Origin of the sequence: Paenibacillus sp. GCM10027629, assembly GCF_042676425.1 — a bacterium.
GTDB lineage: Bacteria > Bacillota > Bacilli > Paenibacillales > Paenibacillaceae > Paenibacillus_K > Paenibacillus_K terrigena.
The window spans coordinates 854,540-912,210 of sequence record NZ_JBHTGZ010000003.1 but is presented as its reverse complement, the minus strand read 5'-3'; the positions used below and the strand labels follow the sequence as shown (position 1 = coordinate 912,210).

The 57,671-nt window shown below is 44.5% G+C and carries 58 protein-coding genes (1 of these 58 cut by a window edge); all 58 read right to left on the bottom strand.

Annotated elements, in window-relative coordinates:
- Positions 1-2,367: the 5' portion of a translation initiation factor IF-2 gene (gene infB, locus ACFQZR_RS04745; RefSeq protein ID WP_379343820.1), read on the bottom strand. 231 nt of this gene lie to the left of the window's left edge; 2,367 of the gene's 2,598 nt are visible here — the first part of the coding sequence; it begins with the start codon at positions 2,365-2,367; the stop codon falls past the left edge of the window.
- 61 nt (positions 2,368-2,428) lie between these two features.
- Positions 2,429-2,752: a L7Ae/L30e/S12e/Gadd45 family ribosomal protein gene (locus ACFQZR_RS04740; RefSeq protein WP_314586193.1), complete on the bottom strand. Its 324-nt coding sequence runs from the start codon at positions 2,750-2,752 to the stop codon at positions 2,429-2,431.
- Positions 2,745-3,059, bottom strand: a complete 315-nt coding sequence (gene rnpM, locus ACFQZR_RS04735; RefSeq protein WP_018757886.1) for an RNase P modulator RnpM — start codon at positions 3,057-3,059, stop codon at positions 2,745-2,747. Before rnpM ends, ACFQZR_RS04740 begins: the two co-directional genes overlap by 8 nt.
- A gap of 28 nt (positions 3,060-3,087) precedes the next feature.
- The gene (nusA, locus tag ACFQZR_RS04730) at positions 3,088-4,182 is read right to left on the bottom strand and encodes a transcription termination factor NusA (protein WP_379343308.1); all 1,095 of its coding nucleotides are present in this window, start codon (positions 4,180-4,182) and stop codon (positions 3,088-3,090) included.
- A 51-nt stretch (positions 4,183-4,233) separates the two neighbouring features.
- A complete protein-coding gene (gene rimP, locus ACFQZR_RS04725; protein ID WP_379343306.1) occupies positions 4,234-4,707 on the bottom strand; it encodes a ribosome maturation factor RimP in 474 nt (157 codons plus the stop codon).
- A gap of 195 nt (positions 4,708-4,902) precedes the next feature.
- Positions 4,903-9,219, bottom strand: coding sequence for a PolC-type DNA polymerase III (locus tag ACFQZR_RS04720; protein WP_379343304.1), 4,317 nt, complete (start codon positions 9,217-9,219; stop codon positions 4,903-4,905).
- A 96-nt stretch (positions 9,220-9,315) separates the two neighbouring features.
- A complete protein-coding gene (gene proS / locus ACFQZR_RS04715; RefSeq protein ID WP_379343302.1) occupies positions 9,316-10,764 on the bottom strand; it encodes a proline--tRNA ligase in 1,449 nt (482 codons plus the stop codon).
- A gap of 75 nt (positions 10,765-10,839) precedes the next feature.
- On the bottom strand, positions 10,840-12,114 hold the full coding sequence (rseP, locus tag ACFQZR_RS04710) for an RIP metalloprotease RseP (RefSeq protein WP_379343301.1): 1,275 nt from the start codon (positions 12,112-12,114) through the stop codon (positions 10,840-10,842).
- A gap of 103 nt (positions 12,115-12,217) precedes the next feature.
- Positions 12,218-13,372, bottom strand: a complete 1,155-nt coding sequence (locus ACFQZR_RS04705) for a 1-deoxy-D-xylulose-5-phosphate reductoisomerase (protein WP_379343298.1) — start codon at positions 13,370-13,372, stop codon at positions 12,218-12,220.
- 15 nt (positions 13,373-13,387) lie between these two features.
- Positions 13,388-14,182, bottom strand: coding sequence for a phosphatidate cytidylyltransferase (locus ACFQZR_RS04700; protein ID WP_379343296.1), 795 nt, complete (start codon positions 14,180-14,182; stop codon positions 13,388-13,390).
- 20 nt (positions 14,183-14,202) lie between these two features.
- Entirely contained in the window at positions 14,203-14,973 is a 771-nt protein-coding gene (locus ACFQZR_RS04695) for an undecaprenyl pyrophosphate synthase (RefSeq protein ID WP_379343294.1), read from the bottom strand.
- Between the two features lie 90 nt (positions 14,974-15,063).
- A complete protein-coding gene (gene frr, locus ACFQZR_RS04690) occupies positions 15,064-15,618 on the bottom strand; it encodes a ribosome recycling factor (RefSeq protein ID WP_379343292.1) in 555 nt (184 codons plus the stop codon).
- Positions 15,618-16,346, bottom strand: coding sequence for a UMP kinase (pyrH, locus tag ACFQZR_RS04685; protein ID WP_018757876.1), 729 nt, complete (start codon positions 16,344-16,346; stop codon positions 15,618-15,620). The genes frr and pyrH overlap by 1 nt, the downstream gene beginning before the upstream one ends.
- A gap of 151 nt (positions 16,347-16,497) precedes the next feature.
- Entirely contained in the window at positions 16,498-17,148 is a 651-nt protein-coding gene (gene tsf / locus ACFQZR_RS04680; protein WP_018757875.1) for a translation elongation factor Ts, read from the bottom strand.
- Between the two features lie 120 nt (positions 17,149-17,268).
- Positions 17,269-17,967, bottom strand: coding sequence for a 30S ribosomal protein S2 (gene rpsB, locus ACFQZR_RS04675; RefSeq protein ID WP_018757874.1), 699 nt, complete (start codon positions 17,965-17,967; stop codon positions 17,269-17,271).
- Between the two features lie 183 nt (positions 17,968-18,150).
- Positions 18,151-18,693 (bottom strand): hypothetical protein, encoded by a 543-nt coding sequence (locus tag ACFQZR_RS04670; RefSeq protein ID WP_379343289.1) that lies wholly within the window; start codon positions 18,691-18,693, stop codon positions 18,151-18,153.
- Positions 18,686-19,252, bottom strand: a complete 567-nt coding sequence (locus tag ACFQZR_RS04665; RefSeq protein ID WP_379343287.1) for a hypothetical protein — start codon at positions 19,250-19,252, stop codon at positions 18,686-18,688. Before ACFQZR_RS04665 ends, ACFQZR_RS04670 begins: the two co-directional genes overlap by 8 nt.
- Before the next feature lie 24 nt (positions 19,253-19,276).
- Positions 19,277-19,573: a hypothetical protein gene (locus ACFQZR_RS04660; RefSeq protein WP_379343285.1), complete on the bottom strand. Its 297-nt coding sequence runs from the start codon at positions 19,571-19,573 to the stop codon at positions 19,277-19,279.
- Positions 19,574-19,650: 77 nt separating this feature from the next.
- Positions 19,651-21,057 (bottom strand): flagellar assembly protein A, encoded by a 1,407-nt coding sequence (locus ACFQZR_RS04655; protein WP_379343283.1) that lies wholly within the window; start codon positions 21,055-21,057, stop codon positions 19,651-19,653.
- A gap of 28 nt (positions 21,058-21,085) precedes the next feature.
- Entirely contained in the window at positions 21,086-21,871 is a 786-nt protein-coding gene (locus ACFQZR_RS04650; RefSeq protein ID WP_379343280.1) for a FliA/WhiG family RNA polymerase sigma factor, read from the bottom strand.
- Positions 21,872-21,887: 16 nt separating this feature from the next.
- Positions 21,888-22,304, bottom strand: coding sequence for a hypothetical protein (locus ACFQZR_RS04645; protein WP_379343278.1), 417 nt, complete (start codon positions 22,302-22,304; stop codon positions 21,888-21,890).
- 2 nt (positions 22,305-22,306) lie between these two features.
- Positions 22,307-22,804 carry a chemotaxis protein CheD gene (locus ACFQZR_RS04640; protein WP_018757867.1) on the bottom strand — a complete coding sequence of 166 codons (498 nt, stop codon included), beginning with the start codon at positions 22,802-22,804 and terminating at the stop codon, positions 22,307-22,309.
- Positions 22,801-23,421, bottom strand: a complete 621-nt coding sequence (locus tag ACFQZR_RS04635) for a chemotaxis protein CheC (protein ID WP_379343276.1) — start codon at positions 23,419-23,421, stop codon at positions 22,801-22,803. The genes ACFQZR_RS04640 and ACFQZR_RS04635 overlap by 4 nt, the downstream gene beginning before the upstream one ends.
- 3 nt (positions 23,422-23,424) lie before the next feature.
- Positions 23,425-23,886 (bottom strand): chemotaxis protein CheW, encoded by a 462-nt coding sequence (locus ACFQZR_RS04630; protein WP_018757865.1) that lies wholly within the window; start codon positions 23,884-23,886, stop codon positions 23,425-23,427.
- A 28-nt stretch (positions 23,887-23,914) separates the two neighbouring features.
- Positions 23,915-26,014: a chemotaxis protein CheA gene (locus ACFQZR_RS04625; protein ID WP_379343273.1), complete on the bottom strand. Its 2,100-nt coding sequence runs from the start codon at positions 26,012-26,014 to the stop codon at positions 23,915-23,917.
- Between the two features lie 36 nt (positions 26,015-26,050).
- Positions 26,051-27,385 carry a protein-glutamate methylesterase/protein-glutamine glutaminase gene (locus ACFQZR_RS04620; RefSeq protein ID WP_379343271.1) on the bottom strand — a complete coding sequence of 445 codons (1,335 nt, stop codon included), beginning with the start codon at positions 27,383-27,385 and terminating at the stop codon, positions 26,051-26,053.
- A gap of 24 nt (positions 27,386-27,409) precedes the next feature.
- Positions 27,410-28,291, bottom strand: coding sequence for a MinD/ParA family protein (locus tag ACFQZR_RS04615; protein WP_379343269.1), 882 nt, complete (start codon positions 28,289-28,291; stop codon positions 27,410-27,412).
- Positions 28,284-29,627, bottom strand: coding sequence for a flagellar biosynthesis GTPase FlhF (gene flhF, locus ACFQZR_RS04610; protein WP_379343266.1), 1,344 nt, complete (start codon positions 29,625-29,627; stop codon positions 28,284-28,286). Before flhF ends, ACFQZR_RS04615 begins: the two co-directional genes overlap by 8 nt.
- Positions 29,624-31,657, bottom strand: coding sequence for a flagellar biosynthesis protein FlhA (gene flhA, locus ACFQZR_RS04605; RefSeq protein WP_379343264.1), 2,034 nt, complete (start codon positions 31,655-31,657; stop codon positions 29,624-29,626). Before flhA ends, flhF begins: the two co-directional genes overlap by 4 nt.
- Positions 31,658-31,675: 18 nt before the next feature.
- Positions 31,676-32,770 (bottom strand): flagellar biosynthesis protein FlhB, encoded by a 1,095-nt coding sequence (gene flhB / locus ACFQZR_RS04600; RefSeq protein ID WP_379343262.1) that lies wholly within the window; start codon positions 32,768-32,770, stop codon positions 31,676-31,678.
- Between the two features lie 17 nt (positions 32,771-32,787).
- On the bottom strand, positions 32,788-33,582 hold the full coding sequence (fliR, locus tag ACFQZR_RS04595) for a flagellar biosynthetic protein FliR (protein WP_379343260.1): 795 nt from the start codon (positions 33,580-33,582) through the stop codon (positions 32,788-32,790).
- Between the two features lie 10 nt (positions 33,583-33,592).
- Complete coding sequence (fliQ, locus tag ACFQZR_RS04590) at positions 33,593-33,862, bottom strand: flagellar biosynthesis protein FliQ (protein ID WP_018757857.1); 270 nt, start codon at positions 33,860-33,862, stop codon at positions 33,593-33,595.
- 30 nt (positions 33,863-33,892) lie between these two features.
- A complete protein-coding gene (fliP, locus tag ACFQZR_RS04585) occupies positions 33,893-34,651 on the bottom strand; it encodes a flagellar type III secretion system pore protein FliP (RefSeq protein ID WP_379343258.1) in 759 nt (252 codons plus the stop codon).
- Positions 34,648-35,199 carry a flagellar biosynthetic protein FliO gene (locus tag ACFQZR_RS04580; protein ID WP_379343256.1) on the bottom strand — a complete coding sequence of 184 codons (552 nt, stop codon included), beginning with the start codon at positions 35,197-35,199 and terminating at the stop codon, positions 34,648-34,650. Before ACFQZR_RS04580 ends, fliP begins: the two co-directional genes overlap by 4 nt.
- A 5-nt stretch (positions 35,200-35,204) precedes the next feature.
- Positions 35,205-35,570, bottom strand: a complete 366-nt coding sequence (locus ACFQZR_RS04575; protein ID WP_379343254.1) for a response regulator — start codon at positions 35,568-35,570, stop codon at positions 35,205-35,207.
- A gap of 22 nt (positions 35,571-35,592) precedes the next feature.
- Positions 35,593-36,870, bottom strand: coding sequence for a flagellar motor switch phosphatase FliY (fliY, locus tag ACFQZR_RS04570; RefSeq protein ID WP_379343818.1), 1,278 nt, complete (start codon positions 36,868-36,870; stop codon positions 35,593-35,595).
- Positions 36,860-37,858: a flagellar motor switch protein FliM gene (gene fliM / locus ACFQZR_RS04565; protein ID WP_018757852.1), complete on the bottom strand. Its 999-nt coding sequence runs from the start codon at positions 37,856-37,858 to the stop codon at positions 36,860-36,862. The genes fliY and fliM overlap by 11 nt, the downstream gene beginning before the upstream one ends.
- A 38-nt stretch (positions 37,859-37,896) precedes the next feature.
- Positions 37,897-38,367, bottom strand: a complete 471-nt coding sequence (locus ACFQZR_RS04560; protein WP_018757851.1) for a flagellar basal body-associated FliL family protein — start codon at positions 38,365-38,367, stop codon at positions 37,897-37,899.
- Positions 38,364-38,588 (bottom strand): flagellar FlbD family protein, encoded by a 225-nt coding sequence (locus ACFQZR_RS04555; protein WP_018757850.1) that lies wholly within the window; start codon positions 38,586-38,588, stop codon positions 38,364-38,366. The genes ACFQZR_RS04560 and ACFQZR_RS04555 overlap by 4 nt, the downstream gene beginning before the upstream one ends.
- 59 nt (positions 38,589-38,647) lie before the next feature.
- On the bottom strand, positions 38,648-39,454 hold the full coding sequence (locus ACFQZR_RS04550; RefSeq protein ID WP_379343816.1) for a flagellar hook-basal body complex protein: 807 nt from the start codon (positions 39,452-39,454) through the stop codon (positions 38,648-38,650).
- Positions 39,455-39,559: 105 nt separating this feature from the next.
- Positions 39,560-39,940 carry a TIGR02530 family flagellar biosynthesis protein gene (locus ACFQZR_RS04545; protein WP_379343250.1) on the bottom strand — a complete coding sequence of 127 codons (381 nt, stop codon included), beginning with the start codon at positions 39,938-39,940 and terminating at the stop codon, positions 39,560-39,562.
- The gene (locus tag ACFQZR_RS04540; RefSeq protein WP_379343248.1) at positions 39,937-40,494 is read right to left on the bottom strand and encodes a flagellar hook capping FlgD N-terminal domain-containing protein; all 558 of its coding nucleotides are present in this window, start codon (positions 40,492-40,494) and stop codon (positions 39,937-39,939) included. Before ACFQZR_RS04540 ends, ACFQZR_RS04545 begins: the two co-directional genes overlap by 4 nt.
- A gap of 50 nt (positions 40,495-40,544) precedes the next feature.
- Positions 40,545-41,969 (bottom strand): flagellar hook-length control protein FliK, encoded by a 1,425-nt coding sequence (locus tag ACFQZR_RS04535; RefSeq protein ID WP_379343246.1) that lies wholly within the window; start codon positions 41,967-41,969, stop codon positions 40,545-40,547.
- Positions 41,970-41,998: 29 nt separating this feature from the next.
- Complete coding sequence (locus ACFQZR_RS04530) at positions 41,999-42,928, bottom strand: MotE family protein (RefSeq protein ID WP_379343244.1); 930 nt, start codon at positions 42,926-42,928, stop codon at positions 41,999-42,001.
- Positions 42,929-42,988: 60 nt separating this feature from the next.
- Complete coding sequence (gene fliJ, locus ACFQZR_RS04525) at positions 42,989-43,435, bottom strand: flagellar export protein FliJ (protein WP_018757844.1); 447 nt, start codon at positions 43,433-43,435, stop codon at positions 42,989-42,991.
- A gap of 46 nt (positions 43,436-43,481) precedes the next feature.
- Positions 43,482-44,801 carry a flagellar protein export ATPase FliI gene (gene fliI, locus ACFQZR_RS04520; protein ID WP_379343242.1) on the bottom strand — a complete coding sequence of 440 codons (1,320 nt, stop codon included), beginning with the start codon at positions 44,799-44,801 and terminating at the stop codon, positions 43,482-43,484.
- Positions 44,788-45,627 carry a FliH/SctL family protein gene (locus ACFQZR_RS04515; RefSeq protein WP_379343240.1) on the bottom strand — a complete coding sequence of 280 codons (840 nt, stop codon included), beginning with the start codon at positions 45,625-45,627 and terminating at the stop codon, positions 44,788-44,790. The genes fliI and ACFQZR_RS04515 overlap by 14 nt, the downstream gene beginning before the upstream one ends.
- Positions 45,620-46,645 (bottom strand): flagellar motor switch protein FliG, encoded by a 1,026-nt coding sequence (fliG, locus tag ACFQZR_RS04510; RefSeq protein WP_018757841.1) that lies wholly within the window; start codon positions 46,643-46,645, stop codon positions 45,620-45,622. Before fliG ends, ACFQZR_RS04515 begins: the two co-directional genes overlap by 8 nt.
- 5 nt (positions 46,646-46,650) lie before the next feature.
- Positions 46,651-48,237 carry a flagellar basal-body MS-ring/collar protein FliF gene (gene fliF / locus ACFQZR_RS04505; protein WP_379343237.1) on the bottom strand — a complete coding sequence of 529 codons (1,587 nt, stop codon included), beginning with the start codon at positions 48,235-48,237 and terminating at the stop codon, positions 46,651-46,653.
- A gap of 42 nt (positions 48,238-48,279) precedes the next feature.
- On the bottom strand, positions 48,280-48,582 hold the full coding sequence (gene fliE, locus ACFQZR_RS04500; RefSeq protein WP_379343814.1) for a flagellar hook-basal body complex protein FliE: 303 nt from the start codon (positions 48,580-48,582) through the stop codon (positions 48,280-48,282).
- A gap of 29 nt (positions 48,583-48,611) precedes the next feature.
- Positions 48,612-49,064 (bottom strand): flagellar basal body rod protein FlgC, encoded by a 453-nt coding sequence (gene flgC, locus ACFQZR_RS04495; RefSeq protein WP_379343235.1) that lies wholly within the window; start codon positions 49,062-49,064, stop codon positions 48,612-48,614.
- Positions 49,065-49,069: 5 nt separating this feature from the next.
- Complete coding sequence (gene flgB, locus ACFQZR_RS04490; protein WP_379343812.1) at positions 49,070-49,480, bottom strand: flagellar basal body rod protein FlgB; 411 nt, start codon at positions 49,478-49,480, stop codon at positions 49,070-49,072.
- A gap of 250 nt (positions 49,481-49,730) precedes the next feature.
- A complete protein-coding gene (codY, locus tag ACFQZR_RS04485; protein WP_379343233.1) occupies positions 49,731-50,498 on the bottom strand; it encodes a GTP-sensing pleiotropic transcriptional regulator CodY in 768 nt (255 codons plus the stop codon).
- 29 nt (positions 50,499-50,527) lie between these two features.
- Entirely contained in the window at positions 50,528-51,928 is a 1,401-nt protein-coding gene (gene hslU / locus ACFQZR_RS04480; protein ID WP_379343231.1) for an ATP-dependent protease ATPase subunit HslU, read from the bottom strand.
- Positions 51,929-51,951: 23 nt separating this feature from the next.
- Positions 51,952-52,494 carry an ATP-dependent protease subunit HslV gene (hslV, locus tag ACFQZR_RS04475; protein WP_018757834.1) on the bottom strand — a complete coding sequence of 181 codons (543 nt, stop codon included), beginning with the start codon at positions 52,492-52,494 and terminating at the stop codon, positions 51,952-51,954.
- Between the two features lie 160 nt (positions 52,495-52,654).
- Entirely contained in the window at positions 52,655-53,983 is a 1,329-nt protein-coding gene (gene trmFO / locus ACFQZR_RS04470; protein WP_379343228.1) for an FADH(2)-oxidizing methylenetetrahydrofolate--tRNA-(uracil(54)-C(5))-methyltransferase TrmFO, read from the bottom strand.
- A gap of 304 nt (positions 53,984-54,287) precedes the next feature.
- Positions 54,288-56,387, bottom strand: coding sequence for a type I DNA topoisomerase (gene topA / locus ACFQZR_RS04465; protein WP_379343226.1), 2,100 nt, complete (start codon positions 56,385-56,387; stop codon positions 54,288-54,290).
- Positions 56,388-56,439: 52 nt separating this feature from the next.
- On the bottom strand, positions 56,440-57,537 hold the full coding sequence (gene dprA / locus ACFQZR_RS04460) for a DNA-processing protein DprA (RefSeq protein ID WP_379343224.1): 1,098 nt from the start codon (positions 57,535-57,537) through the stop codon (positions 56,440-56,442).
- Positions 57,538-57,671 lie beyond the last annotated feature (134 nt).

Genomic DNA, 57,671 nt, shown 5'->3' with positions numbered 1-57,671 from the left:
GATCGACATTTTGTTGATTTTGAAAATATTACGTGCTTCTGCATGACCAACCACGTTCTCACGATATTCAGGATCAAGCATCCCTTTCATCGCTTGTTCAATCTCTTCAATAACACTATAGATAACACGGTGCAGACGAACATCAACTTTCTCTTGCTCTGCAGTAATCTTAGCTTGGTTATCAGGGCGAACGTTAAACCCAATGACAATGGCATTCGAAGCGGCTGCCAGAATAATATCGGATTCAGTAAGCGCACCTACACCGCTGTGGATGATCTTAACACGAACGCCTTCAACTTCGATCTTCGCCAATGAACCCTTCAATGCTTCAACCGAACCTTGAACGTCCCCTTTGATAATCACGTTGAGGTCTTTGATCTCGCCGTCTTTGATGTGCTTGAACAGATCATCCAACGTAACACGTGTATTCGCATTAAGTTCGGATTGACGATGTGTAATTGCACGACGGTCAGCAATAGCACGTGCTTTGCGCTCATCTTCAAAGCCCATGAACGGATCGCCCGCAAGTGGAACTTCTGTAAGACCCGTAATCTCAACTGGAGTTGATGGACCTGCTTCTTTCAGGCGACGACCTTTGTCATTCACCATTGCACGGACACGACCGAAGCAGTTCCCTGCAACGAATGCATCCCCAACGCGTAGTGTACCATGTTGAACAAGGATACGAGCTACTGGACCGCGACCTTTATCCAGCTCAGCCTCGATAACCGTACCACGAGCACGCTTATCTGGGTTCGCTTTGTATTCATTCACTTCCGCAACGAGAAGAATCATCTCGAGCAGACCTTCCAAGTTCGTACGTTGTTTCGCAGATAGGTTAACGAAGATCGTGTCGCCGCCCCACTCTTCTGGAACCAATTCATATTCTGTTAGTTCTTGCTTCACTTTATCCGGGTTCGCACCTGGTTTGTCGATTTTGTTCACCGCAACGATAATCGGTACATTTGCTGCCTTCGCATGGTTGATAGCCTCAACCGTCTGTGGCATAACACCGTCATCCGCTGCAACAACGATAATTGTGATATCTGTTACTTCAGCACCACGTGCACGCATTGTTGTAAACGCTTCGTGACCTGGTGTATCGAGGAACGTAATCTTCTTGCCGTTAATTTCAACTTGGTACGCACCGATGTGCTGCGTGATTCCGCCTGCTTCACCGCTTGTTACATTCGTCGAACGAATTGCATCAAGCAATGTTGTTTTACCATGGTCAACGTGTCCCATGATCGTAACGACAGGAGGACGTGTTTTCAAATCAGCTTCATCATCTACTTCTTCTACATCTTCAAAACGGTCTTCCTCAACAGGGATCTTGATCTCAACTTCGACCTTGAACTCTGTAGCAAGCAATTGAATCGTATCCAGATCAAGCTCTTGGTTAATGGTAGCCATAACACCCAAGAAAATTAATTTTTTGATGACTTCAGAAGCATCCTTGTGAAGCAATTTAGCGGTTTCCCCAACCGTCATATTGCCGCGCACAATAATTTTCTTCGGTGTATTATCGATCTTCTCACGTTTTTCTTGAACAGGTTGTTGGCCTCTGCCGCGTTGGTTTCTTCCGCCACGGTTGTTATAGCCACCTTGATTTCCTTTGAAGCTGCTGACTTTGTTATCATCGAAGCGCTTTTGATTAGGCTTCGTTTTCTTTGGTGCTGTTGCTGGTTTAGTTACTGACACGAATTCCTCTCCCTCATCCACTTGTTTGCCAGAGTTTCCATTGAATTTATTGGGAGCTTGTGCCTGATTCCCATGATTTTGTGGTCTCGTAGCTTGTGAATTATTACTATTTCCTTGGAATGCTGGTCTACCTTGGCCTGGTCGTTGCCCGGAGTTTGCTTTTCCATTGCTTGTTCCGTTAGGGTTCCCCATTGTTCTGCGCTGATCCTGATTTTTTGAATTGTTATTCGTTTGAAAATTCCCCTGCTTCTCAGGTTGGCGAGGTTTATTTTGATCACGTCCATCACGCGATGGGTTAGTTGACTGCCCATCACGTTGACGGTTCGGCTGTTGCTGTTGGCCAACTGGTTTGGATTGTGTAACTGTTCCTCCATCCCGCTGTCCTTGTGTCTTCACTTGGCTCGGTTTCGCAGAGATCGTCGCCACTTCGTTTGCCTTAGACGCTGGTGTACTCGCAGTATTCACTTGCGATCCTGAAGCAGGCGGATTCGATGGCGCACTTACTTGACCTTTGTCAGTGCTCGAACGTTTCGCTGCTGCATTCGCCTTAATATCCCGGAAGAATTGTTCCACACGGCCCACGGTATCATTCTCCATCACGCTCATATGGTTGTTCACAGGAATATCGAGCCGTTTCATGATCGTAATAATTTCTTTACTGCTCATATTTAAAGACTTCGCGTACTCATATACTCTTAGTTTATCTTTATTATCTTTGTTGTCTTGTTTACTCAATATACTCCACCTCCGACAATATCAACATTTCCTTACTGATCATTCGATAAAAACCTGGGTCTGTCACTGCTAGAACGACGCGTTCGGCTTTACCGATACATTCTCCCAAAGTTCCCCGATCGAAACCGATCGCAAGCGGCACGTTGTACGTATGACATTTGTCGCGAAATTTCTTCTTGGTGTTCTCTGAAGCGTCGCCTGCGACAATAACGAGATGAGCTTGACCCGCACGGACAGCCTTGAGCACGATTTCATCACCCGTGATCAACTTCCCTGCACGCATTGCAAGTCCCAAGTGGGACTTTACTTTACTCATCTTCATCCTCCGCCCGCTCTTTATTCGCAATGAATTCATCTTCAACGCGTATAAAGTCCTGCTCCAGTTGGTTGTATATTTCAGGCTGTACCTGATGCTTCAATGCACGATCTAGCGCCTTGCTCTTATGAGCCAGCTTGAAACAGGACAGCTTACCACATAAATAAGCGCCGCGTCCTGCTTTTTTGCCAGTCAAATCAATTAACACTTCATCTTGCGGCGTTTTCACCACACGAATCAGTTCTTTTTTGGGCATCATTTGCTGACAAGCAACACATTTTCGCAGCGGTACTTTTCTAGGTCTCATACGATCCCCTCCCCCGTCGCGTAATCAATTAGTCGATCGATACGGAATCCTGATGCATCGTCTCGCCTGTTCTCTCGCGTCCGTATTCTTCTTCCGCTTGTGTCTCGCTCTTAATATCGATCTTCCAGCCCGTAAGCTTCGCTGCAAGACGAGCGTTCTGACCTTTAATACCAATCGCAAGGGACAATTGATAATCCGGTACGATGACACGCGCCATTTTCTCTTGTTCGAATACTTGAACCTCTAAGACTTTGGATGGACTAAGTGAGTTCGCTACATATTCGTCAACGCGGTCGGACCAGCAGACGATATCGATCTTCTCGCCTTTCAGCTCGTTCACGATCGTCTGAACACGAACCCCTTTCGGCCCTACGCAGGATCCAACTGGATCAACTTCCTCATTGCGCGAATATACTGCGATCTTGGAACGGAAGCCAGCTTCACGAGCCACGGAACGAATCTCAACAACACCGTCAAAAATCTCAGGCACTTCGAGCTCGAACAAACGCTTGAGCAGACCCGGATGTGTACGGGAGAGCAAAATTTGCGGTCCCTTTGTTGTATTCTCAACCTTCGTGATGTACGCTTTGACGCGATCCCCTTGCTTGAATTTTTCATTAGGCATCAACTCATTTAACGGCAAAGCCGCTTCAATTTTACCTAAATCAATATAGACATTACGTAAATCTTGACGTTGAACGATACCTGTAACGATATCTTCTTCCTTCTCAATATACGCATTATAGATCAAGCCGCGTTCTGCTTCACGAATGCGTTGTGTCACAACCTGTTTGGCAGTCTGTGCAGCGATACGTCCGAAATCACGTGGTGTTACTTCGATCTCTGCGATATCCCCCATTTGGAAGTTCGGGTTAATCTCACGTGCCGCATAGAGGGAAATCTCCATCCGAGGATCAAGAATCTCTTCCACAACGGTCTTTCTCGCGTATACTTTGATCACGCCATTATGGCGGTTCATGTCAACGCGAACATTTTGTGCCGTGTTAAAGTTGCGTTTATAACTTGAAATTAAAGCGGCCTCGATTGCCTCTAACAAAATATCCTTGCTTATCCCTTTTTCGCGCTCAATTTCATGAAGCGCTTCAATAAAATCCATACTCATTGCGGAATAGCTCCCCCTTTCAATCCTTCACCCTTATTCATCATCAATTGGTTAGAACAGAATACTTAATCTTGCACTAGCAACTTTCGCGTAAGGAATCGTCTTCTTCGACTTTCTCCCTTTCGTGATCGCTTCAATGACCATTTCTTCTCCATCAAAGGAAAGTAATATACCTTCAAATTCCTTCGTGCCGTCAATCTGCTCATATGTAGTCACATACACGTTTTTGTTTATTGCTTTGTGAACATCCTCTGGCTTTTTGAGCGGTCGTTCAGCGCCTGGCGATGAAACCTCTAAGAAGTATGCTTCTGGAATTGGATCGTTCGCATCTAGCTGATTGCTTAAAAATTCACTAATAAGGCCGCAATCTTCAATATCGATCCCGCCTTCCTTATCCACGAACACGCGCAAAAAGTAGCTGCTACCTTCCTTCACATATTCGACATCAACGAGTTCGAACCCATTTTCATCCAAATATGGCTGAATCATTTCTTCCACAACCGATTTAATCTTCGGTGTACTCAAGATGTTACCCCCTTGTTTCTTCCCTGTAACCTTACGATTTAAGACTCACTATCTGAAAAGCTATATACCAAAAGGTAAAGAGTGGGTTTCCCCACTCTTCTTCGCGACAGTTATATCATCATCATTACCAAAAAATTATAACATACGCATAACGCAATGACAAGTAGCGTCAGCAGTCGAGAACCGAAGCAATCTCTAGAATAACGACAATTGGTTGCTCTCTGGCAGTCCTCGGAAGCAGCCCATTTGTCCCAGAACCTCAACAATGGTCTTACTTGCCTTAGAACGCATTTGGAAGTCTTCAATCGATAGGTATTCGCCTTGATCTTTTGCCGCAGCAATACTGCGAGCCGCATTCTCCCCAATCCCTTGGATCGCTGCAAACGGAGGAATCAAGCTATTTCCATCCACGATAAATTTCGTTGCATCCGAACGATAAAGATCAATTGGTTTGAACGTAAATCCACGCGCAGTCATTTCCAGCGACATCTCTAGAATGGATAAGCTGTTCTTCTCCTTCGGTGTCGCTTGGAAACCTTTAGCTTCAATCTCCACGATCATCTTCTGGATTGCATCATACCCTTGACATAATACATCCAGATCAAAATCTGCACCACGTACAGAGAAATACGTTGCGTAGAATGAAATCGGATGGTAAATCTTGTAATAAGCACAGCGAACAGCCGATATAACATATGCTGCCGCATGGGCTTTCGGGAACATGTATTGGATTTTGAGGCAAGAATCAATGTACCACTGCGGAACTTTACAATTCTTCATCTCTTGAATCCATTCATCGGAAAGTCCTTTCCCTTTACGAACGTTCTCCGTAATTTTGAAAGCAAGCCCCGCATCCATACCTGCTTTATAAATTAAGAACAACATAATCTCGTCACGACAACCGATAACCGTCTTGATCGTACAAATTCCACTCTTAATCAGATCTTGTGCATTCCCAAGCCATACGCCCGTTCCATGAGATAGTCCCGAAATTTGCAGCAAATCGGCAAAGGTAGATGGTTTCGCTTCAATTAACATCTGGCGAACGAATTTCGTCCCCATCTCAGGAATACCATACGTCGCAACCGGGGTACGAATCTCATCCGGTCTTACACCGATTGCATCCGTAGAATTGAATAAGCTCATAACCTTCGGATCATTCATTGGAATGGATGTTGGATCAACACCCGTTAAGTCTTGGAGCATCCGCATCATCGTCGGATCATCGTGCCCCAGAATATCAAGCTTCAGCAAGTTCGCTTCGAACGCATGGTAATCGAAATGGGTGGTTTTCCAATCTGCATTAACGTCATCTGCCGGGAACTGAACCGGCGTTACATCTTCAACATCGATATAATCCGGTACAACCACGATTCCGCCGGGATGCTGCCCAGTACTTCGCTTCACACCAGTACATCCCGAAGCTAGTCGATTCAGCTCAGCACCGCGCCACTTCTTATGTTGATCTTCTTCATACTTCTTCGCAAATCCGAACGCCGTCTTTTCCGCAACCGTACCGATCGTCCCCGCCCGGAATACACATTTCTCACCGAACATTTCTTTCGTGAAATTATGGGCAACTGGCTGATAATCCCCAGAGAAGTTCAAATCAATATCTGGAACTTTATCGCCTTTAAAGCCGAGGAAGGTCTCGAACGGGATATCTTGTCCCTCACCTTTCATCGGCTGACCGCAATTTGGACAGTTTTTGTCAGGCAGATCAAATCCGCTCGGTACACTACCGTCTGTGAACCATTCACTATGCTTACAACTTGAGTTTCGGCATAGATAATGCGGCGGTAATGGATTAACCTCTGATATTCCTAAGAACGTCGCAACGATGGAAGATCCAACGGAACCCCGTGAACCGACCAGATAACCGTCTTGGTTCGATTTCTTCACAAGCCGCGCAGAGATCAAGTAGTTCGCTGAGAATCCAAATTTGATAATCGGAATAAGTTCTTTTTCAAGCCGCTGTATAATAATATCATTCAATTCATCGCCATACAGGTCTCTAGCAGTCTGATAACAAGTGGTGCGAATCTCTTCATCCGCACCGTCGATATTCGGCGTGAACAATTTGTCCGGGAACAATTTAATTTCTTCGAACCGATCTGCTAACGCGATGGTATTCGTCACGACCACTTCATAAGCTTTTTCTTTCCCTAAAAATGCGAATTCCTCCAGCATCTCGTCCGTCGTTCGCAAATGTGCATCCGGCTTACGAATATCTTTGAGCGGGCTGAATCCGGTAATCCCATGAATGGCGATATCCCGATAAATTTTGTCCCGAGGATTCAAATAATGTACATTCCCTGTCGCTATAACCGGCTTGTCCAGCTTCATGCCTATCCTACAGATCGTCTGAATGGCCTGTTCAATATGAGCTGGACTGCCGACCAATCCTTTTTCAACGAGATGCATGTACATCGTGAGCGGTTGAATCTCAAGAATATCATAGAATTCAGCGATTTCTTCCGCCTCTTCAATTGTCTTGTTGAGTACCGTCTCGAACAATTCGCCCTTCTCGCATCCCGATATGACGATTAGCCCTTCACGGTGTGCTGTAAGTTTACTACGCGGAATGCATGCGACGCGTTTGAAATTTTCCGTATGAGATAAGGAGACCAATTTGTATAAATTCTTCTTGCCAACGTCATTTACCGCATAGATTCCGCAATGGAATGGACGAACGTTGGATAGATCTTTCCCGACGTAATCGTTCAGTCGATCCAGCATCGTAATGTTCTTCTGCTCGGCAGCATCTTGTAAGAGTCCAAATAGAATACCGCCCAATGCAATGGAGTCATCAATCGCTCGGTGATGATTTTCTAGAGAAACTTTATATTTAGCCGCTAATGTGTTTAGTCGGTGATTTTTCAACGTTGGGTGAATCAATCTTGCTAACTCAAGTGTATCAATAACTGGATTCGTTATTGGAGGGATTTCGAGCTGTCTTAGCGCGCGCTGCAAGAAACCCATATCAAACCGTGCATTATGGGCAACCAGAATCGAGTCACCTACGAATTCTACAAATTCTCGAATTACGGGATCGAGTTCCGGTGCATCCTTCACCATCTCATCGGTAATGTTCGTGAGCTGTGTAATATTGTATGGGATCTTCTCATGCGGATTGATAAACTTGGCGAACCGGCCAACCTCTCGTCCTTCACACATCTTAACCCCGGCAAGCTCAATAATCTTATTATTCGTTACCGACAGTCCCGTGGTCTCGACGTCAAACACAATATATGTCGCATTCTTCAGTTCAATCGGCTGTGGCTCCAGAACAATATCAACGCCATCGTTGACGACATTCGCTTCTAAGCCATAAATCATTTTAATGCCGTTTTTCTTCGCTGCTTTATCTGCCTCTGGATAACACTGCACATTCGCATGGTCTGTAACTGCGATAGCTTTATGTCCCCATTTGGCAGCCGTCTTGATATATTGATCGATTGAAGTGACCGCATCCATCGTACTCATCGTGGAATGCAAATGGAACTCAACGCGTTTTTCCTTCGCATTGTCCATTCGATCCGGCGGAGCTTTAACCTCCATAAGATCAGAAGGGATCATAACCAGCTCAGGTATCTGCATAAAGCGGTCATATTCCACTTTTCCTCGTGCACGCACCCATTTGCCATTCGCGAGTAAGTTCATGATCTTGACATCTTCTTTGTTCTTCGCAAACATCTTCATTTGCAAGGAATCCGTGAAATCTGTCAAGTAATACGTGAACAGTGTACTACCATTACGAAGTTCCTTCACTTCAAGCCCGAATATTGCACCTTGAATCGTAACTTTCTTCTCTTCATCTTGAATTTGTTCCAACGGAACAGGTTGTTCTTTGATCTCATAACCCACTTGCAACTTCAAATCTTCAGCACTGCCGCTGTCACTCTCAACTTCTTGTTCAATGCTTGTCATCATCTGCTGAATAACTTCACGTTCCTGGACAACCAGCTTCTGTTGGAATTCTTCATACACTTCCGCATTGAACTCCCCAGCCTGGAGCTTAACACGCACTGTGCGATTGAAATATTGCTCATAGAATCGTGTGATTGCATCGTCAATACTGCGTTTACGCGCTAATTCCAGTGAGGTTGTATCATTTAAAGTAACGAGCACATTCGATTGTTCAGCCTGTATATTTGCTTTGCTCATAAACCCTTGCACTGAAGCGACTTCTCGTTGAACCCACTCCAGGAATAGTCCCCAATATTCTTCGACGATCTCGCCTGTCGTCACCGCATCCGAATATTCAAGAATGAGTTTGATCTTGGCAATGTGAGACATTCGTTCACGCACTTGCACACCAAAGGTACGATAAGCGGGTGAAGGTAAGATCGACTCACGACGAATATATATGGTCCATTCTCGATTCGTACGGCTCGTCTCCACACGATCGATGTAACCCTCTGTAAAATAAGCATCGATCATACTGCCAGGAATTTCAGCTTGATTGAGAAGTACCTCGAACCGTTTTCTTTTCTCCCCCAAATTTCCCATGATGTTCCCCCTACAAAATCGAAAAGCTTCTGCAAAAGAGGTATCGACGAATCATCGAGATCTTCGTAAGAAGCTTTTCAACTTAATTAAATAATATTAGTAAGCGCGAGCGAATACGACAGTATGTTCCGCTTTCTCTCCACAGCATAGGCATGTAGCTTTCTGCTCTTGCGGTTCAAACGGAATATTGCGGCTTGTCGCACCTGTCTCTTCTTTGACCTGCGACTCGCATGCAGCCGATCCACACCAACCTGCAAGATAGAATCCACGCTGCTCTTCCATCGAAGCTTTCAACTCATCAAGTGTATCCACCGATTTGAAGTGATCTTCACGGAACTGCTTCGCACGATTGAACATTTCTTGGTGAATATCTTCAAGCATGCTTTTCACTTCAACAACAAGGTTATCTTGCTGCACGACGCGTTTCTCCCCTGTAATACGCGATACTAGAACGCATACGCCGTTCTCCATGTCACGAGGCCCAAGTTCAAGACGAAGCGGCACACCGCGCATCTCATATTCATTGAATTTCCAGCCAGGACTCACATCCGAACGATCATCGACACGAACGCGTACGCCTGCTTTCTTCAGTTCTTGGAATAGCTCGTCGGTACGTCCAATCACTTGATCACGCGTCTTCGGTGGGCCGATAGGAACCATGATCACTTGCGTTGGTGCAACTTTCGGTGGCAATGCAAGACCGCGATCGTCACCGTGAACCATGATCATCGATCCGATGAGACGTGTACTCACACCCCATGAAGTAGTATGGACATACTCCAGATTGTTCTCTCTGCTGAGGTATTTAATATCAAATGCAACTGCAAATTTCGTGCCAAGATAATGGGATGTTCCTGCTTGTACTGCACGTCCGTCTTTCATCATTGCCTCGATCGAATACGTATCAACAGCACCGGCGAAACGCTCAGAAGGTGTCTTCGCTCCCATAATAACCGGGATTGCTAAGTAGTTCTCAACGAAATCACGATAGATTTCAAGCATTTGCATTGTCTCTTGACGAGCTTCTTCCTCTGTCTCATGTGCCGTATGGCCTTCTTGCCATAAGAACTCACTCGTACGAAGGAATGGCAACGTACGTTTCTCCCAACGAACAACGTTCGCCCACTGGTTAATTAATACCGGCAAATCACGGTAGGATTGAATCCATTTCGAATACATATGTCCGATCATGGTCTCTGAAGTAGGACGTATCGCAAGACGCTCTTCTAGTTTCTCGCCACCTGCTTCGGTTACCCAAGGAAGCTCCGGATTGAAGCCCTCGACGTGCTCCTTCTCCTTCTGGAAGAAGCTCTCCGGAATGAACATTGGGAAGTATGCATTACGATGACCTGTTTCCTTGAAACGGCGGTTCAACTCTTCCTGCATGTGTTCCCAAATTTCGAAGCCATCTGGTTTGAATACAATACATCCACGAACTGGAGAGTAATCCATTAAATCAGCTTTCTTGATGACATCAATATACCAGCGCGAGAAATCCTCTTTCTGTGGTGTAATTTCTGTTACGAACTGCTTCTCTTTCGACATACGAATCTAAATGCCTCCCATGAAATGCTATAGCTCATTATGATTATTATTGTTCAATTCGACAAAACTTGTCGATTATCCTTTCACTAGCCGTAAAATATCATTATACGTGACAGCCAGCATCAACAACATTAACATGGCGAATCCAATGATATGCACCATGCTCTCTCGATTCGGATCAACCTTGCGGCCTCGGATCGCCTCAACACCGATAAAGACAAGTCGACTACCATCGAGTGCCGGGATTGGGAGCAAGTTAAAGATCCCGAGATACAAGCTGAGTATTCCAGCCCATGACGTTAATTGATCAATCCCTTGTTTCGCAATTTGACCCGTAACTTCGAAAGTACGAACAGGTCCACCTAAATCATCCAATTTGAACTGACCAAAGATCAGCATTCGGAATCCATCGAATATGCGAATGGTTGTATTCTTCATGGCAATACCCGAATACTTAATCGTTTCCACAAATGATGCAGAACGCATTGGAGTAACAGGTACGATTCCGACCTTGCCACCTTCCTGCCCTTCGATGAGTTCTGGCGTTACGTCAATATTTTTCGTTGCACCGTCACGCGTGATCTTCCAATGCATGACTTTATCCGTCGATTTACCAATCATCTCAATCATCTTGGTAGAATCAGCACCGATGTCTACACCATTAATCGTCTCGATAATATCCCCCGGTTTAAGTCCTGCACGATCCGCGGGTTTACCCTCCGTAATTTGTCCAATTGTGAGATGCTTCGGATTCTCTTCTGGCACACCAGCCATCATAATATACGCCGCGAACAAAACAAAGGCAAGGAAGAAATTCATTAAAGGTCCGGCAAATATAGCCATTGCACGCTGACCTACTGTTTTACTTCCAAATTGGCGATTATAAGGTGCAATCTGGGTTTCCTGCCCTTTGGTCACCATCATGGCCTGTGGATGAACCGCAAGTGTCTGGATATCACCATCCACATCCAACTTCACGAATAGGTGCTCTTCAAGATCGATTTCCTCAACCGTACCACGCACCACATTTTTACGTTGATCCAATTGGTCTAGATAAAGGTTTGTTACTTGATCTTGATTCAATCGCACAGCTATGGTCTGACCTGGCTGAATCTGAACCAGCTCAGGATCCTCACCTGCCATCCGTACGAATCCTCCTAATGGAAGAAGTCGCAACGTATACCGTGTCTCATTCTTCTTAAAGGAGAACAGCTTTGGTCCAAATCCAATTGCAAATTCACGAACGAGAATACCGGCACGTTTCGCAAAATAGAAATGCCCCCACTCATGAATCGTCACGAGGACGAAAAAGACTAATACCGTTAAAAAAATGATCTGAACCATTTCCAACTGACAGCATCCTCCCTTCACTCACTTATGTCCATATAAATTATCAATATTCTCTATTTCGCTTCACGAGAATGCTTTGGCATAAGTTTTTTTGCGTATATTCCTAGGATAACCCAAAAGGGATGTTCAATGCCAATTGTCGTGTCAATCGATCTGTCTCTTGAATTTGTTCTAACGTAGGCATAGAAATCAACTGGTGCTTGTCAAGGGCAGATGCGATAACATCTTCAATGTGAAGAAACGAAATTTCACCCCGTAAAAATCGTGCAACAGCCACTTCATTCGCCGCATTGAAGACCGTAGGTGCTGTACCCCCTATTTTACCACACTCAAACGCCATTCTTAAACAAGGATAACGGTCATAATCCATCTCACGGAAATGGAGCTTCCCGATCCGAGCTAAATCAAGCGAAGCAGCCGGTGAAGCGATCCGTTCAGGATATGTAAGTGCGTATTGAATCGGGACACGCATGTCGGGATTGCCCATCTGCGCGATGATACTGCTGTCGTTAAATTCAACAAAGGAGTGAATAATACTCTCCGGATGAATGAGCACATCAATCTGCTCGTAAGGTAAATCGAACAGCCAGTGCGCCTCAATCACTTCGAGTCCCTTGTTCACCATCGTCGCTGAATCAATGGTAATCTTCGCTCCCATCGACCAATTCGGATGATTCAGCGCTTCTTCAACGGTCACGCCTTGAAGCTGTTCCCGAGTGCGATCGCGGAAGGAGCCACCAGATGCCGTAATCGTAATTTTCTTGATATTCTCCATCGATTCTCCGTTCAAGCATTGAAAAATCGCCGAGTGTTCACTATCAATCGGCAGCATCGTCACGCCATATTCACGAACCATGGAGGTTACGATGTGTCCTGCGGTAACCAGTGTTTCTTTATTCGCCAGACCAATGTTCTTCCCAGCTCGAATCGCAGCTAAAGTCGAGGGCAGTCCCTGACTCCCTACTAATGCCGTAACGACAAAATCAGCATCAGTTCGTGAAGCAACTTCTACAAGGCCTTCATCCCCATAATACACTTCGATATCGGCGGGAATCTGCTGCTTCAGTTGATCCGCAAGCTCTTTGGTCGCAATCGATACTTTACGTGGTTTAAATCGATGGATTTGCTCTATAAATAAAGCAGCATTCGTCCCTGCTGCCAATCCTTCAACTTTAAATTGATCGGGGTAATGGGAAATGACGTCCAATGTTTGCGTACCAATTGAACCTGTCGAACCCAATATTGCTATTTTTCTCACGATCGTCCCTCTCCCTTATGCGTGCGGCAACAGCATCAGCAGTTGCACGAACGGAAACACAATCAACCAGCTATCACAGCGATCCAATACGCCGCCATGCCCCGGTAGAAAATTCCCGCTATCTTTAATTCCGTGAACGCGTTTATATGCCGATTGGATCAAGTCGCCTAATTGACCAACGACAGCGGCAACAATCCCGATTCCAACAGCTTTACCAAACGGAAGTAAATCCGGTGCGTACCAAGCAAATAACAGTGCAATGACAACGGAGATGACAACGCCGCCAAAGGCGCCTTCAATCGTCTTATTCGGGCTAATAGAAGGCCACAGCTTGGTTCTCCCAAATGCACGTCCTGTAAAATAAGCCCCTGAATCGGAGGCCCAAATGCAGCCAAACAATAAGAATGTCCAGAACAATCCATGATCATCTGGTGTGTACCGTGTTGTAATCATCGCTTGGAATCCGACGCCTACATACACCGCGCCAAGAAACATCACTGCGATTCGATCAATATCAATTCGATTCTTGGATAATACAGTTATTGTTAAGAAAAGAAACATGAGAAGCCACATCCACATCGGTTCGACACTGACGTCAAACCCTTCCCATGGGAATACGAAATAAATAACACCTGCGAAACCGAGCAGGGAGGTGATGTTCCACCAATGAAAGTGGTTCATTCTGGCAAATTCATAATAGCCGATTAAGGATAACACGATTAGAAGTCCTTGGTACCAAGGTCCACCGATCACAGTGCAGGCAAGAAATGCTGACCCTGCAATTATCCCGGTAATGATGCGTTGCTTCAATGATATCCACTCCTACGAAGTTATACTAAACCGCCATATCTGCGTGTTCTCCGTTGGTATTCAGCGATTGCTTCATACAAATGTTCTTCTGTAAACGCAGGCCAATATACATCTGTGAACCAAAATTCGCTATAAGCCAACTGCCATAGCATAAAATTACTTAAACGGAGTTCTCCGCTCGTACGAATGAGGAGATCTGGATTCGGTAAATGATTCGATAATAAGTGCTGTTCAATATCAGACTCCATAATATCTTCAGGGCGTAATTCACCATTTAACACACGTTGCCCGATCTCACGAACACTCTCCACAATCTCTCTTCGACCGCCATAGTTCAATGCAAAATTTAGAATAAGTCCCGTATTGTTCCTCGTTTGACGTTCTGCTTCTTCGATAGCTTTGAGCGTATGTGATGGCAAATCTTCTTTATGGCCCATCATTCGAACCTGAACATTCTTCTCAATCAGCTCCGCTAGTTCAATGGATAGGAACTCCTCAGGAAGCTTCATAAGAAAGTCTACTTCGTCTTTAGGCCGCTTCCAATTTTCCGTTGAAAAAGCATACATCGTAAGACATTTAACGCCAAGCTCATCTGCGGCAATCGTGACCTTCTTCACGGCTTTCATCCCATTGTGATGCCCGGCAATCCGCGGTAACCCACGATTTTTGGCCCAGCGGCCGTTCCCGTCCATAATTATCGCGATATGCTCAGGAATATTATCTTTTGATAAATTGAATGACGTTTGACCCTTGGGTCTCTCATCCAACCATTTCTGGAATCGCTTAATCATTCCATTTCCTCCAACCTAGATGATGAGAACTACACACAAGTAGAAAAAAGACAACAAACCCCACCGTTCGGAGGGGCAGCAGGCCTTACATTATACTTCCATGATTTCTTTCTCTTTTGATGCGGTTACTTTATCAACTTCACCAATGTATTTATCCGTTGTTTTCTGAACGTCTTCTTGGTGGCGACGAGATTCATCTTCCGAAATGTCTGATTTCTCGAGTTTTTTAATTTCATCATTCGCATCACGACGGATATTACGAATGGCTACTTTCGCGTCCTCTCCGAACTTCTTCGTCGATTTCACGAGTTCCACACGACGCTCTTCTGTCAACATAGGAATCGATAGACGAATTTGAGTTCCGTCATTCGCTGGTGTCAATCCCAAGTCTGACTTTAAGATTGCTTTCTCAATTGCGCCTAATGAGGTTTTATCCCAAGGCTGAATCATAAGGGTACGAGAATCTGGTGTATTCACGTTAGCAAGCTGATTCACTGGGGTTGGAGCACCATAATATTCAACTTGGATACGATCCAGCATCGATGACGACGCACGACCCGCACGCAACGTTGCAAGATCGCGTTTCAAGGAATCAATTGCTTTCCCCATACGTTCTTCTGCATTTTTTTTGATTGATTGTGGCATTAGTCTACACTCCCTTTTACAATCGTTCCGATCTTCTCACCTTGTACAACACGTTTGATATTGCCCTTCTCCGTAATTGCAAAGACGACAAGTGGAATATTGTTATCCATGCACAATGAAGAAGCTGTTGAATCCATCACGCCAAGATTACGATTTAACACTTCTAGATAAGTCAATTGATCGAACTTCTCTGCAGTCTCATCCTTGAATGGATCTGCCGTGTAGACACCGTCTACTTTATTCTTCGCCATTAGAATGACATCTGCTTCAATCTCAGCCGCACGAAGTGCTGCAGTTGTATCTGTCGAGAAGAATGGATTTCCCGTACCTGCTGCGAAAATAACAACTCTGCCTTTCTCCAAGTGGCGAATCGCACGTCTACGGATATAAGGCTCGGCAATTTGCTGCATTGCAATAGAAGTCTGAACGCGTGTTGGGACATCAATTTGCTCTAGCGCGTCTTGCAAGGCAAGGGAATTCATTACTGTAGCAAGCATACCCATGTAGTCAGCTGTTGCACGGTCAATTCCTTTTTCGCTGCCTGCGATTCCGCGCCAAATGTTGCCTCCGCCGCACACAATTGCAACTTCAACGCCAAGTTCAACGACTTCCTTTACTTGTTCAGCAATGGAATTAATAACATCAGACTCGATACCAAAGCCATTTTGGCCGGAAAGAGACTCACCACTTACTTTTAAGACGACTCGTTTATATACTGGTTGTTTCAATGATTTACCCTCCACTTTCGGATGATTCGTCCATCCCTATTGCAGTTCAAAACACAAGCTTTCGTTCTATGTAGTTAAAAAAGAAGGAACACAGCGTGTTCCAACCTTTTAACTATGAATGATTAAATTGTATAGATAAGTAAGCGTTAGCTTACATTTTTGCTTGAGCCATAACTTCTTCTACGAAGTTATCTACTTTTTTCTCCATACCTTCGCCAAGCTCGTAACGAACGAAACGACGAACGGAGATGTTCTCACCGATTGTGCTGATTTTTTCTTTCAACAATGTTTCGATTGTTTTGTCTGGATCTTTAACGAAAGATTGCTCCATCAAGCAGAACTCTTCATAGTATTTGTTGATACGGCCTTCAACCATTTTATCAACGATTTTCTCTGGTTTACCTTCGTTAAGTGCTTGTGCACGAAGGATTTCTTTTTCTTTCTCAAGATCTTCCATAGGAACTTCTTCACGACGAACATAACGAGGGCTCATAGCCGCGATGTGCATAGCGATGTCACGAGCAAGTTCTTTAAATTGATCTGTTTTACCAACGAAGTCAGTTTCACAGTTGATTTCCACAAGAACACCAATACGACCACCTGCATGGATGTAAGCTTCACATACGCCTTCCGTTGCAATACGTCCGGATTTGTTTGCTGCAGCAGCCAAACCTTTTTCACGCAAAATTTCAATTGCTTTCGTTACATCTCCGTTAGACTCGTCAAGCGCTTTTTTACAATCAAGCATACCTGCGCCTGTTTTTTCACGAAGTTCTTTTACCATGCTAGCCGTAACTGCCATTGTATATTCCCTCCAAAGTTAAATTCGTCATTTCATTTGACGATCAATTTGTTGTCTCAAAAAAAGGGCGGCGAGAGGTTTCACACCTACCAACCACCCTTTCATTTAATTATCATTTAATTAAGCTTGTGTGTCTTCGCCTTGGTTTGCTTCGATCATCGCATCAGCCATTTTCGCAGTCAACAATTTAACTGCACGGATCGCATCATCGTTACCAGGGATAACGTAGTCGATCTCGTCTGGATCACAGTTCGTATCAACGATACCAACGATTGGGATACCCAATTTACGAGCTTCTGCTACTGCAATACGCTCTTTACGTGGATCGATAACGAACAACGCGCTTGGCAAACCTTTCATGTTCTTGATTCCACCTAGGAATTTCTCAAGACGATCTTTCTCTTTGCGAAGCAAGATAACTTCTTTCTTCGGAAGAACTTCGAAAGTGCCGTCCTCTTCCCATCTTTCCAACGTTTTCAAACGATCGATACGTTTTTGGATTGTTTGGAAGTTAGTTAACGTTCCACCCAACCAACGTTGGTTGATAAAGAAGTTGCCACAACGTTCAGCTTCTTCTTTAACAGAATCTTGAGCTTGTTTCTTCGTTCCTACGAATAGGATCGTGCCGCCTTCTTCAGCAACCGATTTAACGAAGTTGTAAGCTTCCTCAACCTTTTTCACCGTTTTTTGCAAATCGATGATGTAAATTCCGTTTCTTTCAGTGAAGATATAACGATCCATTTTCGGGTTCCAACGACGAGTCTGGTGACCGAAGTGTACCCCAGCTTCTAGTAGCTGTTTCATGGAGATTACTGCCATCTTCACACACCTCCTAATATGGTTTTTATTTTGTCCGCCGCTAATCTCATCTTTCGACAAGACTTCTACAATAGAAGCACCCTTATCGAAATTAAATAGCGTGTGTTTTTAACACCGTCATTTACTATATCACATGTCATATTTCGATGCAAGCATGATATACGGAAAAACTCGTTTTTTCGACTAAGGTTTCGTCGTGATGATCTTAGCGATTTGAGCAAACGTCTGATCGGCAGACAATTCGTAAGATCCTGTACGGATTTTGCTGTTAATCTGATGCTTCTTCCCGTATTCAACAAATTTCTCAGAGGATGTGATGATGCCTAACTCCTCAAGTTTATCACTAACTTTAATGAGTGTCATACCCGCGACAATCTTGAGCGTCTTCTTAGGCGCTTCCGTTTTCTCCTCATTAGAGGATGCGGATACGGCATTATCTTTTGTTTGTTTTTGCTCTACCGATGGTAACGAGGCACGCCATTCCGCTTCCTTCGTTTTAAATAAGTCATTCAACTGATTCTCTGTATATACTTTCGAATCAGCACTCACAAGACGCATATTCAGTTTCTCAGCTGCTCCTTCAAGCTGTTCAACTGTATATGAGCTTAGGTCGCTTCGGGTATTCTTTGGCTGTTCAGGATTTGCAGCGAGCATGAGCTGAAGGAGTACACTTCCAAGAATCAGACCACTCCCCAGTCCTAATAAAAAATTACGTTTATTAATCACGACTCGCCTCCTGCTTCGACAGCTGAAGGATGAGTTGGATTTCACCGCGAGGGAGCCCTGTTTTCTTCGAAATCATATCCATGGACTTCCCATCTTCGTACAGTGTAAATATGTCAGCATAGCGTCCTTTAATCGATTCATCTTCCATAGGAAGTTCGGGTTCGGGATCACGCTGCGTTTCCACAACAGGAATGGCGCTTGGCACGGTGGGATCCACGACGAACTGCGGCTCTACTGCGACGGCTAATTGTTCATTCACCATCGTTTGCTGCGCCTGCTGCAGTTCGAGCTGCTGACAACGATGCTCCAGCTGTTCAATACGATGTCCTAGCACATTCTGCTGAAGGACGAAGTCTTGTTTCATCTGTGTGACCAGTTGAACGAGTTCTTTATTATCTTGATCAATCTCGTCCATGAAATGTTCCAGTGTCTCTTCCACTTCCCGTACGATCACACTCTGATTGCCGGTTTGCTCTTTGCGCTGTCTTGGTATCATAAATGCATAAAAAATAGCCGCAGCACCAATGATGACAACGTACCACAGGGGGTCAAGATTCAATCAAATCACCTTTATTCCATCAAATTATAGAGTTAGATCAATGCGGTGTCCTTTATAAGGATGAATAGGGACCTCAGTGTCTTGTTCTGAGCTCCCTTCTAACGGCTTGCGCTTATGCTTATTACGTTCTGATGACTGCTTGTGACGTCGTTCTTCTTCATGTATAGGTAATTGTACAGTCTGATCTACCTGTGTGTTCTTGGATCGAAGCTGTTCTGTCTGTCGGGTCGCTTGTTCTGCAAGCAACGTCTGATCAACGAACGGTTTATGTAACGTCTGATGATGTACTGAAGATGCATCCTGCGATCTTGGAATTGACATTTGCATTTCGATAGGTCTAACCATAGCAAACCCTCCGATTCTCAAAATTCATAGAAGACGTCATCAGCCTTTCCTTATTATACGTAAGGACTCATCGACACATCGCCTTCCGCAAGTCTAAAGCTAATTCGCTCAACAGGATCTTTCATGAACCGTGTATAACGTCCAATAACGATCTTAGTGCCTCCATAGATGGTCTTCATCGCATCTATACGTGCCGTGTTCGTATCTTCAAGCTTCTTCTCAATTTCAAGAATCCGTTCACGAATTTCGGACTGTTCTTGCTTGTTTTGTTTCTTCGTTGACGTTAATTTGACACGCATCGCAATACGATCAGACGACAATTGCCCTGATGAAGCAAGCTGATCTAGCAGCGAGAGCGCTTTATCTGTCTTATCTAAGCCTTCAATTAATGCACGCAGCTGACCGCGAAGCTCAAGCAGCTCATTACGCAATTCAGGCAATACACCCACCTCAATCACCGTTGCTGTGGACGTCGTGTTACCAATGGTTCGTGCAGCAACACGTTCTCCCGCTTGAATCAAGCCTCCTACGATTAGCCCTTTCGTTCCTGCACAGATCACATTTTTTCCTGCGCGTATCGTGGAGTGCATGATACTCTGCGATACAATGACATCATTACCTGCGAAAACATTTCCGTCTTGAATGAACGAACTCTTCACATTCATACGTGCACGTACCGAACCCTTATTACCTGCGATAATACCACCCGTGATTTCGATCGAACCTTCAGCTTCTAAGTCGGCGCCCTCAACACCACCGCTGACGCGAATATCCCCTGAAGCTCTTACACGAAATCCACTTAATACATTTCCTCGGATAACAACGGTCCCGATGAAATCGATATTGCCGATATTATAATCCACATCCCCATTCACTTCGTAGACTGGAAATACATTCACTTTATCCTTATCGGTCTTTGCAATCAGTCCATCGATCGCAGCATACATCGCTTTCTGTTCCGTATCGACGACGACATTCTTTCCGATTTTGAATCGAACCTCCTTGCCCTTTTTCGATGGAATTTCCTCACCTGTTACGGTCATTCCGGGTGTTCCCTCTGTAGGCAATACGCGTTCTGCGATAAGCTGACCTTTCTGGACATTATTCAATTGAACAACTTCCCGATAATCAACGGATCCGTCTTCAAGTTCCATCGGTTTCTTTTCTTGTTTGATAAGTTTTGTGGAGTAATTAATATATCCATCCGTCCCTGTTGTTGGTAATGTTCCCATGGCGATAACCGTATAATTGTTCTGGAATGCTCTAGGTGTCTGGGCGATCTGTTGCAATTTATTCTTTTGAATGCCATGATGGATGCGGTTCTCTCTCAGATATGCCTCAAGTTGATCTGATGTAAAAGTGCTATTGTCATAATGTTCATTGATCTGCAAATAGGCCTCGATTTTGTTCTCTGATAAAGAAATGTCCATGAATTCGTTCAATCGGACTTCCTTTGCCATAAACGTTACACCCTCCTCTATCCATCACCTAGTTATATAGAAGTTGACTTTTATACTTATCCAGTGAACCGCGCAACCTGAATATCGCCTTAGAATGCAATTGAGAGATTCGTGAGGGTGAGAGCGACATGACTTCCGCAATTTCACTTAGAGATAGATCCTCGTAATAGAAAAGCGAGACAACCGTTCGCTCTTTCTCCGTTAATTTCTCAATGCCTTTGACCAAGGATTCTTTCAGGAAAAACTCATTTACTTTGTAGTCCGGATTTTTCGCCTTCTCATCAATGAGAAGAGATAGTCGTGTCTCGGATTCTTCGTCTCGGATCGGATCTTCTAGCGAGCAGACACTCGTAACCGCAACGTCCTGCAGCATCTGTTGAAAATCTTTTTCGGACACTTCCAGGTACTCGCTCATCTCAGCATCTGTTACAGAACGTAAATAACGCTGCTCCAGGTGTTGATAGGCCTCTTCAATCTTCTTCGACTTCTCACGAACGGAGCGAGGCACCCAATCTCCTTGACGCAGTCCGTCGAGTATCGCCCCGCGAACACGCCATGAGGCGTAGGTCTCGAACTGTAATCCCCGTTTGTAATCGAACTTCTCAATGGCATCAATTAGTCCTACGACACCATTACTAGCAAGATCATCTTTACTCACATTCTTAGGTAAGCCGATGGCAAGTCGATTCGAAACATAATCAACGATCGATAGATACTGCTCTATCAATTGTTTCTTTGCTTCAATCTGTCCGGCCTCTCTCCAGCTTTCCCAGAGGTCATAGTTCGATAAATGAGAGATTTTATTTTCTAACATTTACATTTCGCCCTCCTTAATCTTCTGTCAGGTGACGAATTACCTTTGCCATTTGCTCAGGGTCTTGATCACTTACCTTCACAATCTTAGGGGGATTCAAAGGTACGAATCCTTCCTGAACGGCTTTTTGTTCTTTCGGTGTTGGTTTTAGCAAATCGTGCAGCTCTTCAGTCTCATCTGGGATGACTAGATCAAGCTGTCCACCAACCAAATCATCCGAACCTTGAACAGTGGATGATTCCACAACCTCTTTGCTGGCAAGAAGTTGAAAAAGAATGGCTCTTAAGATAAAAGTAATAACAAACCAGATCAGAAAAGCATATACACTACGTACAAGACTTGTCGTTAACAAGTTGTTCTGAACGGATAGCAAAAATGTAAACGCAAAGCCTGCAATACCAAACCCAAGATTCCAACGAATATTCCCTGACATCTTCATATTTCCTTCACACCCATTTGAACACTGCGAATATGTAATATTCCTGTCTGACAATTCATTTCAATCGTTCTACCGAAATTTCCACCCGTATCTTCTGCAAGAAGAGGAAGCGATAGCTTCATCAACATTTCTTTGCAGTTCTCAACATTTCGCGGTCCAATCCGCATCGTATCCGACATGGAGTTAAAAGCGAACATTTGGGCACCTCCAGCCATCTTCGCTACCATCCGTCTACGCTGGCCCCCAAGCTTCTCCATCTTCTCCAGCAATACAGGAATCGCCGTATCCGCATATTTCATCAGATTCAATTGACCTTCACGCGCTGTGTCTGATGAGGGAAGCATGACATGGGCCAATCCGGCGATATGCGCAATCGAATCGTATAATGTTAATCCCACACAAGAGCCAAGCCCTGTCGTTCGAATAATGCCACTTCCATGGACGACGTTCAAATCCGCCATCCCTACTTTCACGATTTGCAAGTCTTCTATCATTCGTAAGGTACTCCCAATGCACGAAATATTTTCGCAAAAGACGATGGGTCTGGAATAAGAAAAAACTGTCCTTCCACTTCCTCGTCTCCCTCTAAGAAGGTCGTGTCTATTAGAAGTGCGCCATCGCCCATTTGACCGAATTGCATCAATCCAAAACTTAAAATTGCACCCGCCATATCTATTGCTAGAGCTGGCACGGTTGGGGTCATATACAACCCCGTAAAATCTGCTAATGATGATAGATAGGAACCCGCTAGAATATTGCCAATCTCGGACAGTGCGGATATTTCCATTTCCGTATAGTCATCATCCGAAATGACTTCAATTCCGGACAAGGAACGGAGTAATTTTTTGGAGGCATGCGGCTTCATAATGAAAAATAGATTACCTGGAGCATCGCCCTCCACACGGAGGAACGTCGCGATAACAAGCTGCTCAGGGCCACCTACCTGTTCCGCAATCTCATCAAAAGGCAACATGCGTACAGCAGGAACCGCCATGTCAATCGGTCTATCAACCAACCGAGATAACGCAGTCGCTGCATGTCCGGCACCAATATTTCCGACTTCTCTCAGAACATCAACATTGATTTCTGCTAAATTCCGAAAAATGTCCACTACTTATTCTCCCATATCTTCAAGTTGAATAATCTCTTGTTTGTTAAGCACTTCAGGTAGATTCAACATGATCAACAGTCGATCGTTGCCGATCTTAGCTACACCGCGCAAATATTTTGCTTTGATTCCGCCAACCACTTCAGGAGGGGATTCAATCAGATCTGTGTTTAGATCGATTACATCGTTTGCTGTGTCTACGATAAAGCCGACTTCCATGTCATTCACATTGACGATGATAATTCGTGTATGTTCCGTATGAGCTGTCTCAGGCAGACCGAAGCGACCTCGTAAATCAATCACTGGAACGACAACACCGCGTAAATTGATAACCCCTTTTACAAAGTGATATGTCTTGGGAACGCGTGTAATAGGAGTCAAACGCTCAATTGTCTTGACGCTATCTACTTCGACACCATATTCTTCTGTACCGAGTGCAAACACGATAACTTTAATATCTTCTCCCATGGGTAGAACCTCCTTTATCTATTTCCCTCTATTTCACTAGTGCATTTGGATCAATGATAAGTGCAACTTGGCCGTCCCCGAGAATTGTAGCCCCAGAAATGCCGTAGATATTCGTTAAATATTTGCCTAACGTCTTGATGACAATCTCACTCTGACCAATGAAATCATCGACCATGAATGCCGCAAGACGCTCGCCTTTACGAATCACAATCACATCGGAATTATCTTTTTCTACTTCACTCGACTTCGGACAATCGAATACATCTGCTAATGATACAATTGGAATGACAGATTCACGATAATCAATCATTGTCGATCCATGAACATGTCTAATATTTTTGTGTTCGACGATCATCGTCTCCACGATTGAAGACAATGGTAGAGCGTATTTCTCTTCGCCCACACGAACGAGCATCGCAGCGATAATAGATAGGGTTAGAGGTAATTGAACAGAGAATTTCGAACCCGAGCCCCAATTAGAGTCTACCGTTACATTGCCGCCTAGTGAGAGAATTTTCGATTTCACAACATCGAGTCCTACACCACGACCAGAAATGTCCGATACTATATCCGCTGTACTGAATCCAGGTGCGAATAGCAATTGATAGACTTGCTCATCCGTCATCGCATTCGCTTCATCCGCACGAACAACGCCATTCTTAATCGCCGTTTTCAATACTTTCTCACGATTAATTCCTTTGCCGTCATCTTGAATCTCAATAAAGACGCTATTACCACTGTGGAATGCACGAAGCTCAAGTGTACCGGTATCAGACTTGCCAGCTTCTAAACGCTCCGCAATCGACTCAATCCCATGATCCACAGCATTACGCAGCAAGTGAACAAGTGGATCCCCAATCTCTTCAATCACCGTACGGTCTAATTCGGTATCCGCTCCAGTGATTACGAGATCAACCTTTTTGTCGAGCGATTTCGCCAAGTCGCGAATCATTCGCGGGAAGCGGTTGAATACCGTATCAATCGGAACCATGCGCAGTTTCAGAACGATGTTCTGAAGATCACCGCTTACACGTGCCATATGCTCAACGGTCTCCGTCAAGTCTTGGCTCTTGAGATCGCTGGCAAGCTGCTCAAGTCGCACACGATCGATTAATAATTCACTAAATAGATTCATTAATACATCAAGACGATCAATATCAACACGTATCGTTCTTGATCCAGCATGCGAAGATGTAGAGCTTCCTGTTGAAGCTGCCAGTTTGGATGGAGCTGCTGGACGATCAGGCGCTGCTTCCTTAGCTGTTTGTGCCGCTGGAGCCGCTGTTGCTGCTGTTTCCCTAACAGCTTGAAGGATTTGTGAAGTTACTTCGTTGACTTGCTCATCTTCCTGGCTGATTTGAATCAATGACTCTTCATCAACAGGAAGGATATGTACTCGTTCAATCTCGGATATACTCGAAATTAACTGGAAAAGCGATTCTTGATCGATCTTAGATATGTAATACACAGAGAAGCTGCGATCAAATTTTTCTTGCTCGATATCTTGAACAGATGGGTTCGACTTAACGACTTCACCATTCTCTTCAAGGGCATTAAACACCATGTAGGCTCTAACACCCTTCAGAACACAATCTTCCCGAATCACGACATCGAGATAGAACACAGGAAGTCCCGTATTGATCGATTGCTCTAATACAGCATATTGATATTCATCAAGGCGGAATTCTGTCGTCGTATTCTGAGCTCCTGAGATTTGTGCTTCATTCGAAGCCCCTGCTTGTCCATAATCTCCGCGTACGATCGATTGCAGTGCTTCGACGATGTGGGATACATCCGCTTTTCCTTCGCCGCCTTGTGTAATATCTTGTACCATCGTCTCGAGTGCATCTAAACTTTTGAATAACGTATCGAAGATAAATTCATTCATCTTCAGCTCGTTATTACGCACCAAATCGAGCACGTTCTCCATTTGATGCGTTAGTGACGCAAGGTCGCTAAATCCCATCGTCGCGGACATGCCTTTTAATGTGTGTGCAGAACGGAATATGACTTGTACGATGCTGATATCATCTGGGTTGTTCTCAAGTTGCATCATATTGTCGTTCAACGATTGCAAATGATCGGTTGACTCGTCAATAAACATTGATAAATATTGATTCATTTCCATTACAAGCACCCCCCTCAGTGAAATCACAATTCCATTTTACTTGACGACTTGCAGCAATTTTGGAGCCATCTCTTGAATCGGCAAAATATGTTTAACACAGCCTAGCTCAATCGCAGATCTCGGCATCCCATAGACAACACAAGATTCCTCATTCTCAGCAAATGTTGACTGAACCCCATGTTCCGTGAGTGCATTCATCGCTCGAGCGCCATCACTGCCCATACCCGTGAGTAATACGACATGCTTCTCTAGTTCTTTTAACGGAATCAATGATTCGAACAAGATATCTACCGAAGGACGATGTCCATTTCTAAGATCCTGCTTGTTAAGCTCAACAACATACGTCCCTTTGATTTCGCGTCTAATAGTCATATGCCAGCCGCCAGGCGCGATATATGCTGTGCCTGGTTCAAGACGATCACCATTCTCTGCCTCGACAACACGAATTTGACAAAAGGAGTTCAGCCGCTGTGCTAGTGACTTCGTGAAATTCGCTGGCATATGCTGCACAATCACAATTGGCGCTGGAAAATCTTCTGGAATCCCAGTCAGAAGCTCCTTAAGCGCCCGAGGTCCTCCTGTCGAAGAGCCTACCGCGACCAATTGATTGAAGGTTGTTCGCCTTGGTTGTCTAACTTTCAGCTCAGGAACTTCAATTGAAGGAACAGGTGTTAGGGTAGCAGCCGTCTCAAGAAGCACTTCTGCTGTATGTAATTGGCGGTCCGAATTGGGCTTCTTCGACTTTATAGGTTCCTGATTCTTAGGCAGTATTCCAGGCGTTCGATATTGTAATTCTGAACGTTCCTGGATGACAGGTTTAAGAACATAATCGATAGAAGCTGGCTTTACTAGAACCGTTGGTGTATCCGCAGCTGCTGGTGTTACAGGGATGACCGGTACCATTGGAGCAGCAGGCACGGTTGACTGAGACTCGGGAAATGGTGCTATTTTGATTGGCCACTTTTTCATATTGGAGCTAATAGCTGCACGCAACCTCTGGTGCAGATGCTCCGAGACAACATGAATATCACAAGAGATCGTCCCCGATGGCTTCTGAATAAAGTCAAATGCCCCTATCTCCAACGCGAGAATTGTTTCTCTTGCACCTTTCTCCGTAAAACTGGACAACATGATGGCTGGCGTCGGATGATCTTCCATTATGACCTTTAGCGCTTCCAAGCCGTTCATGACCGGCATTTCAATATCCATCGTGATGACATCTGGATTTAATGATTTAACCTTCTCAACAGCTTCTTGCCCGTTCTTCGCCGTGTCCACAACTTCGAATTGTGTATCCGATGTAACCATATCGGAAATATATTTACGCATAAATGCGGAATCATCAATAACCAATACTTTGAAGACTTGCATCTGCCTCACTTCCTTTGAAAAGGATTATTTCATAAATTTCAGCATTCTAGATAGAAATCCTTTTACTCCGCTTTCCGAAGGCATTCGTTGCGGTTGACTTGATTTATTTAGGTAAGCTTGAGCTAACTGTTCAATACTTCGACTAGATGTACTCTGCGGGAATGCAATCGTAAAAGGTACTTGCTTCTTCACCGCATTTGAAACATTCGGATCATCCATCACATACCCTAAGGTTGGGATTTTCAAATCTAGAAACTGTTCTGACACTAAATTAATTTTATTCGATGTCTGGATGCCTTCCTGAAGGTCCGACACCCGATTAACAACTAAACGAAAAGCTACCTTGTTATTCATTCGATGTACGATTTTAATCAACGCATAAGCATCGGTAATCGATGTTGGTTCTGGTGTTGTTACAACAATGGTCTCTTCGGCAGAAAGAATGAAATTCAATGTTTCTTTGGTTAAACCTGCCCCTGTATCGAACAGAATGATGTCATATTCTCCAGAGATGGAATGAACCTGTTCCGTGAAATACAACAATTCTTCCTCTGGAAGTGTAAGTAGTTCTTGGAACCCCGATCCCCCAGCAATGAAATGAAGATCATTGGGACCTTTGAGAATAACCTCCCAGATCGTCTTCTCTCTTTTTAATAGATGGTATAGGTTAACCCTCGAATTCACACCCATCAAGACATCGATATTCGCCATTCCGAGATCGGCATCAAACACAAGCACTTTCTGTCCGAGCGATTGCAATGCAAGCGCAAAGTTCAACGTAAAGTTCGACTTCCCCACGCCGCCTTTACCACTCGTTACCGTAACAATTCGTGTATCGTGGTGGGAGTCTTGCATTTTATTGTGACGATTGACAAGATTCCTTAACGCTTGTGCCTGATCATACATTCACTTCTTCTCCTAAAATAAGTTGAATGAGCCGCTCGGGTTGAAGTAGTCGAATATCTTCGGGCACATTCTGCCCATCGGTTATATATGACAATTTCAAATGATAGTCATGGATAACGTTGAGAATTGAACCATGGGTACCTGTCTCATCCAGCTTCGTGAAGATCACCTTATCCAATTGATATTTCTGAAAATGCTCTACGATCTTCGACATGTCCCGATATTTCGCGGTCATGCTGAGTACCAGGTACGTCTCGCTTGAATCTAATGGCTTCAACAAACTATTCAGCTCAGATACAAGAAGTTCATTGCGGAAATTACGGCCAGCCGTATCCATAAAAATCAAATCACAATGCTCAAGCGACTTCATTGCTCGCATGAGATCAGCTGGCGAGTTCACAACTTCTAATGGAATATTGAGAATTGTCGCATACGTACGTAACTGCTCAACTGCGGCAATCCGATATGTATCTGAAGTAATAAATCCAACCTTCCGCCCATGACGGAATAATTGATCCGCTGCAAGCTTCGCTATGGTTGTTGTCTTCCCTACGCCTGTAGGACCAGCGACATAGATGACACGTGTATGACTCTGTATGCCTTCCGGTGCAACGGAAGCAATATTCTGTCTGAGCAGCTCTCGAACAAAATCCGCAAAATGTTCAGCTGAGCCTTCCTGAGCCTCGAGGGCAAGTATTTGCTTATACTGATCTAGCCACGAATCTATCACATGTGGTGCAATCTCTTGCTCTCGAAGTGATGCAATAACCGACTCATAAATTTCATCTTCATTAATACCCATAGACTGCTTCGATAACTTCGCAATCGATTCTTTCACCTGACGTAATTCATCAAAGATCAATTCTTCGCGACCCGGTTGTACCTGATTTGGCTTCACACTGCTGATGATATGGCTCCGATCAGGCGCCTGTGGTGGTTCAGCTTGAATGATCGTTCGTGCTGGAGGCGCAATTACTTGCTCTGAAGCGACGGATGTTCCGATATCCTGATTCTGAGCTGTTCGATAGGCCGATGCCACGTGCCTATTCGATGCAGTGGATGCAGCCGCAATCAACGTAGCTACTGCTCCATCATCCACTGCTTTTTGCTGTGTCGTTAGGGCGTGAACTTGGCGAGTATCCGTCGATTTCGCAGATGGTGCTGGAGCCTTATCGACTGCCGCAACCACCTCGATACGCTTCTTACGGAACATCCCGAGGAATCCGCCGATATATAGGTCTTTCGTACTTAAAATGACGGCATCATTCCCTAGCTCCGCCCGAATTTGCTGCATCGCTGTCGGCATGGTCTCTACGATATAACGTTTTACTCTCATAAGTTCACCACCCCTACACTTTGAATTTCGACATTCGGTTCTAATTCACTATAAGATAATACGGGAATATCCTGCATCATTCGTTCGATCACTTGACGCAAATACATTCGAATCGTTGGTGATGTCAATACGACCGGTTGATGACCTGATTGGATTAACCGCTGTACTTGTTCCGTTATCTTCTGGAACACAATCTGCGTTGAATTCGGATCTAACGCCAAATAGCTGCCTTGGTCAGAAGACTGTACACTCTCGGCAATTTTTTTCTCTAATGCAGGACCCACTGTGATAACTCGTAGTGTCTCACCTTGTGATGTAAATTGCTGAGTAATTTGTCTGGAAAGAGATTGACGCACATATTCCGTTAATACTTCAGGATCTTTCGAATACGCCCCATAGTCAGCAAGCGTCTCAAAAATGGTCACAAGGTCTCGAATCGAAATTTTCTCACGAAGCAACTTCGCCAGTACCTTCTGTACTTCACCAACTGTGAGTATGTTCGGGATCAGCTCGTCGACAAGAACCGGATAAGATTCCTTGACGTTGTCTACTAGGGCTTTCGTCTCTTGTCTGCCTAGCAACTCGTGTGCGTGCTTCTTAATAATCTCCGTAAGATGCGTCGCTACGACGGAAGGTGGATCAACCACGGTATAACCCGCCAATTCGGCACGTTCCTTCGTAGGCTCATCGATCCATAGCGCAGGTAGGCCAAAAGCTGGTTCCGTTGTGTCAATCCCTGTTATTGAGTCATCATCATACCCAGGACTCATGGCCAAGTAATGATTAATTAATAATTCACCGCCAGCCACTGTATTTCCTTTAATTTTTATGACGTATTCGTTCGGTTTTAGTTGAATATTGTCGCGAATTCGGATAACAGGGACCACAAGTCCTAGTTCTAAAGCACATTGACGCCTGATCATAATGATACGATCGAGTAAATCTCCACCCTGTTGCGTATCTGCTAACGGAATCAGACCATACCCAAATTCGAATTCAATCGGATCAACTTGCAATAAATTAATCACACTTTCAGGACTCCGGACTTCTTCAATCTGCTGCTCTTCCACTTGAAGCTCTTCTTCCGCCTGCTTCTTATCCATCGTCTTCTGCATCTTCCGCGCAGCGAACAATAATAGAGCTCCGAATGGCAGCGTAGCCCATGGGCCGATCGGTGTAAACAATCCAAGGATCGTAATCGTACCGACGACAATATAGATTAGCTTCGGATAAGCAAACACCTGCGCACTAAGATCTTGTGCCAAGTTACCATCCGATGCCGCACGCGTCACGATCAGACCTGCTGCTGTTGAGATCAGCAATGCTGGGATCTGGCTCACCAAGCCATCCCCAATCGATAGAATCGTATATCGGCTAAGTGCTTCACCAAAAGGCATACCATGCACAGCCATACCGATAATAAATCCGCCGATTAAATTGATAATTAGAATGATAATCGATGCAATGGCATCCCCTTTGACGAATTTACTCGCCCCGTCCATTGCACCGTAGAAATCTGCTTCCTTCTCAATCTTCGAGCGCCGTTCCTTTGCTTGCTGTTCATTGATGAGTCCTGCGTTCAAATCCGCATCAATACTCATCTGCTTCCCTGGCATCGCATCGAGGGTAAAACGTGCCGCTACCTCAGCTACCCGTTCAGAACCCTTCGTAATAACGATAAATTGAACGACAACCAAGATGAGGAAAACAACAAAACCAACCGCTATTTCACCTTGCGCAACCCATTGGCCGAAGGTCGCGACAACATGTCCAGCTTCACCATGCGTCAAGATCAACTTCGTTGTCGAGATATTAAGCGCTAATCGGAATAACGTCGTGATGAGCAATAAAGCTGGAAAAATCGAGAACTGTAATGCTTCCTTCGAATTCATCGCTATAAGAAGAATCATTAACGCCGTCGAAATGTTAATGATCAATAATACGTCCAACAGCCATGAAGGGATGGGCAGGACCATCATAAGCACGATACCAATAATGCCTGCGAGAACAGTAATATCTCTTATTTTCATGATTCGCTACCTCCCTTTTTACCGAGATTTGACTCTGCCTTTTAACTTGTAGACATATGCCAATACTTCTGCTACCGCTTGGAACAGATCTGCAGGGATGGAATCTCCGATCTCCGTCCGCGCATATAGAGCACGCGCAAGCGGTTTGTTCTCCATCGTAACGATGTTGTGTTCTTTGGCTAATTCCTTAATTTTTAGAGCGACGTAATCTTGCCCCTTTGCGATAATTTGTGGCGCTTGCATCATTGTGGCGTCATATTTAATGGCGACAGCAAAGTGCGTTGGATTCGTAATAATCACATCCGCTTTGGGCACTTCCTGCATCATACGTGATAAGGCCATGCGGCGTTGACGTTCACGAATCTTTCCTTTTATCAACGGATCCCCTTCCATTTTTTTATATTCATCTTTAATATCTTGCTTGGACATGCGAAGACTCTTCTCATGTTCATATCGTTGGTACAGATAATCAAGACCTGCGAGCACAAGCAATACGGCGGCAATCTTAATCCCAAGACCTAGTGTAACTTTCGCTGCAAAAGTGAAAATGTGTTCAATCGATTGATGCGAGAGCTGCAAAATTTCTGCTTTCTGTCCGATAATGGATGTATACACGAGAAGTCCAATCACTGTGAGCTTAATAATCGACTTCATAAATTCGACGAGCGATCGCATCGAGAAAATGTTCTTGAACCCATTGATCGGATTGATCTTACTCAGCTTCACCTTAATCGGATCTCCCGTAAATAAGAACCCCACTTGCAGATAATTCGCTAAGAGTCCAAGTAAAATTGCAATAATGAATATGGGCGCCATGAAAATTAATATTTTCAAAGCCATTTGTCCAAAAAATTGCAATATGGTCTCCTGGGTGAACGAAATATTCATATGATGCAGCAGCGGCTCTGTAAAGAGATTCATTAGTCGTTCTTTGAAGAATCCACCAAGCATGAGCAGACACATAAATGCGCCTAACAAGACAGAAGCCCCTGACAGATCCGCACTTTTCGCGACTTGACCTTTTTGTCTAGATTCCTGTCGTTTTTTCGGTGTTGCTTTCTCCGTTTTTTCCTGTGAAAAAAGTTGAAGGTCCAGTTGATACCGCAAGTTCACCGTTACCCCTCCTCTTTTCACGTTGCAGCACCTGAATGGCCCATCAATTGAATTAACTGTTCTATGGAATCGAACATCGTACCAAAAAGCTGTTGAAATAAATAAGCAAGACCTGGGATCACGAGTAGAAGAATCGCTAAGCCCACAATAATTTTGAGCGGAATCCCGATGACGAATACGTTAAATTGCGGAGCTGTCCGCGCAAGAAATCCAAGTCCAACATCCGTTAAGAACAAGGCAACCACGATCGGGGCTGCAAGCTGGAATGCGAGCAGGAAAGTATTCGCAAATGTCGTGATAAGGAATGTTGAGACACTCCCATCATATATTCGCTGGAACACGTCATTTGATAATGGCACCCATTCATAGCTCTTGAACATCGCATCGATCATATAATGATGGCCGTTCATGATCAGGAATAATAGAATAGCAACGGCATATTTGAAGCCCCCCATTATGGGAGAAGATTGGCCGGATAACGGATCAATCACATTCGCCATCGCGAACCCGATCTGCATATCTATAAAGCTCGCTGCTGTATTAATAACTGACATGAACAAAACCGCGCAATAACCAATGAGTAATCCAACAAGCACTTCTCTCATAACAAGCAATATGTAATGGGTATCGAAGGGTACCCTCTGGCTTAAGCCATAACTTAAGTAAATAATCAATGCTACGAAAAATGATAAACCAATCTTAAACTGATTCGGCACATTTCGAGATGAAAAGACAGGAGCAGCTACAAAAAACGCTGAAATCCGACAAAAAATTAACAAAAAAACAGGGAGAGCCTCTTGTATAAAATCCATTTGCTCACGCCTACCCGATAAATTGATTTAAATTGTCAAGAATATTGGTCGTGAAATCAATCATGGTTGTTAAGAGCCATGGTCCAAAAATGAGAAGGGCCAGCATTACCGCAACGATTTTAGGAACAAAAGCGAGTGTCTGCTCTTGAATCTGCGTCGTCGCCTGAAAGATACTAATGATAAGTCCAACGAGCAATCCCAGCACAAGCATTGGCGCACTAACCTTCAAGACAGTATATACTGCTTGACCAGCAAGCCCGATAATAAAATCCGTGGTCACTTGCGTCCTCCTTCTATCTGTCCTGATCCGTTATGTGCCAAAGCTTGATAACAATGACTTCACAACAAGATACCAACCATCGACCAGTATAAACAGTAATATTTTGAAAGGTAATGAGATCATGACCGGCGGAAGCATCATCATCCCCATGGCCATAAGCGTACTCGCCACGACCATATCAATAACAAGAAACGGAATGAAGATCATAAAACCCATCTGCATCGCAGTCTTCAGCTCACTTATTGCGAACGCAGGTACGAGTACTGAAATTGGAATATCTTCATAGCTCTTCGGCTTCTCCGTCTTTGTGTATTTCATAAAAAGCAATAAATCCTTCTCCCTTGTCTGCTTGAACATGAACTTCTTCATCGGAATTGCGGCCTTTTCTAGTGCCTGCGTCTGAGAGATTTGGTCATTTAGATAGGGTTGCAAGGCAACTTTGTTCACTTCAGATATTGTAGGAGACATCACGAATAGCGTCATGAATAACGCTAAACCTATTAATACTTGATTGGGAGGCATCTGCTGAGTCCCAAGGGAGGTTCGTACGAACCCGAGTACGATCACAATGCGTGTAAAGCTCGTCATAAGAAGCAATATCGCAGGTGCCACACTTAAGATCGTGATAATCAGCAATAAAGACAACGAGCTCGTACCGGGCTTTTCACCACCATCGCCAATTTGAAAATGTATATTGGGAATAGGGTCTGCCGCAAATGCAGATTGTACAACCATCAGCGATGCCAAGAACAATACAACGGTTAAGCATACCAATACTTTTTTGTTCATTTGTCCATCAACCGATCTGAATTATTTTCGTCCTGAAGCAATTCCTCTACCTTCTGCTTCCGGCTTGTCACTCGGTTTAACTTGCTCTGGAACACTTCATGAAAGGAGGTATTCAGTTCCTCCTGCGAGATAGGCGCCGAATCCTCCGATTTACGAAGTTTCTTCATCAAGTTCGAGATAAAGGGCGCGATTTCTTGCCCCTGTTTGGATTGATTCTGCTCAAAAGAAGCTAGAATAACCGCAACCTCATCAGGATCCGATACTTTATCGATGAGACGTATATCTTCGCCAACACCGATAATGTAGATCGAATCCCCGATCTCTACCACTTGCATCGATTTGTTCTGCGCAAGCCCGATCGCCCCAAGCGTACGAATCGCTTGGTTTCGGCTCCAGTTGCGATTTTTCTGTCCTAGGAATCGAATGACAAACACGATTAGAAAGATAATGATTACGAGAACGATGAGCACCCAGACGATATTCATCACTGCGCCAGAGTAGCTCATATTATTATTTGTGTCTGAATCCAATGCTAGGAACGAAATCATTCGATTTAGGATCCTAACGTCTTCTTAATCGCTTCAATAACCCGATCAGCTTGGAACGGTTTCACGATAAAGTCTTTAGCTCCTGCTTGAATCGCATCGATGACCATCGCTTGCTGTCCCATCGCGGAGCACATGATTACTTTGGCAGCGCCATCCAACTTCTTGATTTCTTTCAAAGCGGAGATACCATCCATTTCAGGCATCGTAATGTCCATCGTCACCAAATCAGGTTTGAATTCTTTAAACTTCTCAATCGCTTGTGCTCCATCTTGTGCTTCACCTACGACTTCGTACCCATTCTTCGTCAGAATGTCACGAATCATCATTCTCATAAAAGCTGCATCATCTACGACTAAAATACGGTTTGACATGTTAAAAAATCCTCCCTAGTGCTTATTGTAGTTTTTGAATACGATCCCATTGACTTACGATATCTGTAACACGAACCCCAAAATTCTCATCGATTACAACAACTTCACCTTTGGCAATTAACTTGTTGTTCACCAATATATCGACAGGTTCCCCTGCGAGCTTGTCCAATTCAATAATCGATCCTTGCGATAATTCGAGAATTTCCTTAATTTGCTTCTGGGTTCTACCTAATTCTACAGTCACTTTCAGCGGAATGTCTAATAATAAATTTAGATTAGTCTCCTCTGTCTGTAAATAAGGAGTATTCTGAAAACTAGCAAATTGAACTTGTTGCACATTTCGATTCGCGCCATTTCCAAGCATCGAAGGTTGCCCCATTGGTGCCCCATAACCTGGTTGTTGATAACCTTGTGGTTGTGCATACATCGGCTGCCCATGCATTTGCTGCTGAGCGATCATCGGTTGCTGCGCAAGTGGTTGTTCCGCATAAGGCATCGTAGGATCGACGGCACTGAAGCCTGCACTCGGGTCCACAAACATTGGTGCAGCTGGTTCACTCGCGACCATAGGCTCATTCACAACCGGTGCTGGCGCTTCTGGTTCAGCGGCATCACCCAATAGCGATGCAACTAACTCCTTGGCAAAAGAAATAGAGAGAAGCTGCATGATCGTCGAATCAATCAAATCTCCGATAATTAAGCGGAACGAAACTTTAACCAGATAGTCTTCCGTAGGTAGCTTCTGGAGTCCTCTACCACTCTCAATATTGAGAATATCAATACCTGGAGGCGAGATATTTACAAACCGATTAAAGATCGTCGACATCGACGTTGCAGAGGATCCCATCATTTGATTCATGGCTTCTTGTACAGCACTGATATGAATCTCATTCAGTTCTTCATCCTCAGTAATCTGCCCATCTCCACCAAGCATCAAATTCGCAATGACCTGTGCGTCTCTCGTATGAATCACCAATGAATTAATGCCTTCAAACCCATCTACATATGTCACATGTACTGCGACATGCGGTTTTGGGAATTCACTGCTAAAATTCTCGCGTGAAATAATGGACACTTGTGGGGTCGTAATGTCGACTTTTTTCCCAAGAAGTGTGGACAGCGCCGTTGCTGCACTTCCAAACGTAATATTTCCAATTTCCCCAAGAGCATCTTGTTCCAGTGCGGTTAAATAATCATTGATGGAAATTTCAGACTTCGAACCCTCATCTGTATTAGATGCTGAGGATTGATTCAGTAGAGCATCAATTTCCTCTTGAGATAAATAGTCTTTACTCGTCAAATTCTTCAACCCCTTCGCTCACAATTTCATCAATTTGAATCGCCACGCGATCTTTAACAACACCAGGACTGCCGAGAAATTTCAATTTCTCTCCGACGCGGATCGATAGGCCATCTTCAACTTTTTTCTCTAACGTTATAACATCACCCACCGATAAACTTAAAAATTCGCGTATGGAGATTTGTGAATTACCCAACTCAGCAATCAACGGTAATCTCGCTTTATTCACCCGTTGTCGAAGTACCTCGACTTCTTCAGGAACTCTCGATTTCTTCTGAGAGACGAACCAATGATGTACCGACAATCTAGGCATAATCGGTTCAATAACAACGTGTGGGATACATAGATTGATCATCCCTGTCGTATCACCAATTTTGGTGCTTAACGAGATTAACGCAATCGTCTCATTCGGTGAAACAATTTGCATAAATTGCGGGTTTGTCTCAAGTGCTTCGAGTCGTGGTGCAATATCGATGACCGTCTTCCAAGCTTCTTGAAGACTATCAAATGCTCTGCTGAAAATCCGTTCCATGACCATTGTCTCGATCTCTGTCAAGGCAGTTATTTTGGAAGGAGCCACGCCGGTGCCGCCGAGTAAACGATCAACCATCGCAAAAGCTACGTTAGGGTGAACCTCAAGAACCATTCGACCTTCAAGCGGCTCCGCTTCAAAAATATTTAATATCGTCATTTTTGGAATTGATCGGATAAATTCGTCATACGGCAATTGTTCGACCTGCACGACGCTGATTTGCACAAAAGTACGTAATTGCGCTGAAAAATACGTCGTCAAATACCGAGCAAAGTTCTCGTGTATTCGCGTCAAACTTCGAATGTGATCCTTGGAGAAACGAACTGCTCTCTTAAAATCGTAAGATCTAATTTTCTTCTGCGATTCTTCTTTCTTCAGTTCCTCTGCATCCATCTCGCCAGAAGATAGTGCCGCAAGCAAGGCATCGATCTCATTTTGTGACAATACATCAACCAATCGTTTCACCCCCTTAAAGGAATCATCCTATCGCCAAATTAAATGGACGTCATAATAAAATCAGTAATCGCCACATTCATCAACTTCCCGCTAGGCATCGCACTGTTGATTAGATTGGTCAGCTTCGCACAGAGTTGATCTTTACCTTTCGCGCCATTAAGTTCTGTCGGTTGCATATCCGCCAGCGTTTTAATGATGATCGGTTTAATATTGATATCTTTGATCTTATCAAATTCCTCTTTCGTCTTCTTACTATCAAGTTGGAAAGAGAAGCCCATCATAACGACATAGCCTGCATCAGCCAAGTTTGTCTTGATATCCGTAATCTGAGAAGACACCTCAACGATTTGGTCCGCAGTCAATTGTTTCGTTTCCACTTGACTTATTGCACTGTCCACTTTCGAACCTTTGGAATCATTAGACCAGTAATTATACAAGAGAAATGCTGCAACAATAATTAATGTAATGGCAAGTAGGACGGTAATAAGCCATGGCAACATTCTTTTCATGATTGTCCCTCCGTTTGCTGAAACTTGATGGTCGCGCCTTGCACGCCAATACTGCTTAGGTAATCTTTCATCAAACGAATGATATCAACTGACTTCTCCAGTACGATGATTTTCTTACCTGTAACGAGCGTAACATATGTATCGGGTGATTCTTCGACACTCTCTATAAGTAAAGCATTAATCCATACCTGGGAACCGTTGAGCCGCGTAAGTGAGATCATGGCTACCCTCCTATGAGATGTGGAGGGGAAAATCCCCTCCGTTACTTAATCATCCGATCTTATCGTTTTAAGTTAACAACTTCTTGCAGAACTTCGTCAGAAGTTGTAATAATACGAGAGTTCGCTTGGAAACCGCGCTGTGCAACGATCATTTCCGTAAACTCGCCTGTCAATTCAACGTTAGACATTTCTAATTGACCCGAAATAACGGCTCCCGTTCCAAATTCAGTGCTGTTCGCATCGACGACTTCGAGCGCGCCATCCGGATTCGCATTCCCCGTCATTCGATACAAGTTGCCACCGATCTTCTCTAGACCTTCAGGGTTGATTACTTTAACAATACCAATTTTCGGGCCTTGTTCGATTGTTCCATCATTCTTTGCTAGCATCAGTGTTCCATCTTGGGCAACCGTAAGTCCTGTTACCGTATCATCCAAGGAATCAATGATGTCTCCGCCGGAAGCTACGACTCTCATCCCATCGCCTGTTACAATGTTGCGATCGGCATCAATATGGAAATTCCCTGCGCGAGTCAAGAATGGCGTCGTCTGACCTTCCAATTGAACTGCAAAGAATCCATCGCCATCAATCCGCAAATCCAATGGTTGGTTCGTGGTCATTGCACTACCACCGAGATGAATCGTATCAATCGAACCTACAGTAACGCCAAGTCCAATTTGCTTCGGGTTAATCCCGCCTTGAGCAGTACCATTTGGAGCTGTAGCGCCTCCAACCGTCTGGCTCATAATATCTTTAAACATAACACGGCCAGCTTTGAATCCAACCGTATTCACGTTCGCAATGTTGTTGCCGATGACATCAAGCTTTGTCTGAAAGCCGCGCATACCTGAAACACCAGAATACATCGATCTTAGCATGAATAGATATCCTCCTCATTCTAATCGTTTGTCATACAGAGATTGCATCGGTCGATCCGCAATCTTAGGCCTCCTTATTAGGTCCAGCCTTTTTTATGTAAGAACTATTGCACTATCAATTTGTGTGAACACATGCTCTTTCATCGATGATTGATCCATTGCGGTCACAACCATACGATTCTTAATGTTCACGATCAATGCTGTATCTGGCAAAAGCACGAGAGATTCTTTCGCACCCTTTGCTGCAGCCTTATCAATAGCTGTCTCTAGCTTTGATAGCTGCTCCGGGCCCATTTGAATTCCTCTTTGACGTAGGCGCATTTCAGCGTGTTGACTGAACCTTACAAAGTTACTTTGCAGTATCTCTTCAAAGCTTGTATCATTTGCGTTCGATAGACGCTCTGTCTTTGGCCTTACCCCAGCAGGTGAAATCTTACCCGTGTATAGCTGACCTACGGTCATACGATCCGTCATGATCCGCTAGCCTCTGGTGGATTCGAAGGTTTATCCGTTTCAGGATTTTTACTATTCTCATCCTTCACCGGTTCATCAGGTTTCGGTTGTTCAGCTATAGGTTGTTCAGGTTTTGGTTGATCAGGCTTCATTTCATCCTTAGGAGGCACCTTGTCAGCAGGGTTCTCAATCTTATCAACCTTGCTAAGAAGAATTTCATCGGTCCCAACTTTGGCGTATTGGATCCCATCACGGATAATAATCGATTCTACAATACCTGATTTGGTCTCCGGCTTATCCCCTTCAGTTTTCCAACTGATCTGCTTACCGATCAAACCTGATGAAGAGCCGAGGGATTGCTGCATCGATGTAAGCAGCTTATTAATGTTCATTAATTGCTCGACCGAGGAGAACTGCGCCATCTGAGCGATCATCTCACGGTCGTTAAGTGGCTGTGTCGGATCTTGATTCGTCATTTGCGTAACCAAGATTTTGAAGAAATCATCCTTCCCGAGCGAACTCTGCTCCTTCTTCGCTGCTGCAGCCACATTCGTCGGGCTATAGTTCGGCCACATATTTGAAGTTGAGACTCGATCATTTGCCATTGCTTTCACCTACTCTCTTTCTACACCGTTGCATGGAAGGAACTGCCTCGACTTAACCCATTCAGGCGGATGTTTTGTTCCTCTTGCATATTTGATTGCAATTGACTGATTGAACCTTCCTCTTGCCCTGCTGCCTGATTCTTTGTCTGCTGATCTCCCTGCCCTTGTCCACGATTCGACTGACGTCCATCATGGAACATTTGGGAATGCAAGTTCTGGTTCTGCGTGACTTCGAGCTTCTCAACTTGCAGACCTTGGGATTGCAGTGCTGTACGGAGTTGAGCCATTTGCATATCTAACATGTCCTTGGCTGCTGCATGTTCCGTCATAAATTGCGCAACAATATGGCCGTTCTGAACCGAAATTCGAATATCTACTTGACCGAGATGCTCAGGGAATAGAATAATCTTCGCTTCTGATAATCCATTCAACTTCACAATATCCAGCTGCTTAATGAACTGGCTCATCTCAGGTGCAAAGTTCTGTGCTTGTATCACAGGCGCTGCTGTTCGAGGAACCGTCGTATCATGCGCGCGAAGCGCCATTTGACCGGCAGTAACAATTGGTGATACATCCTTATCGTTATCTAGATTCAGCCATGGCTGATCATCTGACGAAGCTAAGGTTGATTGCGTCTGATTGGACGTATGCTGTTGTAACGACGAATTATTCTCGTTAGTTACTTTCACGGCATTTCCCACAAGCGATGTCGGTTGCACGGCACGATCAGAGAAAAGATCCATCGTTCTGACAACATTTGAATCCGAATTTACCGTGTTCCCTTTGTTCAGAATCGCTTGCAATGCTTGGATCAACTGTGCTGCATTGGATTGCTTCGTCACTTGTGTGCCCGATTGCTGCGTCATATCACCTAACATCGATTGCAGGGTTTGCATGAACTCAGCGCCCATCGACTTGTTCATCACAGCTGGTTGTTGTAACTCAGTTGTGCTCACTTCCTTAACAAGGGTTACGAGTTGCATCAGCCTATCTTGAACCGCAAAACGCAATGTTGCTGGGTCTGCAGCCAAGTCGGATTCTGCGAGTTTGTTCGATGGTTCCTGTACGCTCACTTGAGGGCTGACAAGTGCTGCCAAAAGCTCATCTGCCAGCTTGATCCATTCTTGCAATTGTCCCAATAAATCAGGATTATTCTCAATATTCCCGTCTGCTTGTTGCAGTGACGCGATTAGCGCTTCAATCAACTGATCTGTACTGATTTCTCCTGTAGAATCCGTTGCCAATGCACTTTTAATCAAGGTTTGCACATTTACCGGTGCAGTATTGCCTGTTCCACTTGCTGCTTCTTGACCGTTCATAGATTGACCCAGCACTTGCCCGAAGGTATTACCCGACTTATCCGTGCCAGCCGCATTCTTAGTCGCCGAAGCATTCGAAGATTTCGCACTGATCGAAGCTGATGTAGATTGAATCATCATTTCCATCTTTTTCACCTCCTTTCAAGCACGAACACTTACTTGGCTGGCATGATTTTGGATAATAGCTTAGCAGCGATTGCTGCAGTATCTTTATTATCTTTTGTGTTATTATCTGTCATGGCCGTTAAGATTTGAGATCTAGTCGAATCATCGATCGATTTGAGGATGAGCAACGCCTTCTCCTCACTTATCTTCGCCGTTTCTAGAATCAGAGAAGCTGCACTTTTAGGCGTCATGTTGCGGAACGTCTGGATCAACTGCGTATTGTCCAGCTTATCTTTGGCCTTATTTTTCTCATCATTCTTGAGCTTGTTTAAACGGGCTTGCACAGCTGCGATTGCCAAGTTCTCTGATGACTGCGCATCTTTCAATAGAATCGATGCATCGGCTGCGGCTTTCGGCGTCATTTTCTCCAAAATTTTCACACGATCATTCGGCTTCATCGCTTGAAGAACCAGCACTTGCTCGTCCAATGTCAAGCTTTCCATTACTGGTGCCGCTTTGGATGGCTGCATCTTGGCATACATATTCGCAAGACCCGTAATTTGAGCTTGATATTCTTGATCTGTCTGTTTTTTCTCTTCGAAGTCTTGTTTCGTCTGCTGAACGTTCTCTTTAAGGGTCAGAATTTCTTGATCCTTTTGATCAATTAATGATGTCGATTTCTTCAGTTCTGCGTCTTTTGCAGCTAATAGCTGATTTAATTCTTCAACTTTTTTCTCTAGATTGTTATTCTTCGCCTTCGCATCGGTACCCACTTGGGCCGTCCCAGAAGACGGCTCAGGCACCCACTGATTAACAATCGGGATTTTCTGCGCAACTTCAAGAATCGTATTACGGACCGGGAAATTGAACAATGCGAGCAATACGAATAACAACACAATTGTAAAAATGATAGGTGTCACAAAAAACAAAAACCGCTCAAATCCACTGTATGAACTTTTCTCGATATCCGCTTCTTTCAAACCGATCTCTCCTTCTCGAATCAACGATCTCTAAGAACCCATAATGAGATCGTTCAAGCGTTAACGAGCCGACAAGGAAAAGCGCACGGTCGCCATTTCATCAAGCTCATTTTGCTCGCGAAGCTGCATTTCATAACGATACCGTTCTTTGGCTCTTTCTCTCGCTTGTTGCCACACTTGCTCATCCTTCATTTTGTCTGTCAAATGCAATTGATTACGTTCGACATCGGTCTTCGCCACTTGAACATCCTTCAATTGATTTCGAATCGATTGTTCGATCCGACTAAGATAGGATTGCATCGATTGTAAACTCGACACACAACACGCTATTGTCGCTTCCTGTATCGAATCTAGTGCACTCTCTTTCTCAGCTTCCAATTGATGAAGTACAGACGTAACCTGTTGCAGCTTGCCAATCGATGCAGAGAGCACCCATTCTGCTTGCGTCTTTTCACTTCCCTTTAGATCAACCACTTTTTGAAAAGGGTAATGAAACCGTACTGCCATTTTCAGCACTCCTTACCTCCAATTTCATCGAAACTAAGCGCATCGATCAATTAGCTCCGAATTCCATGATTAATTGTTCATGCGCATCCTGATAAGTTACTTTCTCATCGACTTTCTGCTTCGTAAAATTCCAAATTGCATCAATATATTCGAGCGACATATCGATTTGAGCATTTGAACCTCGCTGATAGGCACCAATATTAATTAAATCTTCCGATTCTTTATATACAGCAAGTAGACGTTTCAAATTCTCAGCTGCACTCGTATGTTCGGAATCGACAATATCCTTCATCACCCGACTAATACTCGCCATCACATCGATCGCTGGGAAGTGACCTTTATGTGCTATGGAACGATTCAACACGATATGACCATCCAGAATACCCCGAACCGCATCAGCGATCGGTTCATTCATATCATCACCGTCAACAAGTACCGTGTAGAACGCGGTTATCGATCCTGTAGGTCCCGTTCCCGCACGCTCTAGCAATTTCGGAAGACTCGCAAAAACCGATGGTGTATATCCGCGCGTTGCTGGTGGCTCACCAATCGCAAGACCAACCTCACGCATCGCCATCGCATAACGTGTCACGGAGTCCATCATCAGCATGACATTTAATCCACGATCACGGAAATATTCGGCTATTGTCGTTGCAATCAACGCACCTTTGATTCGAATTAATGCAGGTTGATCCGACGTCGCTACAATGACAACAGAACGAGCAAGTCCTTCGGGTCCAAGGTCACGTTCAATAAAATCAAGTACCTCTCTGCCCCGCTCACCGATCAATGCGATAACATTCACATCTGCTGATGTATTCCGTGCCACCATCCCGAGCAATGTGCTCTTACCTACCCCTGACCCAGCAAAAATACCAACACGCTGACCTTTTCCCATCGTAAGCAATCCATCTATTGCACGTACTCCCGTTCCAATAGGTTCAGCAACACGCGGTCGCTTAAGCGGATTCGATGGAACATTGTGTGTCGAATAATGTGCCATACGACTTGGTAGATGTGATTGGTCAAGAGGTTGTCCAAGACCATCGAGAACCTTCCCGAGCAGTTCAGATCCAACTTGAACCGTTAGCGGTTTCCCTGTACCAACCACGTCACATCCTGGTCCAATGGAGTGAAGTTCACCCAGCGGCATAAGAATTACTTTATTATCACGAAATCCTACAACTTCAGCTTTTAGCGGCTGTGCTGCCTTCGTAGGGTAGATGTAACAGACTTCACCGATGCTCGCATCCGGTCCTTCCGACTCAACAGTTAGCCCGATAACCTGTGTTACCTTCCCATTCACGCGGATGGGATCAATATGTTTCAAATGTTCTATGTATCTGTCTGCATTAAGCATGATCATCCTCCTGGGAGCGATCATCTTGATGCAGTGCAATTTGCAGCAAATGTTTCTTAATCTCAGCAAGCTGTGTATCAATTCGTGCATCAATACTTCCATATGAAGAACGAATCACACAACCCCAATCCGTCACTGAAGAATCCGGGAGGATTTGAAGTTCCGCTTGGGAATCAATTGAGAGAATCATTTCCTCTCGCGCCGCTTGAACGAATGCCAAATGCTCTGGCGCCACGCAAAGCGTGATCATCCCTTGTTCTCTCTTCCGTGTTAACTGCTTACGAATCAATTCAACGGCGTACTCTTGCTCCATCGATAGATGCTTATCTACGATTTTCTCTGCGATCGCGCAGCTTAGATTCACAAGAAACGGTTCAGCCTCTTGAATGATTTGATCTTTGGCCAGATATGCTTGCTCTAGAATCGCTTTAGCTTCTGCCAGCATTTGCTCCACTTGTTGACGTGTAGCCTCTTGTGCCTGCTCGATGCCTTCCTGGTATCCTCGTTCAAAACCATCCAACTTCGATATTTCAATGAGCTGCTCGTCTTCTTGCCGACGCTCTTGCCACCACTGATCGGCTTCTGCTCTTGCAGCCTCTACTATGCGCTCGGCTTCCTGCGATGCATGTCGCACCTCTTCTTCAGCAACGACAGCTGCTTCATCCATAATTTGTTTGCGAATCCTCGCGTATTCCGCTTCTCTCTTCGCGTGAACTTCGCTCTCATCTACGATATTCATCTCCGCTGAGAGACCTGTCATATATTGAACCTTCTCAATATATTTGGGATCTTTCACCGCGACATATTGAGAAGATTTAATCAAATTAGACAATGATATCATCTCCTCCGCCGCGAGCAATAATAATCTCACCGGCCTCTTCCAGACGACGAATCGTTGCTACGATGCGGGTCTGAGCTTCCTCAACATCACGCAATCGCACAGGTCCCATAAATTCCATTTCTTCCTTGAATGTATCTGCCATCCGTTTGGACATATTCCGGAAAATAACATCACGTACTTCTTCGCTTGCCACTTTAAGCGCAAGCTGCAAATCGGAGTTTTCAATATCGCGGATAATCCGTTGAATCGCACGATTATCCACATTAACAATATCTTCAAAGACGAACATCCGTTTCTTAATTTCTTCAGCAAGCTCTGGATCTTGAATTTCCAAGGAATCCAAAATCGTTCTCTCCGTACCACGGTCAACCCCGTTAAGGATTTGTACGATCGACTCGATACCACCTGCATTTGTATAATCTTGCGTAACCGTCGAAGATAATTTCTGTTCAAGGACACGTTCAACCTGACTAATTACTTCAGGTGATGTGCTGTCCATAATCGCAACGCGTCTTGCAACTTCAGCTTGCTTCTCCTGCGGCAATGAGGAGAGAATAACTGCAGCCTGTTCGAATTGCAAATACGATAATACAAGTGCAATCGTCTGAGCGTTCTCATTTTGAAGGAAGTTCAAGATTTGTGCCGGATCTGCCTTACGAGCGAAGTCAAACGGACGGACTTGCAAGGTTGCCGTCAATCGATTAATAACTTCAATCGCTTTCTGCGACCCAAGCGCTTTCTCTAGAATCTCCTTCGCATAGGTAATACCGCCTTGCGTAATATATTCTTGAGCGAGACAAATCTGATGGAATTCCGCTAGAATGGATTCCTTTTCCGTGTTATCCACTTTGCGCATGTTCGCAATCTCTAGTGTAAGTTGTTCGATTTCATCTTCTCTTAAATGTTTAAAAATTTGTGCCGATACTTCCGGACCGAGAGAAATGAGCAGAATCGCCGCCTTCTGACGTCCTGTTAACACTTGATAGCCTTGATTCTGATTTCTTGCCACCTATGTCACCTCGATTCATCTGCTAACCAAGAACGTAACAAGTTAACAAACTCATCTGGTTTTTTCTTGGCAAGGGTTTCTAATTGTTTGCGAACTTGATTTTCGTTCGTTACATTCTCAAAATCAATTGAAGGGAATTCCAACGCTGGTTCGAGTGGAATATCTTCGAATGCTTCCTGTTGCTTCTTCTTACGTCGATACACCATAAATCCGATCCCAGCAAGTAATGCTAGTGCAAGTACCCCTCCACCAATCCATAATGTGTTGGTTAAGGTAGCTTTTTCCGATGCTGCGGCTGTTGAACCAAAATTTTGTGCAACAACTGAAACTTTTTTGGCTAGTACTTCGTCTGAATAATCAAGACCTGAATCTGCAAGCTTTGAGCGAACAAAATTGACAAGCACCGTCTCGATTTCTTTCTTTTTCTCTGGCGTAAATGAAGCAAGATCACCATTTGGTGGTTCAATCGCAACATTGACACTCAAATCTTTGACTGAGAACGGACTAGATTGAATTTGGTTCGTGATACGATTCACATCATAGTTGGTCGTTTTGGAGCTTTCTTCCGAATTGGACTGGCCGTTATTGTCACTGCCAGGGTACCCTGGAATTTCTTGCGCTCCTGTCCCAGCAACACCACCAGCCTGACTGTCTTTACCGCTGTAGGATTTCTGAGATTCTTGAACACTAATTTCTATCCCTTTGATCTCGTCTTTATTCACAGGTTCGACAAGTTTCTGTTCCGAGTTTTTCTTATCGAAATTAATGGATGCGCCAACGAGTACTTCAATTTTATCTGGAGAATACCAGCGTCCTAAAAATTGTTTAACACTTGAACGAACATCGTTCTCGAATTTCTTACGAATTTGCATCTGCTCTTCGATCGCACTTGACATCGTTGCATTACCGTTCTTCAAGGAAGACATTAACTCGCCTTCATCACTTGTTACCGTAATGTTATCTAGTGCTAGATTCGGAATCGCAGTCTTAATGAGATTGAAGTAGGAATCTACTGTTTCTTGGCTAGGTCGATATCCAGGTTTGAATTTAAGATTCACAGAGGCTGAAGCAGCTTCTTGTTCTTCCATGCCTGCAAAGACGCTTTCACGTGGTAAATTCACAACTACTTTCGAATCACTAACACCCTGCATCCGATTCAATAATTGCTGAATTTCGCCATTAAGTGCATTTTTATATTTCACATCGAATTCACGATCGGTCGAACCAAACGTTGACGAGCTATCCGTAAATGCACCGAAGCCTAACGATCCGTTCTTCACGATGCCTTGCGATGCTATATCAACTCTTACTTTGGAAGCTGATGCGCTTGGAACCGAAATCGACTTGCCATCCGCACTTAGTTTATAAGGAACGCCGCTCGCATCCAAATTCTGCATCACTGCTGCAGCATCGACTTCATTCAAATCTCTAAAAGCTGTCTCGTACTCAACCTTTGAGAATTGATACGACAACAGGACAATGACGACGAGCAGAATGCCGATTACTGATAAAAACAATACTTTTTGCTTATTCCCGAATTGACCCCAGAATTGAGTCACTTTATCTCGATACTGGACGAACTTCTCGTTCACACCGTCACCCCATCCGAAACTTTGCTAAATATGTATCTCTAATTAGATTTGCGTACGCATGATCTCTTGATAAGCTTCGATCACTTTATTGCGAATTTGTGTCGTCAGCTGAAGACTTAGCGTCGCCTGTTCGGATGCGATCATCAATTGATCAACATTCACTTGGCCTAGAATAAACTTATCGCTCATTTTTTGTACATTTTTCTCTTGTGCATCCACATGATTCAACGCCTCACCTAAAAAGTCACTAAATTGTTTGGTGACTTCCGCTGGTGTTGCTGTATTCTGTGCGATGTTCGTTGTCAGCTTTGGCGTTACGCCTGCCAACAAGTTATTCTGTATCATCATTTCCCCCCCGTTCGATAGGTATATTGTTATTTCCCAATCTCAAGTGCTTTCATAAACATCGACTTCGAAGCATTTAGTGCCGTTACATTCGACTCATATGCCCTTGTCGCAGAAATCATATCCACCATTTCCTTCAGCACATCAACGTTAGGCATACTTACATAACCATTTGAATCTGCATCAGGGTGCGCAGGATTATAGACTTGCTTGAATGGCGCCTGATCTTCTTTGATTTGAGTAATCTTCACTCCCCTTCCGAGATCTGGCTCTCCGAGCTCAGATTGAAGTGCATTCGCGAAACTTTTCTCTTGGTATGGCTGCATCACAACCATCTTCCGACGATATGGTTCGAATTTCCCATCAACATACCTGCCACGCGTTGTCTCTGCATTCGCAATATTGGAACTGACAACATCCATTCGCAGACGCTGAGCGGTCAAAGCAGAAGCACTAATATTAAAACTATTACTAATGTTCAAGACCATTATCTCCCTTCGACTACGATGCGTTTCATTTTAATATCGTGATTTAGTTGTTGAATGAGGGCATTATACTTCAATTGATTCTGGGCTAGCTGTGACATTTCTTTATCCATGTCTACATTGTTGAGATTATTGTTATACACCGTAGTCTCATCTGTAGTCACTTGAGGTGATACCATCGAACCTGATTTAGGCCCGATATAGAAATGCCGGGAATCTGTACGATTGCCGATCAGTGAAGATGAATTTCGATCCATTTCCTGTTCCAACATACTTTCGAAGGAGACGTCAGATCTCTTGAAATTCGGCGTGTCTGCATTGGCAATGTTGTTCGCAATGACTTTCTGGCGTAAATTCGAGGTGTCGATCGCGCCTTGTAAGCGTTCATAGCTTGCGCCACTAAGCAAATTCACAATTTTCCCCACTTTCATTTTAAATTAGTAATAATAAAATTCTACAAAAATCCTGAATATCCTCCTTATTTCGACAATATTTTAATGATTATTTGTCGTGTAATAAAAAATATGCGGAAATTTGTATACTGCCAGTATATCATTATATTCTTTGAGATTACCTTTTTTCACAATAAGCAAAAAGCCCTATCTTTCATCGAAAGATAGGACTCTTGTCATTCTATATAGAGCTTTAAAATCACTTAACAAATTAACGGGTAATATGGCTTATAAATTGATCATTTACAATTTTAATATACGTTCCTTTCATCCCGAGCGAGCGAGTCTCAATGACGCCAGCACCTTCGAGTTTGCGCAGCGCATTGACGATAACAGAGCGGGTAATTCCTGCGCGGTCCGCAACTTTGGATGCTACGAGCAGTCCTTCACTACCTGTTAATTCATGGACGATATGTTCGACCGCATCCAACTCACTATAGGTAAGAGAGTTGACCGCAGATAGAACTGAAGACTTATTTCGACTCTCCACTTCGTGCTCATCTGCACGGTCTCGACTGATTTCCATCCCTACAATAGCAGAACCATATTCCGCCAAAATAAGATCATCATCCTTCAATAGAGCTTTAGGACTAGTTAGTACAATAGTACCAATTCTTTCCCCACGACCTATAATCGGTACGACTGTGACAATCGAATGGGAGAAAAATGTCGAAATTCGATTTAATATTTCTTGATTCTGCGTTCCTGCATCGGTGTTCCATGCCGTTTCACCAAAAGAAAGAAAAAATTGATTCATTTCCTTGGGGAAACGAACTTCATTCGCTGTCTGCTCCAGAGCTTGTAACTCCGTCTCATCCATGACCCCATATCCTAATACTTTGCCTTTTTGGCTCACTACATAGATATTGGCCTGAATGGCATCTCGCAGGATCTCCGACATTTCACGGAAATTGACAGCCTTGCCATCTGCACGCTGCAGCAGTTTGTTCAAAGCACGTGTGTTGGCGAGTAGTGTCACCTTCGTAACCTCCTAGTTCAACTTAAGGATCACAGAATATATTGACTGAGATCACGATTCTGCGCGATATCCCCTAATTTCTCACGGACATACTCTGGGGTAATCGTCATCTTGTCTAGAGTCAATTCTGGCGCCTCGAATGACAAATCCTCTAATAATTTCTCTAGGATCGTATGCAATCTGCGTGCACCAATATTCTCTGTATTCTGATTCACGGTTGCAGCAATGTGTGCAATCTCGCGAATGGCTTCCGTCGAGAATTCAATCTCAATATCTTCTGTGCGAAGAAGATCTGCGTATTGCTTCGTTAATGCATTTTTCGGCTCTGTTAAGATAGATACAAAATCATCTAAGGACAGGCTTTTAAGCTCAACCCGAATCGGGAATCGACCTTGAAGCTCTGGGATCAGATCCGATGGCTTCGCAATATGGAACGCTCCAGCAGCAATAAATAAAATATAGTCCGTCTTCACTGGACCGTATTTGGTCATGATCGTCGAACCTTCAACGATCGGGAGTATATCACGTTGTACGCCCTCTCTAGATACATCTGGACCCGATCCTCTGCCCGAACTAGCAACTTTATCAATCTCATCTATAAAGATAATGCCGGATTGCTCAGCGCGTCTGATGGACTCTTGCGTAACATCGTCCATATCAACCAATTTTCCAGCTTCTTCCTGTATCAGCACTTTCCGTGCTTCTTTAATCGTTAACTTCCGGCGTTTTGTTCGTTTGGGCATCAAGTTCCCGAACATTTCCTGCATGTTCATGCCCATCTGCTCATTCCCTTGGCCAGCGAACATATCCATCATATTCGGTGCAGCATCTTCGACGTCAATCTCGATTGTATCATTCTCCAGCTTCCCAGCTAGTAGATTAAATCGCACCTGACGACGGCGCTCTGTAAGATTCGAATCTTGCGGTTCTGCCTCTTCCTGTTGTGTATTCCCACCATTATTGCCAAACAGCATTTCGAATGGATTCTTCTGATTCTTGTTCTTCGCTGCTGAAGGAGCGAGGATTTGAACAATTCGTTCATTAGCCATTTCTTCCGCCTTGTCCTTCACTTGTTCCATTCGTTCTGATTTCACCATACGAATGGAGGTCTCGATCAAGTCGCGAACCATCGATTCCACATCGCGGCCTACATAGCCGACTTCCGTAAATTTCGTCGCTTCTACTTTGACGAATGGAGCTTGAACTAGCTTCGCGAGTCTGCGAGCGATTTCCGTCTTACCAACCCCTGTAGGACCAATCATCAAAATATTCTTCGGAACAATCTCATCACGAACTGATTCATCAAGTAAGCTGCGGCGATAACGATTACGCAGTGCTACAGCAACCGATTTCTTCGCATTCTTCTGGCCGACGATATACTTATCTAGCTCCGCAACGATCTGACGCGGTGTTAGCGATTGATAACTCATCTACATCCCTCCATCACAATTTCTCAAATTTCTTCGACGATAATATTCCCGTTGGTATATACGCAGATCTCAGAAGCAATTTGAAGTGACGCCTTGGCCATCTCTTTCGCTTCCATCTCTGGCGCATGGCGTTGCAATGCCCGAGCTGCTGAGAGAGCAAAGGAACCCCCTGAACCAATCGCCAGGATGCCATCATCTGGTTCGATAATCTCACCATTCCCCGAGATTAATAACAATCCACTATGATCCATTACGATCATCATGGCCTCAAGTTTCCGAAGAACGCGATCTGAACGCCATTCTTTAGCAAGCTCGACAGCGGAACGTTGCAGATTTCCATGATGTTCTTCCAGTTTGCCTTCGAATTTCTCAAATAGCGTAATGGCATCTGCGACTGAACCCGCAAATCCCGCTACAACCTGCCCTCGATATAAACGACGAACTTTCTTCGCATGCTGCTTCATAACCATGCTATTTCCGAACGTCACTTGTCCGTCCCCTGCAATAGCGCCTTTACCTTGATGTCGAACTGCACATATCGTTGTCGCGTGAAATGCCATTTCCATGAGGCAATCCCCCTCCTAAAATAACCCCACAACGTGAGGATTTGGCTTCGAAGTCGATACAGGTACTTTGTGTGGACCCCAAAACAACCAAAAGCCTTTTCCTAAACAAAGAAACAGCTATGAGCAGCTGCTTCTCTTAAGTGTCATCAATCTCAATATATTAAGTATAAATGAGTTGGTGCTCTTGTGCAAAATTACGGACCGTTTCAAGTGCTCTCGTCGCGATCATTTCATTTTTTTCCTTCTTATTACGAATACGTTTCTCCAGTGGAGGAACAAGTCCGAAATTCGCATTCATCGGTTGGAAATGAGCAGGATCCGCATTCGTAATATAATGCGCCATACTTCCGAGCGTGGATTCATGTGGGAAAACAAGGCACTCCTGCTGCTTCGCAAATCGCGCTGCATTAAGCCCTGCAATCAGACCCGAAGCCGCAGACTCCACATAGCCCTCTACGCCTGTCATTTGCCCTGCGAAAAAGAGATTATCCCGTCCTTTGAACTGATAGGTCGGTCTGAGCAATTTAGGCGAGTTTACAAACGTATTCCGGTGCATTACACCATATCGAACAAATTCTGCATTCTCTAGACCAGGAATAAGCGAGAACACCCGCTTCTGTTCGCCCCACTTCAAATGCGTCTGGAAGCCAACCATGTTATACAGTGTGCCTGCCGCGTTATCTTGACGAAGCTGAACGACTGCGTAAGGGAGTTGTCCGGTGTGCGGGTTGACTAGACCTACGGGCTTCATCGGACCGAACAATGCCGTCTGCTTCCCGCGCTTCATCATGACTTCGATCGGCATGCAGCCTTCAAAATATATCTCCTTCTCGAACTCTTTGAGCGCTGCTGTCTCCGCAGAAATGAGAGCATCGTAGAAGACGTTGAATTCCTCTTCCGTCATTGGGCAATTGAGATAAGCAGCTTCACCTTTGTCATAACGAGAAGCGAGGTATACCTTGTTCATATCAATCGAATCTTTCTCGATGATCGGAGCTGCTGCATCATAGAAGTAGAAGTACTCTTCACCCAGCAAATTTTTAATTTGCGCAGAGAGGCTCGGTGATGTCAGTGGACCAGTTGCAATGACAGTAATCCCGTCCTGCGGAATCTCTTGCACTTCTTCGTTGCGCACTTCAATAAGCGGGTGCTCACGAAGCGTATTTGTGATTTCATCCCCAAAGCCGTCACGATCCACAGCTAACGCTCCACCAGCAGGCACGGCATTACGATCAGCTGCGCCAATAATAAGTGAGTTCAACATGCGCATTTCTTCTTTAATGACACCTACCGCATTACTCAATCCATTCGCACGAAGAGAATTACTACATACGAGTTCTGCAAATTTATCGGTGTGATGCGCTGGTGTTTTCTGTACTGGGCGCATTTCATATAACGTAACCGGCACACCTTGACTTGCGATCTGCCATGTTGCTTCACTGCCTGCTAATCCTGCTCCGATGACGGTGACTCTTTGTTGTTCTGACAATGTTGGTTCCTCCTTGAGGTGGTGGGGGCTTCCCCCATTCCCCCTTATACAATTTATTTATTATTCTTGATTTAATGCTTAAAAAACTTTTCCATCCCCCTAAATCCCCCTTACTAAAGGGGACCCCGAGGGCTACGCCCTCTGGACACCCGAAATTGGGCTAAGAAGCAACTGTATACGATTCTATCCTTATCCACAAATGAGCGCTTTCGCCGAAACAGTCCCTTAGATAAGGGACTGTGCGGCACGCTTTACGTATGAGGTTGTGATCGTCTAATTCCTACTGAAAAGAGACGATTATTAATTAATCTTGATCCTCTTGCTCTTGCACCTCTTCGCTGAAGTCACAAGATGTACATTGGTGCTTAACCCCTTGCTTTGTACGCTTCTCAATCATCAACTTACCGCAGTTTGGACAAGGTTTGGAGATCGGTTTATCCCAAGATACGAAGTCGCACTCTGGGTATCTCGTACAGCCGTAGAATACACGGCCTTTTTTGCTGCGGCGCTCTACGATCTGGCCTTCATGGCATGTCGGACACGCAACACCAGTTTCCTTCACGATCGGCTTCGTGTTACGGCAGTCCGGGAAGCCTGAGCATGCCAAGAATTTACCGAAGCGCCCCATTTTATATACAAAATGTTTACCGCACTTCTCGCAAATCTCATCGGAGACTTCATCTACGATTTCGATTTCCTTCATTTCCTCTTCGGCAACTTCAAGGCGTTTCTCGAATGACTTGTAGAACTCCGCAAGTACTGCTACCCATTCGCCCTCACCATCTTCAACATGGTCAAGATCTTCTTCCATATGGGCCGTAAATTCAACATCGAGAATTTCCGGGAAGAACTGCTCCATTTGCTCAATGACAAGTTCGCCAAGCTCTGTCGGGACGAATTTCTTCTCCTCAACAGCGACGTAACCGCGTTTCTGTATCGTTTCTAGCGTTGGAGCATAAGTACTTGGTCTTCCGATGCCGAGTTCCTCCAGCGTCTTGACCAATCGAGCCTCCGTATAACGTGGCGGCGGCTGTGTAAAATGCTGCTTCGGTTCGATATCCTTCTTCGTTAAGGCGTCGCCTTGTGCTAATGCAGGAAGCAGCTTATCTTCGCCGTCCGTTGAACCGTCATCGTTACCTTCCACATATACCTGCATGAAGCCTTTGAAACGCACCTTGGATCCAACAGCACGGAATGTTGTACGCCCTGCTGTGATGTCCACCGTCATCGTATCGAGAATCGCCGACGTCATTTGGCTTGCTACAAAGCGTTCCCAGATCAATTTATATAGACGGTACTGATCGCGGCTCATAAACGATTTAATCTCATCCGGCTCACGAAGCGCTGATGTAGGACGAATCGCTTCATGCGCATCTTGTGCATTTGCAGACGATTTCTTCGTATATTGTCTTGGCGTCTCCGGCGCGAAATCGCTTCCGTATTTATCCACAATAAGAGCTTTTGCTTCTTCTTGCGCAATAACGGAAATTCGAGTGGAATCCGTACGCATATAAGTAATTAAGCCCACGGTACCTTCTTTACCCAGATCAACACCTTCGTACAGCTGCTGTGCGACGGACATCGTCTTTGCTGCACGGAAGTTAAGTTTACGCGCTGCTTCTTGCTGCAATGAACTCGTAATGAACGGTGGCGAAGGATGACGTTGTCTCTCCCGCTCTTTCACTTCCGATACCGTAAATTTCTGCTTCGCTATCGCATCCAGAATCTCTTTCATTTCCGCTTCATTATGCAATTCATGCTTCACGCCATCTAATGAATGGAATTTCGCATCAAATTCATTTTTGCCAATTGCGAGCTTCGCTTGAATCGTCCAATATTCCTCAGGAATGAACGCATCAATCTCATTTTCACGATCAATAATGATCTTGACGGCAACGGACTGTACCCGGCCAGCGGATAATCCTTTTTTGACTTTCTTCCATAATAAGGGGCTGATCTTATAACCAACGAGTCGGTCTAGAATACGGCGTGCTTGCTGTGCATTCACCAAGTCCATATTGATTTGACGAGGCGTCTTGAATGCGTCCTTGACCGCTTGCTTCGTAATCTCGTTGAATACAACGCGGCAGCTCTCGCCTTCTTCTATATCTAAAACATTCGCTAAATGCCATGCAATCGCTTCCCCTTCGCGATCCGGGTCAGCTGCGAGGTAGACTTTCTTTACTTTTTTGCGCGCATCCTTCAGTTCCTTCAGAACAGAGCCTTTACCACGAATGGTTATATATTTTGGATTGAAATCATTTTCAACTTCAACCCCGATTTGACTTTTCGGCAAATCCCGGACATGCCCCATAGACGCTTTCACGATATACTTACTGCCTAGATATTTACCAATTGTTTTTGCTTTTGCAGGTGATTCCACAATGACTAGTGAATCCGGCATAGGCTCATCCTCCTCTCCATCTCATCCAAACTTTACATTATTTGTATTTCTGTTATGAAATCGCTATATACACGGAACCCGGTAGTTGACTTATCACCTTTTTTATTAGTAAAGATAACAGAACTGAATGCAAATGTCCAAAATTACTTTCACTTTTTTCCAGAAGTGTGTCAAAAGTAATCGGCTCCGGTTCGATTAAACGATATATGGTTTCCTCCTCTGTTGTCAATGCCGGCATCGAATAAGGTTCAAAAATAACCGTAGATCGAGCACTCGTCTGCACGAAGGGAAACTCTTCGATAATATCATTAGCGGTGACAACAATCTTCGCACCTTGACGTAATAAGTTCAGCGTTCCTTGGCTTTTCGGCGATGTTATAGGACCCGGAACGGCGAATACTTCCCGTGAAGCCTCAAGCGCAGCATCCGCTGTTATTAGCGAGCCACTCTTCACATCTGCCTCCACAACAAGCGTACCCAAACTTAGGCCCGCAATAATGCGATTACGTAGCGGGAATAGCCCTGGGTGTGATTTTTTCCCTATCGGGTACTCTGATACAACCAGTCCATTTGCAATAATCTCCTCATGCAAAGAACGATTCTCAGGTGGATATATCGTATGAATTCCAGTCCCAAGTACGGCTATCGTATTGCCTTTGGCCTGCAGCGCACCACGATGACAACAGCTATCGATCCCTCTTGCTAGACCGCTGACGATGGTAAATCCTGCGTCGCACAAATCAACAGCCAGCAAATCCGCAACTTTCTTCCCGTAGGCCGTTGGAACGCGTGTACCCACCATACCAATTGAAGGTTCCTTTAGTAGGGCTAGATTGCCCATCGTATAGAGTACCCAAGGGGGTGCAGGCGTCTCCCGGAGCAGTTCAGGGTATTCAGGATCCAAAATCGTAACGATGTCAATGTGACGCTGATTATAACGGTCTACAACTTGTTCGATTCTCTGCGGTGTAACGTGTTCCTTCATATAAATAGCTCGTTCTATTGGAATTCCCATTGCAACGAGATCCATCTTATCTAAAGTAAACAATTCACGGAACGATTGCAAATTTTCATGCAAAGTATAAATCGTCCTTGACCCAATACCCTCTAACTGGTGCAATCCTATTAATATGAGGCGATCTTCTATCATCTATCCCAAACTCCTTCCTCATTGTGCATAAAATAATACACCTTTGCAAGCCCATGACTTGCGAAGACAAAAAAAGCAACCCCTCCACACACCGCGAAGACGGATGTAGAAAGGTTGCTTACCTCACTCAGGTA

What these genes read in the sequence shown, in the direction of transcription:
- ACFQZR_RS04620 (WP_379343271.1), bottom strand. Translation starts at nt 27,385, where the DNA reads ATGCAAGTCTTCAAAGTATTGGTTATTGATGATTCCGCATTTATGCGT.
- ACFQZR_RS04580 (WP_379343256.1), bottom strand. Translation starts at nt 35,199, where the DNA reads ATGATTTCGTTCCTAGCATTGGATTCAGACACAAATAATAATATGAGC.
- ACFQZR_RS04740 (WP_314586193.1), bottom strand. Translation starts at nt 2,752, where the DNA reads ATGAGTAAAGTAAAGTCCCACTTGGGACTTGCAATGCGTGCAGGGAAG.
- flhA (WP_379343264.1), bottom strand. Translation starts at nt 31,657, where the DNA reads ATGAAAATAAGAGATATTACTGTTCTCGCAGGCATTATTGGTATCGTG.
- fliI (WP_379343242.1), bottom strand. Translation starts at nt 44,801, where the DNA reads ATGATCATGCTTAATGCAGACAGATACATAGAACATTTGAAACATATT.
- nusA (WP_379343308.1), bottom strand. Translation starts at nt 4,182, where the DNA reads ATGAGTATGGATTTTATTGAAGCGCTTCATGAAATTGAGCGCGAAAAA.
- proS (WP_379343302.1), bottom strand. Translation starts at nt 10,764, where the DNA reads ATGTCGAAAGAGAAGCAGTTCGTAACAGAAATTACACCACAGAAAGAG.
- fliJ (WP_018757844.1), bottom strand. Translation starts at nt 43,435, where the DNA reads ATGGCAGTACGGTTTCATTACCCTTTTCAAAAAGTGGTTGATCTAAAG.
- rnpM (WP_018757886.1), bottom strand. Translation starts at nt 3,059, where the DNA reads ATGAGACCTAGAAAAGTACCGCTGCGAAAATGTGTTGCTTGTCAGCAA.
- ACFQZR_RS04575 (WP_379343254.1), bottom strand. Translation starts at nt 35,570, where the DNA reads ATGTCAAACCGTATTTTAGTCGTAGATGATGCAGCTTTTATGAGAATG.
- hslV (WP_018757834.1), bottom strand. Translation starts at nt 52,494, where the DNA reads ATGGAAATGGCATTTCACGCGACAACGATATGTGCAGTTCGACATCAA.
- topA (WP_379343226.1), bottom strand. Translation starts at nt 56,387, where the DNA reads ATGCCGGATTCACTAGTCATTGTGGAATCACCTGCAAAAGCAAAAACA.
- ACFQZR_RS04720 (WP_379343304.1), bottom strand. Translation starts at nt 9,219, where the DNA reads ATGGGAAATTTGGGGGAGAAAAGAAAACGGTTCGAGGTACTTCTCAAT.
- ACFQZR_RS04625 (WP_379343273.1), bottom strand. Translation starts at nt 26,014, where the DNA reads ATGGAAATGAATCAATATTTATCAATGTTTATTGACGAGTCAACCGAT.
- ACFQZR_RS04695 (WP_379343294.1), bottom strand. Translation starts at nt 14,973, where the DNA reads ATGATTAAGCGATTCCAGAAATGGTTGGATGAGAGACCCAAGGGTCAA.
- ACFQZR_RS04615 (WP_379343269.1), bottom strand. Translation starts at nt 28,291, where the DNA reads ATGTATGATCAGGCACAAGCGTTAAGGAATCTTGTCAATCGTCACAAT.
- hslU (WP_379343231.1), bottom strand. Translation starts at nt 51,928, where the DNA reads ATGAGTTATCAATCGCTAACACCGCGTCAGATCGTTGCGGAGCTAGAT.
- ACFQZR_RS04555 (WP_018757850.1), bottom strand. Translation starts at nt 38,588, where the DNA reads ATGATCTCACTTACGCGGCTCAACGGTTCCCAGGTATGGATTAATGCT.
- ACFQZR_RS04560 (WP_018757851.1), bottom strand. Translation starts at nt 38,367, where the DNA reads ATGAAAAGAATGTTGCCATGGCTTATTACCGTCCTACTTGCCATTACA.
- ACFQZR_RS04545 (WP_379343250.1), bottom strand. Translation starts at nt 39,940, where the DNA reads ATGACGGATCGTATGACCGTAGGTCAGCTATACACGGGTAAGATTTCA.
- ACFQZR_RS04550 (WP_379343816.1), bottom strand. Translation starts at nt 39,454, where the DNA reads ATGTATTCTGGTGTTTCAGGTATGCGCGGCTTTCAGACAAAGCTTGAT.
- dprA (WP_379343224.1), bottom strand. Translation starts at nt 57,537, where the DNA reads ATGATAGAAGATCGCCTCATATTAATAGGATTGCACCAGTTAGAGGGT.
- ACFQZR_RS04540 (WP_379343248.1), bottom strand. Translation starts at nt 40,494, where the DNA reads ATGTGGCCGAACTATAGCCCGACGAATGTGGCTGCAGCAGCGAAGAAG.
- frr (WP_379343292.1), bottom strand. Translation starts at nt 15,618, where the DNA reads ATGCCACAATCAATCAAAAAAAATGCAGAAGAACGTATGGGGAAAGCA.
- ACFQZR_RS04630 (WP_018757865.1), bottom strand. Translation starts at nt 23,886, where the DNA reads ATGGGAGAAGATATTAAAGTTATCGTGTTTGCACTCGGTACAGAAGAA.
- ACFQZR_RS04640 (WP_018757867.1), bottom strand. Translation starts at nt 22,804, where the DNA reads ATGATAGAAGACTTGCAAATCGTGAAAGTAGGGATGGCGGATTTGAAC.
- ACFQZR_RS04655 (WP_379343283.1), bottom strand. Translation starts at nt 21,057, where the DNA reads ATGGCAAAGGAAGTCCGATTGAACGAATTCATGGACATTTCTTTATCA.
- ACFQZR_RS04535 (WP_379343246.1), bottom strand. Translation starts at nt 41,969, where the DNA reads ATGGAAATGATGATTCAATCTACATCAGCTTCGATCAGTGCGAAATCT.
- flhF (WP_379343266.1), bottom strand. Translation starts at nt 29,627, where the DNA reads ATGAGAGTAAAACGTTATATCGTAGAGACCATGCCGACAGCGATGCAG.
- fliP (WP_379343258.1), bottom strand. Translation starts at nt 34,651, where the DNA reads ATGAACAAAAAAGTATTGGTATGCTTAACCGTTGTATTGTTCTTGGCA.
- fliR (WP_379343260.1), bottom strand. Translation starts at nt 33,582, where the DNA reads ATGGATTTTATACAAGAGGCTCTCCCTGTTTTTTTGTTAATTTTTTGT.
- rpsB (WP_018757874.1), bottom strand. Translation starts at nt 17,967, where the DNA reads ATGGCAGTAATCTCCATGAAACAGCTACTAGAAGCTGGGGTACACTTC.
- tsf (WP_018757875.1), bottom strand. Translation starts at nt 17,148, where the DNA reads ATGGCAGTTACGGCTAGCATGGTAAAAGAACTTCGTGAAAAAACAGGC.
- fliE (WP_379343814.1), bottom strand. Translation starts at nt 48,582, where the DNA reads ATGATACAGAATAACTTGTTGGCAGGCGTAACGCCAAAGCTGACAACG.
- ACFQZR_RS04650 (WP_379343280.1), bottom strand. Translation starts at nt 21,871, where the DNA reads ATGTTAGAAAATAAAATCTCTCATTTATCGAACTATGACCTCTGGGAA.
- ACFQZR_RS04660 (WP_379343285.1), bottom strand. Translation starts at nt 19,573, where the DNA reads ATGTCAATTCCAAGATCGCAGGATGCATCTTCAGTACATCATCAGACG.
- ACFQZR_RS04645 (WP_379343278.1), bottom strand. Translation starts at nt 22,304, where the DNA reads ATGTCAGGGAATATTCGTTGGAATCTTGGGTTTGGTATTGCAGGCTTT.